At 64.5% G+C, this 57014-nt stretch carries 48 protein-coding genes and 7 pseudogenes (2 of these 55 cut by a window edge); 34 read left to right on the top strand and 21 right to left on the bottom strand.

Features of this window, described 5'->3' with window-relative positions:
- The 3 genes and pseudogenes from FLG15_RS23380 to FLG15_RS09020 form a co-directional block, all read left to right on the top strand.
- A pseudogene (locus FLG15_RS23380) lies at positions 1–2954 on the top strand (two-partner secretion domain-containing protein) (its annotated part extends 10631 nt beyond the left edge of the window); the annotation flags it as partial.
- Positions 2955–3272: 318 nt separating this feature from the next.
- A pseudogene (locus tag FLG15_RS23385) lies at positions 3273–3497 on the top strand (TNT domain-containing protein); the annotation flags it as partial.
- Positions 3490–3879, top strand: coding sequence for an Imm63 family immunity protein (locus FLG15_RS09020; RefSeq protein WP_139791002.1), 390 nt, complete (start codon positions 3490–3492; stop codon positions 3877–3879). The pseudogene FLG15_RS23385 and the gene FLG15_RS09020, both read left to right, overlap by 8 nt.
- 29 nt (positions 3880–3908) lie before the next feature.
- Here the strand turns inward: FLG15_RS09020 and FLG15_RS09025 are convergent.
- Positions 3909–4158, bottom strand: a pseudogene (locus tag FLG15_RS09025) (transposase); the annotation flags it as partial.
- 78 nt (positions 4159–4236) lie between these two features.
- Here FLG15_RS09025 and FLG15_RS23390 point away from each other — a divergent pair.
- The 4 genes and pseudogenes from FLG15_RS23390 to FLG15_RS09045 form a co-directional block, all read left to right on the top strand.
- Positions 4237–4432: pseudogene (locus tag FLG15_RS23390) on the top strand (hypothetical protein); the annotation flags it as partial.
- A gap of 183 nt (positions 4433–4615) precedes the next feature.
- The gene (locus FLG15_RS09030) at positions 4616–5116 is read left to right on the top strand and encodes a TspO/MBR family protein (protein ID WP_057677588.1); all 501 of its coding nucleotides are present in this window, start codon (positions 4616–4618) and stop codon (positions 5114–5116) included.
- Positions 5117–5804: 688 nt separating this feature from the next.
- The gene (gene thrA / locus FLG15_RS09040; protein WP_057677587.1) at positions 5805–8312 is read left to right on the top strand and encodes a bifunctional aspartate kinase/homoserine dehydrogenase I; all 2508 of its coding nucleotides are present in this window, start codon (positions 5805–5807) and stop codon (positions 8310–8312) included.
- A complete protein-coding gene (locus tag FLG15_RS09045) occupies positions 8309–9250 on the top strand; it encodes a homoserine kinase (protein ID WP_057677586.1) in 942 nt (313 codons plus the stop codon). Before thrA ends, FLG15_RS09045 begins: the two co-directional genes overlap by 4 nt.
- A 129-nt stretch (positions 9251–9379) precedes the next feature.
- On the opposite strand, the gene FLG15_RS09050 is transcribed toward FLG15_RS09045, so the two are convergent.
- Positions 9380–9568, bottom strand: coding sequence for a hypothetical protein (locus tag FLG15_RS09050; RefSeq protein ID WP_244664232.1), 189 nt, complete (start codon positions 9566–9568; stop codon positions 9380–9382).
- A 225-nt stretch (positions 9569–9793) separates the two neighbouring features.
- Between FLG15_RS09050 and FLG15_RS09055 the strand changes: the two genes are divergently transcribed.
- On the top strand, positions 9794–11449 hold the full coding sequence (locus FLG15_RS09055) for a tannase/feruloyl esterase family alpha/beta hydrolase (protein ID WP_150147610.1): 1656 nt from the start codon (positions 9794–9796) through the stop codon (positions 11447–11449).
- 746 nt (positions 11450–12195) lie between these two features.
- Here FLG15_RS09055 and FLG15_RS09060 read toward each other — a convergent pair.
- Positions 12196–12510 (bottom strand): EthD family reductase, encoded by a 315-nt coding sequence (locus tag FLG15_RS09060; protein ID WP_057677590.1) that lies wholly within the window; start codon positions 12508–12510, stop codon positions 12196–12198.
- 155 nt (positions 12511–12665) lie between these two features.
- Between FLG15_RS09060 and thrC the strand changes: the two genes are divergently transcribed.
- Positions 12666–13976 carry a threonine synthase gene (gene thrC, locus FLG15_RS09065; RefSeq protein ID WP_170922380.1) on the top strand — a complete coding sequence of 437 codons (1311 nt, stop codon included), beginning with the start codon at positions 12666–12668 and terminating at the stop codon, positions 13974–13976.
- A 101-nt stretch (positions 13977–14077) separates the two neighbouring features.
- Positions 14078–14821 carry a murein L,D-transpeptidase catalytic domain family protein gene (locus FLG15_RS09070; RefSeq protein WP_057687125.1) on the top strand — a complete coding sequence of 248 codons (744 nt, stop codon included), beginning with the start codon at positions 14078–14080 and terminating at the stop codon, positions 14819–14821.
- Positions 14822–15241: 420 nt separating this feature from the next.
- Here the strand turns inward: FLG15_RS09070 and FLG15_RS09075 are convergent, their stop codons facing one another.
- Positions 15242–15907, bottom strand: coding sequence for a Crp/Fnr family transcriptional regulator (locus tag FLG15_RS09075; RefSeq protein WP_170922381.1), 666 nt, complete (start codon positions 15905–15907; stop codon positions 15242–15244).
- A gap of 203 nt (positions 15908–16110) precedes the next feature.
- Between FLG15_RS09075 and hisS the strand changes: the two genes are divergently transcribed.
- A complete protein-coding gene (gene hisS / locus FLG15_RS09080; protein ID WP_150145893.1) occupies positions 16111–17523 on the top strand; it encodes a histidine--tRNA ligase in 1413 nt (470 codons plus the stop codon).
- A 448-nt stretch (positions 17524–17971) separates the two neighbouring features.
- Here the strand turns inward: hisS and FLG15_RS09085 are convergent.
- The 3 genes and pseudogenes from FLG15_RS09085 to xopE all read right to left on the bottom strand — a co-directional run bounded on the left by FLG15_RS09085 (position 17972) and on the right by xopE (position 23024).
- Positions 17972–21001: pseudogene (locus FLG15_RS09085) on the bottom strand (Tn3 family transposase).
- Positions 20985–21587 (bottom strand): recombinase family protein, encoded by a 603-nt coding sequence (locus FLG15_RS09090; protein ID WP_150145896.1) that lies wholly within the window; start codon positions 21585–21587, stop codon positions 20985–20987. The pseudogene FLG15_RS09085 and the gene FLG15_RS09090 overlap by 17 nt, the downstream one beginning before the upstream one ends.
- 375 nt (positions 21588–21962) lie before the next feature.
- Positions 21963–23024, bottom strand: coding sequence for a XopE/AvrPphe family type III secretion system effector (gene xopE / locus FLG15_RS09095; RefSeq protein WP_150145898.1), 1062 nt, complete (start codon positions 23022–23024; stop codon positions 21963–21965).
- A 258-nt stretch (positions 23025–23282) separates the two neighbouring features.
- On the opposite strand from xopE, the pseudogene FLG15_RS23395 reads away from it, so the two are divergent.
- A pseudogene (locus FLG15_RS23395) lies at positions 23283–23384 on the top strand (plasmid pRiA4b ORF-3 family protein); the annotation flags it as partial.
- 32 nt (positions 23385–23416) lie between these two features.
- On the opposite strand, the pseudogene FLG15_RS09100 reads toward FLG15_RS23395, so the two are convergent.
- Positions 23417–23536 (bottom strand): annotated as a pseudogene (locus FLG15_RS09100) (IS3 family transposase); the annotation flags it as partial.
- 282 nt (positions 23537–23818) lie between these two features.
- Here FLG15_RS09100 and FLG15_RS09105 point away from each other — a divergent pair.
- The 10 genes from FLG15_RS09105 to FLG15_RS09150 all read left to right on the top strand — a co-directional run bounded on the left by FLG15_RS09105 (position 23819) and on the right by FLG15_RS09150 (position 33038).
- A complete protein-coding gene (locus FLG15_RS09105; protein WP_150145901.1) occupies positions 23819–24145 on the top strand; it encodes a YerC/YecD family TrpR-related protein in 327 nt (108 codons plus the stop codon).
- 9 nt (positions 24146–24154) lie between these two features.
- Positions 24155–25069: an ATP phosphoribosyltransferase gene (gene hisG, locus FLG15_RS09110; RefSeq protein WP_017155318.1), complete on the top strand. Its 915-nt coding sequence runs from the start codon at positions 24155–24157 to the stop codon at positions 25067–25069.
- Entirely contained in the window at positions 25066–26361 is a 1296-nt protein-coding gene (gene hisD, locus FLG15_RS09115) for a histidinol dehydrogenase (protein ID WP_057679695.1), read from the top strand. Before hisG ends, hisD begins: the two co-directional genes overlap by 4 nt.
- A complete protein-coding gene (gene hisC, locus FLG15_RS09120) occupies positions 26358–27449 on the top strand; it encodes a histidinol-phosphate transaminase (protein ID WP_057679696.1) in 1092 nt (363 codons plus the stop codon). The genes hisD and hisC overlap by 4 nt, the downstream gene beginning before the upstream one ends.
- Positions 27446–28573, top strand: coding sequence for a bifunctional histidinol-phosphatase/imidazoleglycerol-phosphate dehydratase HisB (gene hisB / locus FLG15_RS09125; protein WP_057679697.1), 1128 nt, complete (start codon positions 27446–27448; stop codon positions 28571–28573). Before hisC ends, hisB begins: the two co-directional genes overlap by 4 nt.
- Positions 28570–29172 carry an imidazole glycerol phosphate synthase subunit HisH gene (gene hisH / locus FLG15_RS09130; RefSeq protein ID WP_017158501.1) on the top strand — a complete coding sequence of 201 codons (603 nt, stop codon included), beginning with the start codon at positions 28570–28572 and terminating at the stop codon, positions 29170–29172. The genes hisB and hisH overlap by 4 nt, the downstream gene beginning before the upstream one ends.
- Complete coding sequence (gene hisA, locus FLG15_RS09135; RefSeq protein WP_150145904.1) at positions 29169–29903, top strand: 1-(5-phosphoribosyl)-5-[(5-phosphoribosylamino)methylideneamino]imidazole-4-carboxamide isomerase; 735 nt, start codon at positions 29169–29171, stop codon at positions 29901–29903. Before hisH ends, hisA begins: the two co-directional genes overlap by 4 nt.
- Positions 29897–30673, top strand: coding sequence for an imidazole glycerol phosphate synthase subunit HisF (hisF, locus tag FLG15_RS09140; RefSeq protein ID WP_017155312.1), 777 nt, complete (start codon positions 29897–29899; stop codon positions 30671–30673). Before hisA ends, hisF begins: the two co-directional genes overlap by 7 nt.
- Positions 30663–31283 carry a bifunctional phosphoribosyl-AMP cyclohydrolase/phosphoribosyl-ATP diphosphatase HisIE gene (gene hisIE, locus FLG15_RS09145; RefSeq protein ID WP_017158500.1) on the top strand — a complete coding sequence of 207 codons (621 nt, stop codon included), beginning with the start codon at positions 30663–30665 and terminating at the stop codon, positions 31281–31283. Before hisF ends, hisIE begins: the two co-directional genes overlap by 11 nt.
- Before the next feature lie 168 nt (positions 31284–31451).
- Positions 31452–33038 carry a calcineurin-like phosphoesterase C-terminal domain-containing protein gene (locus FLG15_RS09150; protein ID WP_150145907.1) on the top strand — a complete coding sequence of 529 codons (1587 nt, stop codon included), beginning with the start codon at positions 31452–31454 and terminating at the stop codon, positions 33036–33038.
- Positions 33039–33484: 446 nt separating this feature from the next.
- On the opposite strand, the gene FLG15_RS09155 is transcribed toward FLG15_RS09150, so the two are convergent.
- The 6 genes from FLG15_RS09155 to FLG15_RS09180 form a co-directional block, all read right to left on the bottom strand.
- Entirely contained in the window at positions 33485–34561 is a 1077-nt protein-coding gene (locus FLG15_RS09155) for a C13 family peptidase (RefSeq protein WP_057679699.1), read from the bottom strand.
- A 183-nt stretch (positions 34562–34744) separates the two neighbouring features.
- A complete protein-coding gene (gene mtnC / locus FLG15_RS09160) occupies positions 34745–35443 on the bottom strand; it encodes an acireductone synthase (RefSeq protein WP_057679700.1) in 699 nt (232 codons plus the stop codon).
- Positions 35444–35445: 2 nt separating this feature from the next.
- Complete coding sequence (locus tag FLG15_RS09165) at positions 35446–36012, bottom strand: 1,2-dihydroxy-3-keto-5-methylthiopentene dioxygenase (RefSeq protein WP_017155308.1); 567 nt, start codon at positions 36010–36012, stop codon at positions 35446–35448.
- Positions 36013–36046: 34 nt separating this feature from the next.
- The gene (locus FLG15_RS09170; RefSeq protein WP_057679701.1) at positions 36047–36700 is read right to left on the bottom strand and encodes a methylthioribulose 1-phosphate dehydratase; all 654 of its coding nucleotides are present in this window, start codon (positions 36698–36700) and stop codon (positions 36047–36049) included.
- A gap of 89 nt (positions 36701–36789) precedes the next feature.
- Positions 36790–38220 (bottom strand): amino acid permease, encoded by a 1431-nt coding sequence (locus tag FLG15_RS09175; RefSeq protein ID WP_057679702.1) that lies wholly within the window; start codon positions 38218–38220, stop codon positions 36790–36792.
- 76 nt (positions 38221–38296) lie between these two features.
- Positions 38297–39769: an amino acid permease gene (locus FLG15_RS09180; protein ID WP_057679703.1), complete on the bottom strand. Its 1473-nt coding sequence runs from the start codon at positions 39767–39769 to the stop codon at positions 38297–38299.
- A 140-nt stretch (positions 39770–39909) separates the two neighbouring features.
- Between FLG15_RS09180 and FLG15_RS09185 the strand changes: the two genes are divergently transcribed.
- Positions 39910–40497: an NUDIX hydrolase gene (locus FLG15_RS09185; RefSeq protein ID WP_057679704.1), complete on the top strand. Its 588-nt coding sequence runs from the start codon at positions 39910–39912 to the stop codon at positions 40495–40497.
- Positions 40498–40730: 233 nt separating this feature from the next.
- Here FLG15_RS09185 and serA read toward each other — a convergent pair whose 3' ends face one another.
- Entirely contained in the window at positions 40731–41972 is a 1242-nt protein-coding gene (gene serA / locus FLG15_RS09190) for a phosphoglycerate dehydrogenase (protein ID WP_057677648.1), read from the bottom strand.
- A gap of 208 nt (positions 41973–42180) precedes the next feature.
- Here serA and FLG15_RS09195 point away from each other — a divergent pair, with 208 nt between their 5' ends.
- The 3 genes from FLG15_RS09195 to FLG15_RS09205 are packed head-to-tail and all read left to right on the top strand — an operon-like array spanning position 42181 to position 45789.
- Positions 42181–43599 carry a D-2-hydroxyglutarate dehydrogenase gene (locus FLG15_RS09195; protein WP_057677671.1) on the top strand — a complete coding sequence of 473 codons (1419 nt, stop codon included), beginning with the start codon at positions 42181–42183 and terminating at the stop codon, positions 43597–43599.
- Between the two features lie 34 nt (positions 43600–43633).
- Positions 43634–43933 carry a DUF2388 domain-containing protein gene (locus FLG15_RS09200; RefSeq protein ID WP_005915396.1) on the top strand — a complete coding sequence of 100 codons (300 nt, stop codon included), beginning with the start codon at positions 43634–43636 and terminating at the stop codon, positions 43931–43933.
- Positions 43930–45789: a DUF7844 domain-containing protein gene (locus tag FLG15_RS09205; protein ID WP_057677649.1), complete on the top strand. Its 1860-nt coding sequence runs from the start codon at positions 43930–43932 to the stop codon at positions 45787–45789. The genes FLG15_RS09200 and FLG15_RS09205 overlap by 4 nt, the downstream gene beginning before the upstream one ends.
- Positions 45790–46245: 456 nt before the next feature.
- On the opposite strand, the gene FLG15_RS09210 is transcribed toward FLG15_RS09205, so the two are convergent.
- The 6 genes from FLG15_RS09210 to FLG15_RS09235 all read right to left on the bottom strand — a co-directional run bounded on the left by FLG15_RS09210 (position 46246) and on the right by FLG15_RS09235 (position 50392).
- Positions 46246–46632, bottom strand: a complete 387-nt coding sequence (locus tag FLG15_RS09210; protein WP_057677650.1) for a hypothetical protein — start codon at positions 46630–46632, stop codon at positions 46246–46248.
- Positions 46632–47198: an elongation factor P-like protein YeiP gene (yeiP, locus tag FLG15_RS09215; RefSeq protein ID WP_008571463.1), complete on the bottom strand. Its 567-nt coding sequence runs from the start codon at positions 47196–47198 to the stop codon at positions 46632–46634. Before yeiP ends, FLG15_RS09210 begins: the two co-directional genes overlap by 1 nt.
- A gap of 100 nt (positions 47199–47298) precedes the next feature.
- Positions 47299–48069, bottom strand: coding sequence for an SDR family NAD(P)-dependent oxidoreductase (locus FLG15_RS09220; RefSeq protein ID WP_039572476.1), 771 nt, complete (start codon positions 48067–48069; stop codon positions 47299–47301).
- Between the two features lie 136 nt (positions 48070–48205).
- Positions 48206–49102, bottom strand: a complete 897-nt coding sequence (locus FLG15_RS09225; RefSeq protein ID WP_057677651.1) for a hydroxymethylglutaryl-CoA lyase — start codon at positions 49100–49102, stop codon at positions 48206–48208.
- Positions 49103–49208: 106 nt separating this feature from the next.
- On the bottom strand, positions 49209–49598 hold the full coding sequence (locus FLG15_RS09230) for a VOC family protein (protein ID WP_057677652.1): 390 nt from the start codon (positions 49596–49598) through the stop codon (positions 49209–49211).
- Complete coding sequence (locus FLG15_RS09235; RefSeq protein ID WP_057677653.1) at positions 49595–50392, bottom strand: enoyl-CoA hydratase-related protein; 798 nt, start codon at positions 50390–50392, stop codon at positions 49595–49597. The genes FLG15_RS09230 and FLG15_RS09235 overlap by 4 nt, the downstream gene beginning before the upstream one ends.
- A 114-nt stretch (positions 50393–50506) precedes the next feature.
- On the opposite strand from FLG15_RS09235, the gene FLG15_RS09240 reads away from it, so the two are divergent.
- The 8 genes from FLG15_RS09240 to carA form a co-directional block, all read left to right on the top strand.
- Positions 50507–50755: a FeoA family protein gene (locus FLG15_RS09240; RefSeq protein ID WP_003486267.1), complete on the top strand. Its 249-nt coding sequence runs from the start codon at positions 50507–50509 to the stop codon at positions 50753–50755.
- The gene (gene feoB / locus FLG15_RS09245) at positions 50752–52611 is read left to right on the top strand and encodes a ferrous iron transporter B (RefSeq protein ID WP_017155295.1); all 1860 of its coding nucleotides are present in this window, start codon (positions 50752–50754) and stop codon (positions 52609–52611) included. Before FLG15_RS09240 ends, feoB begins: the two co-directional genes overlap by 4 nt.
- 1 nt (position 52612) lies before the next feature.
- Positions 52613–52867 carry a DUF6587 family protein gene (locus FLG15_RS09250; protein WP_022559069.1) on the top strand — a complete coding sequence of 85 codons (255 nt, stop codon included), beginning with the start codon at positions 52613–52615 and terminating at the stop codon, positions 52865–52867.
- A 60-nt stretch (positions 52868–52927) separates the two neighbouring features.
- The gene (locus tag FLG15_RS09255; protein ID WP_017155293.1) at positions 52928–53428 is read left to right on the top strand and encodes a hypothetical protein; all 501 of its coding nucleotides are present in this window, start codon (positions 52928–52930) and stop codon (positions 53426–53428) included.
- 227 nt (positions 53429–53655) lie between these two features.
- Positions 53656–54858 carry an aminotransferase-like domain-containing protein gene (locus FLG15_RS09260; protein WP_057677654.1) on the top strand — a complete coding sequence of 401 codons (1203 nt, stop codon included), beginning with the start codon at positions 53656–53658 and terminating at the stop codon, positions 54856–54858.
- Positions 54855–55574 (top strand): MOSC domain-containing protein, encoded by a 720-nt coding sequence (locus FLG15_RS09265; RefSeq protein ID WP_057677655.1) that lies wholly within the window; start codon positions 54855–54857, stop codon positions 55572–55574. The genes FLG15_RS09260 and FLG15_RS09265 overlap by 4 nt, the downstream gene beginning before the upstream one ends.
- A gap of 407 nt (positions 55575–55981) precedes the next feature.
- Complete coding sequence (gene dapB, locus FLG15_RS09270; protein WP_017155291.1) at positions 55982–56698, top strand: 4-hydroxy-tetrahydrodipicolinate reductase; 717 nt, start codon at positions 55982–55984, stop codon at positions 56696–56698.
- A 239-nt stretch (positions 56699–56937) separates the two neighbouring features.
- On the top strand, positions 56938–57014 hold the start of the coding sequence (gene carA, locus FLG15_RS09275) for a glutamine-hydrolyzing carbamoyl-phosphate synthase small subunit (protein WP_057677656.1). Its footprint extends 1102 nt past the window's final position; only the first 77 of its 1179 coding nucleotides appear in the window; it begins with the start codon at positions 56938–56940; its stop codon lies beyond the right edge, outside the window.

Raw genomic sequence — 57014 nt, forward strand, 5'->3', positions numbered from 1 at the left:
ACGGCACAGAGTTCACCGCCGCCGGCAACCTCGCTATGCAGGCTGGCAACGACATCACCCTGACCGCTGCCACGGCCGCCACCAAGGACGGCGGCATCACCCTGGCCGCCGGCAACGACGTCAACCTGCTCGCCGCGAGCGAGCAGCACGATGCCGTGCAGGACATGACCAAGAAGAAGAAGGGCACGTTCTCCAGCAAGACCACGACGACGCATGACGGGTGGCACGACAACGTGGCGGTCACCACCACGCTCAGTGGCGACACGGTGCAGATTGCGGCGGGCAATGACTTGCTGTCGCAGGGCGCACAGGTCGCCAGTACCGGCGATGTGGTGTTGGCCGCCGGCAACAACCTCACGTTGGACACGGTGCAGAACACCCGCAGCGAAGAGCATGAGAAGACCGTCAAGAAGTCTGGTCTCTACGGCGGAGGTGGCTTCAGCGTCGCCTTGGGCGTGACCAAGAAAACCGATGGTCTGGACGTTACCGAGGTCACCAACACCGGCAGCCTGGTCGGTAGCACCGACGGCTCGGTGACGATGACCGCCGGCAACAAGGTCGCCATCACCGGTAGCGATGTGCTGAGTGCCACCAGCACCACCATCGTGGGTAAGGAAGTCACGATTGCCGCGGCGGAAAACACCGTAGATACGGTGCAGACCTCCAAGCAGCAGAGTGCAGGCATTACCTTGGGATTGACCGGTGGGGCTGTAGACGCCGCGCAGGCAATCTACGGCGCAGTCAAGCGTGGCTCGGAGGTCGAAGACGATCGCCTGAAGGCGCTTTACGCCGCCAAGGCGGGCTATGCGGTCAGCGATACCGTGGGGCTGGTCAACAATGGCCTGAAGGGCTACGACGGCCAAGCGGTTGTAGGAAACACGACCAAGGCAGGTACTGCTGCAGCGGATGGCGCGCAAGGTGCAGCCAATGTGGCGGGCGTGAGCTTGCGCCTGGGCATCGGTGCCAGCAGTTCGTCAAGCAAGACGACCACGCACGAGGAGACCACCGGCGGTAGCCGCATCCTCAGCAACGGCGATATCACCATCGCCGCGACCGGCGGTGACCTCAACGTCATCGGCAGCAAGATCGTTGGTGAAAACGTGGCCCTGGCCGCTGCAAACAATCTCAACCTGCTGAGCAACAAGGAAACCAACACCACTAAATCGGAGAACAAGAACGCCGGTGGAGAGATCGGCATCAGTGTTGGTGCAGTCACCGGCTATTACCTGTCGGTGTCAGCAGGCAAAGGCAGTGCCAAGGGCAACAGCGAGCTACGCACGGAAAGCGTGGTCACGGCCAACGATACGTTGACCTTGGTGAGTGGCAACGACACCACGATCCAGGGCGCACAAGCCATCGGCAACAAGGTACTGGCCAATGTTGGCGGTGATCTGCTGATCAAGAGCGAGCAGGACACCAACGAGTACAAGAGCAAGCAGCAGCAGGCCAGCCTGACTCTAGCAACTGGATCGGGCAGCGGCGGCAGTTACAGCCAGCAGAAGGTCAACAGCAGCTACACCAGTGTGACCGAGCAAAGTGGCATCCAGGCCGGCCATGGTGGCTTCGACATCGCGGTAGGCGGCAATACCAAGTTGGTCGGTGGCGCAATTGCCAGTACAGCTGATGCCAGCCTCAATCGGCTGTCTACCGACAGCCTGACGGTCGAGGACCTGCAGAACAAGGCCGAATACAAGACCAGCGGCGTCTCAGTGGCTGGCGGCACGGGCAGCAGCATGGCGAGCGTGGCCATCGGTACCGGACTGAGCATGCTGGGCAACGCCAGCGACAGCTCGAGCAGCACGACCAAAAGCGACATCGCTTCCGGCTCGATCCAGATCCGCAGTGGCGATGTGTCAGCGCTCGCTGGTCTGGATCGCAGCGCGACAGAGTTGCAGCAGTCGGGCCTGAAGGAGATCTTCGATCAGAAGAAGATCGAAGATCAGAAGGAACTGATGGCGCTGGCTGGGGCGGTCGGATTCCGTGCAGCCGGTGATATCGCCAGCAGCATGCAGCAGCGGGCGCTCAGGGAATACGCGGCGGCGTCCAGCAACAAAGATCAGAAAGGAATGGCTGACGCACAGGCCAAGATGGACAGCTGGGGCGACGGGGGCCTAAACAAGACACTGCTCCACGGTCTTACCGGCGCGGCTGTGGCTGTGCTGGGCGGAGGCGATGTGGCAGGAGGCGTGCTCGCTGCCGCAGGTGCGGAGAGAGCAAAGCTGGCGATGGCCGAGTACCTCAGGGATAAAGAAATCCCGAAAGATAGCGAAACCTACCGAGCCCTCATGGAACTCGGAAGCGCGGCGATCGGTGGAGCGCTGGGTGGCGTTGCAGGAGCCAACACCGCGTTGGCCGGCGATCAGTTCAACCGGCAGCTGCACCCAGACGAAGTGAAGTGGATCAAGGACAATGCCGCGGGATTCGCCTATCAGCAGGGCATCTCTGAAGAGAGTGCCAAGCAGATCCTGCTCATCGAAGCAGCGTCGTACGTAGATGCGACGATTCAGTCGGCACTGAAGGATGTGCCGATGAATGCAGCGGCCGTCGAATTCCTCAGGACGAACAACAACGAATACGACGGCGTAAAAGCCTTCGATACGAGCGATCGAGACAACTTCCACCTCTATGGCAACAAATTGGCAGGAACCCCTGAGAACTTCAGGGACGTCTTCAATGCACTCGGCGCTGCAGGCCTGAAAAAGGACGAGTTGCAGTTGATGTACCAGCCGGAGCTGTTGACTTATGCCGGGAAGGGTATTGGCAGAGACAGCCGCCTAACCGTCGCTGTTCCAGCCACGGGAGCCGCGATCGGCGTCGCCGCGGTAGGTGGCGGGGCGTGCGCATTAAATATTGTTGCTTGTGGCCGACTAGTAGTCGGCGCGCTTGACGCGATTGCAACCGAGGCAACTGGCGGTCACAGCCTGCTCGTATCGAGTGCTTGGACCGGAGCAATTGTTGCAAAGAAGTTTGATGACCTAGTGAAATCTGCTGAGGAGACCACAGAACAGGTTGCCGTTGCTATTAGGCGGGCAACATCCCAAAAAGCAAGTTCTGCTGGTACTACTCCGGTCCATGGTGGGGCGGTTGACGGCGAGGCTGGCGGATTTTCTAGATATGATGAATTCAGGAAATCTGGTGAAGAAGTTAAACCAGATGGAAATTGGAACTGGCCTAGTAACCTTGGCTTTGCTGAATCGCACGTTGATGATGTACTACCAGTCGGTACCAAGCTGGATCGATATGGAAGCCCGGATGGCGCTTTTTTGTCTCCATTTGGGACGCCCTACGAGCAAAGGGCATTGGCGCCGGGATCAATGGGTAATGGTTATCATGAGTATGAAGTTATAAAGCCGCTTCCAGTAATTAAGGGTGAAATTGCTCCCGCATTCGGACAGCCCGGTGGCGGTACACAAATCTTGCCTAGATTTAAAGATCGCGTTAATGTTGATTGGTTGCGGCTTAACGGATTTCTCAAAGAGGTGAATAAAAGTGAATGACAGGATAGGTGAGATTCAACGGGATGCAATCTCTTTAGGTGCCATGATTAACGTCCCCCAGAATTTTCTGGTGATAAATACCAGGCCTTCTAGTGATGGCGTTCCATTTTTGACATATAAGGATAATGTTTTCGTTTATTCCTCTATTGAGAGGGATTATGAAATTTTTAAGAAAATTACTTCTTCAGTGGATGATGTTCTTTACTGGATATTAAGTCGTGCAGTTTCTAAGATGGTTCTTGATTCGAATTATTCTGAGTTTGTAAATTCTGTAAAATCAGAAGAGGAAATGTTTGCGCGCAAGGTGGATTTGATGAAACGCTTAAATCCGGCTTGGGGGCCGCGGACTGCGCGTGAATATCATTCCGGGATGGGGTATTGACTATTCCTGATCCTGATTAGCACTGTCTCTCAGCCATGAAAATTGCTCGCCATGCGCAGAGCCGGCTCTGACAGGACTTGCAACGCATCGTCGCCGTGGCGAGTCGTGGCAGCATCTCGGGCAGGCGGAATCTGCGATTGAATCGGCAGGCCGCTTCGGCCAGATCACGTCTTGTATATTTGTTTTGTGCGATGGCGTGATAGACGCCGCTGATTGCGCGTTTGAGGTTGCCAGCACCACGCTGACCCAGTGGGCAACAGCAGCTTCTGTCGTAGCACGCTCGAACATTGAAAAAACGGGGTCAGGTGTAATTAATAGGTCAATCTGACCCTGCAGTTTCCAGGTTGCCTCAATAGCCGCGCGGACAGCATCCGTGTTGCAACCGGCACTGCCGGTAACGCAGGCACTCAGGTTGGACCTCATACGCAGGACGCCACACTCGCCACGTCGGTTGGCATCGTTCAAGATTTCGGTCGCACCGGTGATGTCCAACAATAGTGGGTTGGTGCGCAACACCGTCGATCAGACAAATGTGCAACCCACCGCAGCTGGCGATGTTCCACCAAGTTCGAGTAGCACATCAGTTTGGAGTCCACTTCCCTACCCCGAGGAGATTGAATATGGCGGCGCAACGCCATACGGTACTAGCTGAGCGCGAGCTCGCTTGTTTGCGTAGTCCCGGCTTGCACAGATGCTTTGGCAAGCTAGAGAGCATTGATAACTCGCCACAAATCTCATGACGCACCGTCTTTCAAAAAAATCGCAATGGTTCGGCCTTATCGGCTGGCTGGCGCTGTGCTACGCAATCGCCGGGCTGGGCGCGGCGGCATCGATCCAGGCGGCCAGTTTTTACGCGGAGTTACAGCGTCCTGTCTGGGCACCACCGGGGTGGTTGTTCGGGCCGGTGTGGACGGTGCTGTACGGAATGATGGCGGTGTCAGTCTGGTTGGTGTGGCGCCGTGGCGGCTGGACTAAGGCGCGGTTGGCATTGACTCTGTTCGTGGTGCAGCTGGCGCTCAACGGGCTGTGGAGCTGGTTGTTCTTCGCATGGCACATGGGAGCCTGGGCGTTTGCCGACATCGTGGCGCTGTGGCTGGTGCTGGCGGCCACGACCGCGGCGTTCGCGAAGAGGCAAGCGCTGGCGGCATGGTTGCTGGTGCCGTATCTGGCATGGGTAAGCTTTGCGACGGCGCTTAATTTCTCGGTCTGGCAACTCAATCCTCAGGTGCTCGGCTGATCCTGTGGTGTGACACAGGCAGTTGGTTGGATCTGCCTAGTTTGCTGGCTTGGAACACAGGACGACGCTCATCACGAGTGGTGCGACGAAAATCCGTTTTGGGACGCAATAGGTCGGCAGCGCCAAAGGGGCAGGTTGTTCAAGGGGCATGACGGCCTCCGAGCCGCCTCGGATGTCCGTGCTGACCAGACAGGTGCACACGCGTGGATGGGCGCCAACCGTGGGTGGGCACCAACGATGCGAGCTGAAGCTTTCCCCCTGGGCGGCGCTGACAGGTGTGCCAAAGCTGCGCACGGCGATCCGTCAAGGTCGCCGTAACAGTTTCCATGGCAATCAATTACTTGCGAGCGCGGCGGCTAAATCCCTGAGCGGCAAGGTTTTCTGTTCCGTGCGCCCAACGCATGCGCCTGCCCATTCACGCAATGCTTGACAGGTCTCGGCCAGGTGATGTCTTTTGCATGCATGGGTAACGCCTCCGCCACCGTTTCGCCTTCCTGCCGGCCGCTGTTGCGGGCCGGTGCGGGCGTGGCCGGCATTACCACCATCATTACTACCGCCACCATTCGCCCGGTGCGGCCCGTCGTCTTCGCGTAACTTCCGAAAACAACGGCCCCGCACCCGGATCAGGATGCGGGGGTTTCCCTCTCTCATCCGATACGGACGGGGCCTCCCCCAACGAGGTCTGTCGATGTCATCGCCCGCTGTTTCGTTTGAACCCGCTGCTGTCCTTGCGTCCTCTGCGCGCACTGTCGTGCACAAATTCGGCGGCACCTCGGTGGCCGATGCCGACCGGTATCGGCATGTGGCGCAGTTGCTGCTTGCCCGCGACGAGGCGGTGCAGGTCACCGTGGTCTCGGCAATGAAAGGCGTCACCGATGCCTTGATCGAACTGGCCGAACTGGCGGCGAAAAATCCTTCCGAATGGCGCGAGCGCTGGCACGAAACCCGCGCGCGCCATCGCGGTGCGGCGGTGGCCTTGCTCGGTGAGCATTCCGGGCCGACGGTGGAGTGGCTGGACGAACGTTTCGAACACCTGTCGCAGATCCTTGGTGCACTGGCGGTGATCGGCGAATTGCCGCGCGAGGTGCTCGACCGCGTGCAGGGCCTGGGCGAGGTGTATTCGGCGCAGTTGCTGGGCGATCACTTTCGCGCCATCGGCGAAGACTGCGCGGTGCTGGACGCGCGCGATGTGCTGGTGGTCAATCGCGGCGAACTCGGTGTGGATGTGGATTGGGAGGCGAGTGCGCAGCGCCTGGCAACCTGGCGGCAGGCGCATCCGCAAACGCGTGTGGTGGTCACCGGCTTCGTGGCGCGCGACCGCGCCGACCGCATCACCACGCTTGGGCGCAATGGCAGCGACTATTCCGGTGCGATCTTCGCGGCGCTATTCAATGCGGACGAGCTGCATATCTGGACCGATGTTGATGGTGTGCTGTCGGCCGACCCGCGCGTGGTGCCAGAAGCGGTGCAACTGGAAACGCTGAGCTACGATGAGGCCTGCGAGCTGGCGTATTTTGGCGCCAAGGTGGTGCATCCGCAAACGATGTCGCCGGCGATCGAACGCGGCTTGCCGATCATCATCCGCAATACCTTCCAGCCCGAACACCCGGGCACGCGCATCACCGCCAGCAGCGCGGTGAGCGGGCCGATCAAGGGGCTGACGCTCAGTCCGGATCTTGCCGTCCTCAACTTGGAAGGCACCGGCCTGATCGGCGTGCCGGGTACGGCCGAGCGCGTGTTTGCGGCGCTGCGCACCGCGCAGGTGTCGGTGGTGATGATCTCGCAAGGGTCGTCGGAACATTCGATCTGCTGCGTGGTCAAGCAGCACGAGTCCGAGCGTGCGCGCAATGCGTTGTTGCAGGCGTTCGCGCATGAACTCACGGTCGGCCAGGTGCAGCGCGTGCAACTGACCACCGGCATCAGCGTGCTGGCGGCGGTGGGCGATGGCATGGCCGGGCAGCCGGGCGTGGCTGCGCGCTTGTTCGAATCGCTGGGGCGAGCCCAGGTCAATATCCTGGCAATTGCGCAGGGCTCTTCCGAACGCAATATCTCGGTGGCCATCGATGCAGCGCATGCGACCAAGGCGTTGCGCGCGGCGCATGCCGGTTTCTGGTTGTCGCCGCAAACCTTTTCGGTGGGCGTGATCGGGCCGGGCAATGTGGGTGCGGCGTTGCTGGATCAACTGCGCATCGCGCAACCGCAGTTGCTGGGCAAGGCCAATCTGGATCTGCGCCTGCGTGCGGTGGTCTCGCGCGGTCGCATGCTGCTGGACGAGCGTGGCCTGGTCGGCGATTGGCGCGATGCATTTGCATCGGCGTCCGCGCCCACCGATCTGGAGCGCTTCACCACGCATCTGCTGTCTGCGCACCTGCCGCATGCGGTGATCATCGATTGCAGTGGCAGCGCTGAAGTGGCCGACCGTTATGCGGGTTGGCTGGCCGCTGGCATCCATGTGGTGACGCCGAACAAGCAGGCAGGGTCCGGCCCGCTGGCGCGTTATGAGGCGATCCGCGCAGCGGCCGATGCCAGCGGTGCGCGCTTCCGTTATGAAGCCACCGTGGGCGCCGGTTTGCCGGTGATCACTACGCTGCGCGACCTGGTCGATACCGGCGATACGGTGACATCGATCGAAGGGATCTTCTCCGGCACGCTCGCCTGGCTGTTCAATAAATACGACGGCAGCGTGCCGTTCGCCGAACTGGTGACGCAGGCGCGTGGCATGGGCTATACCGAACCGGACCCGCGCGACGATCTGTCCGGTGTGGACGTGGCGCGCAAGTTGGTGATCCTGGCGCGCGAAGCGGGGCGCGCGATCAGCCTGGAAGACGTGCAGGTTGAAAGCCTGGTGCCGGAAGCGCTGCGCCAGGCCAGCGTGGACGATTTCATGGCGCGGCTTTCCGAAGTGGATGCGGTGTTCGCGCAGCGTCTGGCCGACGCGCGTGCGCGCGGCAACGTGCTGCGCTATGTGGCGCAGCTGCCGCCGGACCGTGCGCCCAGCGTGGGCCTGGTGGAATTGCCCGCAGATCACGCCTTCGCCAATCTGCGCCTCACCGACAACGTGGTGCAGTTCACCACGCGTCGCTACTGCGAGAATCCGTTGGTGGTGCAGGGCCCGGGCGCGGGGCCGGAAGTGACCGCGGCAGGCGTGTTCGCCGATCTGCTGCGCGTGGCGGCGGGCGAGGGCGCGCGACTATGAGCCATACAGGCGTGTCCTCGCTGCGCGAGGCGCGAGCGTTCGCTCCGGCCTCGGTGGCCAACGTGGCGGTCGGGTTCGATCTGCTCGGTTATGCGCTGGAAGGAATCGGCGATACGGTGGCCGTGCGCCGTATCGATGCGCCGCACGTGCGCATCGCCGCGATCCGTGGGACCGCCGTCGCGCTCCCGCTGGAGGCCGAACGCAATACCGCTGGCGCGGCATTGATTGCGCTGCGCACTTCATTGGCGTTGCCGTTCGGCTTCGAGTTGGAGATCGACAAGGGGATTGCGCTCAGTTCCGGCATGGGCGGGTCTGCGGCATCGTGCGTGGCGGCGCTGGTGGCGGCCAATGCGCTGTTGGATGTCCCGCTGTCGCGCGATCAGCTCTATCTGCATGCGCTCGATGGCGAGGCGGTGGCCAGCGGCAGCCGGCATGGCGACAACCTTGGTCCGATGTTGCTGGGCGGTCTGGTGCTGTCCACGTTGGAGCGCATGGTGCCGGTGCCGGTACCCTCGGCGTGGCATAGCCTGGTGGTGCATCCGGATGCGGTGCTGGAAACGCGCCGTGCGCGTGCTGCTCTGGCTGGCGACTATCGTCTCGATGAATTCGTCGCGCAGAGCGGCAATCTTGCCCTGGTGTTGGCGGGCTGCCACGCCGGCGACGAATCGCTGGTGCGCGCAGGCTTGCGCGATGTGCTGATCGAGCCGCGGCGTGCGCCGTTGATCTGCGGCTTCGACGCAGCCAAAGCCGCCGCGTTGGCTGCGGGAGCGATGGGTGCGGGCATTTCCGGAGCTGGCCCCAGTGTGTTTGCCTGGTTCGCCACGCGCGCGGCAGCCGAGGCAGCCGCAGTGCCTGTACAGGCGGCGTTCGCCAATGCCGGCTTCGGCAGCCAGAGTTGGGTGTCTGCGCTGAACTGCCCGGGCGCCAGGCTGCTGTAGCGCGCGCCGGACCAGTCGGGGGCGCACCGCGTTTGCGGCGTGTGGTTCCGGCAATGCCGTCCGCACGGCAACGTGATCGAGCGCGCGTTCTGCACGCAAGGGACCTGAGTTGACCAGTGCATGCAGACCCTACGCTGGCGCCGTTGCATGCGTGCGGCAGCTGCGCATGCCGATGATCTGTGACCCGGACATCGCTTTGAATTGCGAGTCCACTGCACTGTGCGCACAGACATTTGCGCGCTTCGTTTCCACATAGCAGCGTTCGTTTCTACCTTCTGGCATTTTGCGGTCGCCGCTAGCATCCATGCCCATGGGCATTGCGATCGATCGGCAGGCAAAGCTGTGTCACCTGCGGCGGACAGGGGCTTACATCCCGACGCAGGGCGACATCATGACGTGCGCGCCTTGAGATGCCATGTGGAGTGTTCGGTGTCCCGACCGCCCGGTCGAGACGGTAAATCCGCTTCTGACCTGACGAGTGAATTGTTCATGGCTCGATTGGACTGGCCGAGCGTGCTCGGCCCAGTGGTGGTTGCGACCGGTTTGTGCTTCGTGGCGACATCGGCGTTTGCTTCCTGCGCGGATCTGCTGAAATTGTCGGTGCCGTCGACGACGATCAGCACGGCCGACGATGTGCCTGCAGGCGATTTCACCGCGCCCGATGGCACCGTTGTCAAAGGATTGCCGGCGTTCTGCCGCGTGGTCGGCGTTGCGCGGCCAAACAGCGATTCGGAGATCGGTTTCGAAGTCTGGATCCCTTCTTCCGGCTGGAACGTGAAATATCTCCAGGTCGGTACGGTGGTGTTTGCCGGCACGATCCAATACAACTCGCTAGGTTTCGCCTTGCGCCGTGGCTACGCCACCACCACCACCGATGGTGGTCATCGTGCGACGGTCGGCGATGCAAGTTTCGCGCTCAACCACCCCCAGAAAATCATCGATTGGGGATACCGGGCGCTGATCAAGACGGTCGTCGACAGCAAGCAAATCGTGACTGCGTATACGCAGAGCGCACCGCGCTATTCCTACTTTTTTGGCTCCTTCAACGGTGGCCGCGATGCGCTGATGGCCGTGCAGCGCTACCCGAATGCGTTCGATGGCGTGATTGCCGATGCGCCTTCCGCCGACTGGACCCACAACGCATTTTCCTGGCTGTGGTCCGAAGATGCCGAGTTCGGCAATCCGGCGGCCACCATCACGATGGCCAAGCTGCCGGCGATCCAGGCCGCGGCACTTGCCCAATGCGATGCCAAGGATCTGACCGCAGACGGGGTGGTCAACGATCCGCGTCTGTGCCGCTTCGATCCCAGCGTGCTGCTGTGCGCTGCCGCCGAAACCGACAGTTGCCTGACTGCAGACCAGATCATGGCACTGGACTCGATTCTGAGCGGTCCGGTCAATCCGCGGACCGGACAGCGCATTTACTATGGGTTCGAGCCGTTCGCCGTCGCCTTGCCGACCTTCTGGGACCGCTGGGTCACCGGCAACGCCACGATACCGGGCGGTGGGCATGCGCTGCTGGCAAATCAGTTCTTCGCCAACATGGTGTTCAACACCGCTAGCGCCTCGTTCGACCATACCAAGGTCAACTTCGACAGCGATGTCGCCCTCACCAACCGTACCTCCATCGCCGGTCAGCGGCTGGCCCACGTAATCAACGCAACGTCGCCGGATCTGAGCCGGTTCCGTGCGCGCAACGGCAAGCTTCTGCTGTATATCGGCTGGGAAGATCCCGTGGTGCCGCCGCGCGGAATGATCGCCTATTACGAATCGGTCGTTGCAAAGCTGCGTGCTGGCAGCACATCTGCAATCAGCGACGACCAAGCATTGCAGCAGACGCAGCAGTTCTTCCGCCTGTTCATGGTGCCCGGAATGGGCCATTTCACCGGTGGCCCGGGCGCGACAGCGTTTGGCGCGCTGTATGGCGCACCCGGGTTGGCGGTCGATAGCCAGCACGATGTGTTGTCGGCGATGGAAGCCTGGGTCGAGCAGGGCGTCGCGCCCGATCGCATCATCGCCGCCAAATACGTCAACGACGACCAAACCCAAGGCGTGTTGCGTACGCGCCCGCTGTGCAGCTATCCGCAATCGGCGCAGTGGACTGGCCAGGGCGATTCCAACCAGGAGCAGAACTTCGTGTGTCTCGATGGTCCCCGTGGCGCGTATCCCGACAGCGCAGAGGCTGGACAGTCGCGCTGAGCAGACCGATCTGTTCGTCGCTTCCATGGCGCGCGCATGGTCGAGCATGCGCGTAGTCGAGCACGTCGATCAGACGTGCAGGCAGAAGATCTGCACTGGTTAGGCTGCGCATTGCGCCTGCGCTGGCGTCCCCACTCCTGCTGTCTTGCAGGCGTCGAGCTGCCGCACTGCAGCGGTAGCTCGCGCTGGTTGTGTGGCTGCACAGGCGGATCAGGCGCGCAGGAAGTTCAGAAGGGCCTGGCCGCAGCGGATCGTTCGCTCACTGGCGCCAGATGCCGATGCGCGTCTCATCGCGAAGCGATGCGTCGCAAGTACGGCGCGTATGCGCTCGTCATCTGGTAACGTTTGGGGTCGAACGCGCGCGGATGGCGCCGCTGCGAAGATGCGCGTGGCGGCAGACGGAACCCGATGGCGGGCGTCGGTCGATCGGGCACGCGGCGCATGCCGGACCGGCTGCTGCGCTTGCTGAGTCGAGCCGTGCCAGCCCTTAGAGAAGATGAGTCAGAACAAGTGATGTGTGGATCGAGTCATTGTCGTCCTGGATCGACGACGCACCGAGCACAGTGGCGTCGTCCGGGCTGTACGGGTCGCCTCGTCGTGCATGCGATTCCCGCGTGATGCCATCCGGTCGCTGCGCGTCGGGCGTTGTTGCTCGACAGTACACTGCCGCGGCACGGCGCCTGCGACGTGGTGTGGGCGCAGGGCTGTGCGATGCCCGGCATGTTGCACTGCACGCGCCGCGCGGCTCAGCCAACCATGACCTCGCTGATCTGCATCACCGGGGTCAGGTCGGTGTAGTTGGCGATGTCGCCCAGAATCTCGCCTGCATGCGGGCCGAAGCTGGCATTGAAGCTCTCCACCGAGTCGCAAAAGATGTGGCACATCCCGACGAATGCCGGTGGGCTGCCGGCGTCGCCGCCGCTGATGCCCTTGTCCACGGTGTATTTCAAACAGGCCGCGCCCATGCGCGCGCTCACCAGCGGCATGTGCTGGTCGCGGTAGTAGGCGTGATCGAAGCGGGCGCCGTCGCGGTACGGGTACATCACACTGACCTTGATCATCTGCCGACTCCACGGAAAGGTGCGCGCAGCATAGCCCCGTGCCATCGACCGTGCGCAACCCTCCGGCCGAACGCCGGCGCAACGCAATGCCCGGCTACGTCACACGTGGCACCCCTTGTCATGGGCAACGCCCAGTCTTCGCTTTATCTGGAGTCATGCTGATGTTTATCTCCACCCGTGGCGGTGCCCCCGCCGCAAGCCTGAGCCAGGCCATTGCCGCCGGGCTGGCGCCCGATGGCGGCCTCTACGTGCCGCAGACCTTGCCACCTGCCCGTACGCTGGTTGCGGACGCCGGCCTGGCCGACACTGCCACTGCGCTGTTGCAGCCATTCTTCGAGGGCGACGCACTGGCGGCAGAACTGCCTGCCATCTGTGCCGAAGCCTTCGATTTCCCGGCGCCGTTGGTGGCGCTGGGGACGCCTGGCGATTACGCACTGGAGCTGTTTCACGGCCCCACGGCCGCGTTCAAGGATTTCGGTGCGCGCTTCCTGGCCGCCTGCCTGACCCGCCTGCGCCGGGCCGAAGACCGCCCGCTCACCATCCTGGTCGCCACCTCCGGCGACACCGGTGCGGCGGTGGCCGCCGCCTTCCATCGCCGGCCCTGCCTGCGCGTAGTGGTGCTGTATCCGGACGGCCGCGTCTCGCCACGGCAGGCGCATCAATTGGGGTGTTTCGGCGACAACATCCAGGCCCTGCGCGTGGCCGGCTCGTTCGACGACTGCCAGGCCATGGTCAAGCAGGCATTGAACGATGCCGCGTTGCAGACGCAGGTGCCGCTGAGTTCGGCAAACAGCATCAGCCTGGGCCGGTTGCTGCCGCAGATGAGTTACTACGCGCATGCCGCCCTGCAGCACCATGCAGCGTCGGGCACCGTGCTCAATCTGGTCGTGCCCACCGGCAACCTGGGCAACGCGCTGGCGGCGATCATCGCGCGCGCGCTCGGGGTGCCATTGGGCCGCATCGCGCTGGCGTCCAACGCCAATCACGTGTTGCCGGACTATTTCGCGGGCGATGCCTACGCACCGCAGCCCAGCGTGGCCACGCTGGCCAATGCGATGGACGTGGGTGCGCCGAGCAATTTCGAGCGGCTGCGTTGGCTCTACAAGGGCGACGATGCCGCCCTGCGCGAGGAATTCCGGGCCTTGTCGGTGGACGATGCGACGATTCGCAACACCGTGCAGCAGCGCTTCGCGCGCTACGGCGAGGTGCATTGCCCGCATACCGCCACCGCGGTGCATGTGCTCGAACAACTGCGTGCCGAAGGCGCGGAGGGCGGCGTTGGCGACTGGGCGGTAGCGGCCACCGCGCACCCGGCCAAGTTCGAGGGCGTGGTGGAGCCGTTGATCGGCCGTGCGGTGGAGGTTCCACCGGCGCTGGCGGCGCTGCTGCAGCGCCCAGCGCATGCCGAAGCACTCGCGCCGGACTATGCAGCCCTTCGGCAGCGCTTGCTTGCCGATGCCGTCTGACCCAACGCGTTCAGCCAGCGGGGTTGGAAAGCGGGCTGTATGCGGCTATTTCTAGACGGGTGCGGCCCCGTTGTGGCGCCGCGTCCGCTGTGGGTTGTTGCATGTCTGATCGAATGATCGCCGTTGTCGCTGTCTTGTGCGGGTGGGCAGCGGCAGGTGCGGCCAGCGCGGCCGATGCATTGGCTGCATCGCCGGTGCCGCCGCTGGGTGCCCCGCGTGTGGGCCTGGTCGAGGCGCTGGCGCGCCAGGCGCCATCGCTGGACCGCCAGGTGCTGGCGCTGGCCACCGAGGCGCTGCAATGCGCCCGCCAGCGCCAGCAGGTGGGTGCCGAACGGGTGCTCAGCGTCATCGACTACAGCCGCCCCTCGACCGAGCGTCGGCTCTGGGTGTTCGATCTGGACAAGCAGCGCCTGTTGTTTCGCGAATGGGTCGCGCACGGACGCAATACCGGCGAGAACCTGGCGGCAAAGTTCTCCAATGACGATGGCAGCTTCCAGTCCAGCCTGGGCGCCTTCACCGCGCAGGAGTCGTACACCGGCCACAACGGCTACTCGTTGCGGCTCAAGGGTCTGGAACCGGGATTCAACGATCATGCACGCGACCGTGCCATCGTGATCCACGGCGCGCCCTATGTCAGCGAAGCCATCATCCGCAGCCAGGGCCGGCTCGGCCGCAGCCTGGGCTGCCCGGCGGTGCGGCCAGCGGTGGCCAAGCAGTTGATCGATACCTTGCGCGACGGTGCGTTCGTGTTCGCCTACTACCCGGACCGGGCCTGGCTGCGCCAATCGCGGCTGCTCAGCCGTGGCTGTGGCGGCGCGGCAGCGCGTGCGGTGGCCGGGCGCTGAGTGATCGCGGGCGAGCGCCTGCGGTCCGCTTGCGCTCGGCGTGGAGCGTGGCGCCGCGTTCGAATTGGTCGGTAAGTCGCTGCGCGGGCTGTCAGCACGCGCACGGCTTGCATCACCTTGGAACAGCCAACCGCAGCGAGCGTCGTCTCGGGTGGGCGCGGCCGCTGCCGGGTGGGGCATCTAGCAGTCATCCACTGCAGTTCCTGGCGCCATCTATACTTGCCCGCACACTGCTCGCCGCCTCTTCTTGAGCCGTCTTGGAGGGCGGCGCCGCGCGACACCGACACAGAGGCGTGCGCAGTCATGCGTGATGGTGGCCGTTCGAGTCCGGATCGACGGCTTGGGCGCGGCCCACGTCGCGTCAATCGATCCAACCGATCGCACGGGTAAGCGCGCCGACCTCAAGCGCCCCCACCAGCCTCACACCGTATCGCCGGCCAGACGGCGTAGTGCGGCGTAATCTACGATCTGCACCACCTGCAGTTGCGGCAGCGCGATCAGCTGCTGCTGCCGCAGCTTGGTGAAGGTGCGGCTCACCGTTTCCACGGTCAGCCCCAGATGGTCGGCAATATCGCTGCGGCTCATCGGCAGCGCCACGGTGTCGCCGCTGGCGCCTGGCTGGGTGGAGCGGGCGGCCAGCCGCAGCAGGAAATGCGCCAGCCGTTCGCTGGGTTGCAGGCGTGCCAGCAGCAGGCCGGTGTCTTGCGCGGCGGCCAGCTCCATGCTGGCGCGTTGCAGCAGCTTGCGTTCCAGCTGCGGGTAGCGCTCGCGTAGTTGGCGCATCTGCGCCATCGGCGTGCGGCACACGCGGCTGTCGACGATGGCTTCGATATCGTGGCGGTGCTGCGCGGTTTCGGTGAGCCCGACGTAGTCGCCGGGCAGCACGAAGCCGGTGATCTGGCGGCGCCCGTCGGCCAGCGTACGCACCATGCGCAACGCGCCGGAGGTCACGGTATAGACGTTGTGCCGGGTCTCGCCCGCACGCACCAGGGTGCTGCCGGGCGCATAGGCCGTTGCATGGGTGACCTGGTCCAGCGCGTCCATCTCCTGCGCCGACAGCGCCGCACAGATGGCCCGGCCGCGCACGGCGCAAAGGGCGCAATCTGAATTGGGCGTACCGCTGGCGGATGCCGTGCTGGGCGCCGGGCAGGTCGCGCTGGGGTCGGAAAGCTGCCGGTACATGGGCCACGCACTGCTGGGACGCATTGAATGATACGCCATGCGGTCGGCGCGGCCGCCCAGCCGGTAGAATTGTGCGTTCGCCACATTGTCCTGCAGGAGTTTCGCTCGTGATCAAGCCCCGTACGCCGCCCGGCATCATGGAATTGCTGCCGCGCGAGCAGATCGCGTTCCAGCGCATGCTGGACGTCATCCGCCGCAACTATGAGCGGTTCGGGTTCCTGCCGGTCGAAACCCCGGTGTTCGAGCTGTCTGATGTGCTGCTGACCAAGTCCGGCGGCGAGACCGAGCGCCAGGTGTATTTCGTGCAGTCCACCGGCGCGCTGGCCAATGCTGCGGCAGCGGCCGATGAGGGCGCCGAGAACGCTGGCCTGCCCGAGCTCGCACTGCGCTTCGACCTCACCGTGCCGCTGGCGCGCTATGTGGCCGAACACGAGCACGACTTGAGCTTCCCGTTCCGCCGCTACCAGATGCAGCGCGTGTATCGCGGCGAACGTGCGCAGCGTGGACGTTTCCGCGAGTTCTACCAGTGCGATATCGACGTCATCGGCAAGGATGCGCTGAGCATCCGCTACGACGCCGAAGTGCTGGCGGTGATCCATGCGGTGTTCGCCGAGCTGGGCATCGGCGAGTTCAAGGTGCAGTTGAACAACCGCAAGCTGTTGCGCGGTTTCTTCGAAAGCCTGGGCGTGGCCGAAGGCGAGTTGCAGCTGGCCGTGCTGCGCGAGGTCGACAAGATCGACAAGCGCGGCGCCGACTACGTGCGCGACACGCTGGTGGGCGAGGGCTTCGGCATTGCTGCCGAACAGGTGGCCAAGATTCTCGCCTTTGTGGCGGTGCGTTCCGACGGGCATGCCGATGCGCTGGCGCAGTTGCAGGCGCTGGAAGCCTCAGCGAGTGCCAGTGCCACGCTGGGCGAGGGCATCGCCGAGTTGCGTGAAGTGCTGGAGCTGGTCAAGGCGCTGGGCGTGCCGGAGAGCGCGTACTGCCTGAATTTCTCCATCGCGCGTGGGCTGGATTACTACACCGGCACCGTCTACGAGACCACGCTGACCGACCACCCGCAGATCGGCTCGATCTGTTCGGGCGGCCGTTACGAAAGCCTGGCCAGCCACTACACCAAGTCCAAGTTGCCCGGCGTGGGCATCTCGATCGGCCTGACCCGGCTGTTCTGGCAGCTGCGCGAGGCCGGCCTGATCCAGGGCATCGCCGAAAGCAGCGTGCAGGCGTTGGTGGCGCTGATGGACGAAACGCGCCTGGACGATGCGCTGGATATTGCGCGCCGCCTGCGCATCGGTGGCATCAACACCGAAGTGCAGATGGAGCCGAAGAAGATCGGCAAGCAGTTCCAGTACGCCGCACGTGCGGGCATCCGCTTCGTGGTGCTGGCCGGCGACGACGAACTGGCACGCGGCGTGGTGGCGGTGAAGGACCTGGTGCGCGAACAGCAGTTCGAGGTGGCCCGCGACGAGCTGGCCAGCACGCTACAGGTGGAGCTGGAGCAGGCTAAGGTGATGCCGTAAGGCGAGTGGTCGTTGCTGGTTTTCGATTGCCGGCACACGCACTTCAGCATGTGAAGTAATGGGGAGTGCTGCGCGAGGTCTTGCCCCCGTGCGTCCTTCGGGCACCTTCCCCCGTAGGCGGGGGAAGGGCGGCGGGTGTCCTCCACGTCCGAGGCGCTTTCGTTTTGCTTTCTTCTCCCGTCAACGGGAGAAGGTGGCGCGCAGCGCCGGATGAGGGGGGCTTTGGGGCCCTCCTGCAGCTCAGCTAAGAAGCGGGGTGCAACGCTTCACCCAGGCGTAGTTGTTGTTTGCGATTGGCATGGCGCGCAATCCGCATTTGAAGCGATGGACGGTGCTGCACGAAACCTCGTCCCCATCCGTCCTTCAGGGATCTTCCCCCGGAGGCAGGGGAAGGGTCTTGTTCGTTTTCGGGGATGTAAGCCGGAACCCCAGAAAATTCCGTCACCCCTCACCCCAATTCCAACCCCGCCACGAGCGCATCCAGATCGATCAAGTTGCCGTTACTTTGGAAGGTGTAGTGCCCGTTCAGCAGGATGTGTCGCCACGCCGCCGGTGACATCTTCGTGATCAGCAGCACGGCTTTGGCGTTGCCGCTGGCCTGGTACTTCGTCAACAGGCGCGACAGGATCGCCGAGTTGTAGTAGATGATGGCGTTGGCCATCAGCCGTGCGCATTGGTTGCTGATTTCGATTTCGATGTCTGTGTGCCCGGTCAGCTCCTTCTTGCCGCCGACCTGGGCGATGGTCGAGCGTAGCTGGTGGTAGGACTCAATGCGATTCTGCGAGCGGTGCACGCTGCGTTCCCGTTGCGGGTCGCGCAGGTAGCGCAATGTGTAGATGCTGCGCACCAGCTTATCGAACTCGAAGATGGCGCGCCGCGTCGGGTTCGGCGCGGTGTACGTGCATAGCTTGCGGATCAGGGTGCCCTGAGTCATTTCCTTCAGGCCCAGCGTGGCGACGATCCGGTCGATGTTGCTCTTTTCGCTGACGATGAGTTGCCGATCGATTTGGCCGACCGGTCGGATCAGGCACGTCTCGTACAACGCCGGTTCGTCGGCGCAATACAGATCCTGCAATTGGGCGTCCAAATCGGTGAAGCGCGGCTCGAAGCGCAGTCCGAACCAGTGCAGGATGGCGAAGTTGGCCTTGTTGACGCTGTGCATATCGCCGGTAATCGCCGTTGGCACGATATCCGACGTGTTGCGATACCAGATGTCAAACACGTGGTGCCCTTCGTATTCGTGAGCACCGATTAGGTATCCGTTGAGCGGAACATGGTTGCACAGCAGCGTATAGGCGACGACACCCTTGCCGCGGCCGAAGTATTTGCGCGAGTAGCGCGCTTTCACGGTCGGACGCTCGACGCCGAATTTCTGGCCATCGACCGCACCGTACAGCGCGCCTAGGTCGAACGAGTAATGCGGGAAGATCGGCAGCACGGCGATGGCGTTGCTGATGCAGTCGTTGGCCGCGTGCAGCGATGCTTGCCGTAGGTATTGCTGGTAGGTGCTCTCCAGCACGTGGTACGGGATGTCGCTGGTACGCGCCATGACCAGATTGCCGTGGTTCATTGCCTGGGCAATGATGACTGCCATCAGGCTGTCAGCGTCGGCCACCTTCTTGGCATAGCGTGGTTGCAACGGAGTGAGCGCCGACAAGAATTGACACTGACCGTTGACATAGCGGAACACGTCGGCCACGTCGCAAAATGGCAGTTGCTCGTAGAGTGCCTACTCATGCGCCTTGTGGTTCTCGCTCTTGGGCTTGCGCCACGTCAGCGTCTGCGTGGCCTTGCCGTAGTCGAGGTGCTTCAGCTTGCCCTGCTTCAGCTCACGGTTGAACGCCAACCACTGCGTTCGCAGTTCTGCCGTCAGTGCAATGAGTTGGGCCTCGATCGGTTCGCGCAGGAACGGGATGTCCATCGGAGCCAGTACATCGGCGTTCTCATCGAGCGACACCAACTCGTCAGAGAGGTGCCGATGTTGCAAGCTGTCGTCGAGATAGAGTTCGCCCGACTGGAAGCGCTTCCTGACCTGGCGGTACAGCCAGAACTCGTAGCGGTCTGCGTGCAGGCCGGTCGGCTTGCTGTCGGCGTCGAAGGTCAGCAAGTACGGTCGCAACCGTTTCGGCAACGTCGCTGTTGGACATTCGACGAGCGGACGTTGCGACAGGCGCTGCTGTTTGGCGAACACACTCTTGGCCCAGATCAGTGCTGCCAGCCACGGGTTGCTGGGGTCGGTGCCGGCAAGGTCGAGCGCGACATACAGCGGTCGCAGATGACGGCGCATGCGTTCGGCCAGCCCGTCCACCGCCTGCCAATGCAGGGCCAGCTTGCTCGCTGGTTTGATGCTCATACGATGGCCGACGAGCTGAAGCGCGTCTTTCGGTATGATCTTGTACGCCCGCTGCCGCCCGTTGCCGAACGGTGTGGTGTCGGCCACCGTATCGTCGACATAGAGCAACAGCAGGCGTCCGACTCGTGGCGTTTCCTGCTGACGCCGTACCTGCTCGGCGACGAAGGATTGCTTGGCGCCGGCACGACTTTCATCCTCTAGTCGCTTCATGTGATAGGCCATGGCATCGACCAGGTTGTCGGTGAGTTGCCGATAGCGCAGCCAGGCGTAGCACAGCAGGTAGAGATGGGTCTGGTCCGGCTTGAGGTTTCGCAGGTCGTGGACGGTATAGAAGTTCGCCAGGCTCGCGTAGTAACGCACGTTCTGTTGCGAGATGCCCAGCTTGGGCAACAGCGTCTTGGCGATCCCGTGCAGCGGCTCCAAAATGGTGCGCTTCTCGCGTTCACGGGCCATCTGACGCCAGCCGAAATCTTTGGCGTCTTGCCGGAGCACCGCCAATTCGGACAGCGTGTTGTCTCGTACCAAAAGCTGGGATAGCGCGGCTTTGGCCGAATCATCCAGCACTTCGGCCAGCAGGCCACCTAAGCGCCGACGTTCGGCCGACAGCGTGGCGCTCACCAGTTCTTGCACAGTCGTGTAGCCGGGCCGGATGATCTTGCGTTCGTTGAGCCAGACGATCAGCTCGGCGGCGACGAAGCTAGGCGTCACGTCGCGGCGTGCGATCTGGGCGGCCTGCTGCGCGAGTTGTGGCAGAAAATCGGCTGCCCAGAGCCGATAGCCGAACCATTCGGCGATGCGCTCGCGCTGGGTGTAGTGCTCATGTTTGGTGATCGTCTTGCGTTCGAAGTCCTCGCCGTGGAAGTAGCGACTCAGCACAAAGGCGCAATCATCCTCGACTTCGCTCCAGTTGAAGCGGAAAAAGGCGTGCTTGGCCTTGAAGTAGCCGATCTGCAAGACGCAATAGGCCCGCGCATGGAGGCCGGGGCGACTGGCCGCGAACGTCAACTCCGCCTCGGACAACGCCAAGTATTCCAGCCGCTGCGCATCGTCGAAGTCCGGCAGGCCATAAAGCGCTTCCTGCTCGGCGTCCGAGAGGACGGTGAGCAGCTTATTCTTGTTGCTCATCGGCCGTTCTGCCCGTTCCACGCCAACCCTCTCGCTCCAGCGTTTCGATCAAGGTGGTGCGTTTGACGCCGAAGTTGCGGCACACGGCCGCTTTCGACATCCCGCCGTTCAGCGCGGCAATGATGGCCTCCAGCTTTTCGCCGACGATGGCCAGAGGTCGCCCGCCGGTGCGGCCACGCCGCCGGGCAGCGGCTAGGCCCGCGACGACGCGCTCTTGGATCAGGGCCCGCTCGTACTGCGCAAGTGCGCCGAACACATGGAACAGCAACTCGCCGGACGCCGTGCTGGTATCCATTCCCTCGGTCAGCGAGCGGAACGCCACTTGCTTGTCCTTGAGTGAGGTCACGATGGCGAGCAAGTGCGACAGCGAGCGGCCAAGCCGGTCGAGCTTCCAGACCACCAGTACGTCACCGGGCCGGACGAATTCGAGCGCCTTCGTCAAGCCTGCGCGGTCATCCTTCGCGCCTGAGATGCGATCCTCGAACAGGTGTCGGGCATCAACGCCAGCAGCGAGCAGTGTGTCGCGTTGCAAGTTAGTGCTCTGCCGGTCGGAGTCCGACGACACACGCATGTAGCCGACCAACATAGGCGAATAACCATCGGGAACCGGTTTCCGCATGGTAGCGTGTGGCGACGGGGTTTTCCGCACACTTTTTACGGGGTTCTGCGATCACTTGTGCTGGGAGGTTGCCTACATGTCGCAAAACACTTGTTTTGCGACATGCCGGCACCTTGACGCCACTAGGCCATCAGGCCGATAACGGTGTGTAGTTGAAACCGATCAAGCAGCTGTTCGCCTGAGTGGGGCGGTCATTTCTCCCCCCGTTTGCCCACTGTTGCGTTGAACAGGCAGGAGGCATCACCTGCTCTACAGCGGTCGTTTGCGCCCAGCCGGGAACTGGCTATTTGACATCGACGCCAGACAGGCTACATCCAAGCCCAGTTGGTACCAGATGAAAGTTCACCAACTCAATGGCGGGCGACCCAAGGCATCCAGGCGTTCTGCATCTTCAAGGATCGCAGCAGTTGTGCGCGGCGAAATTGGCTGTGCGTCATCCAGTGCATAGGCTTGCCGCGCAGCATCGGCGGCTAGAGCCTCACGCGTCCGCGGTGAGTGCTCTTGCAACCTTTGACGCGTGTTTCGGGCCAGATCGGGGGCGATGACCGGCATCGAGGAACAGATATCGCCAGGTGCGGGGTTGGCTAGAAAGGCTGTCTCTAGGTCGCGCGCATTTGCATGGAGTTCAGTTTGCGGGTCCTCGATCTCGGCTCTGAATGCGTTTGTCCTGGCCAGCGCGTCGATTGCATCAGGCTTGTCGAAGCGTTCAACTACATTGGTGGATGTTCCGTACGTTTCGGCCCAGTGCGAATCCCTTGGTAGAACGGCCGGACCGTCGGCCCACGAGTCGAGGACTACAGTGGATTCTTCCGCCTCTGCCGAGCCTGGGGGCCGGTAGAGCGCGTAGAGGTGGGTCTGGTCGTAGTCGCGTACGGTCATCATCTGCCCGCCATTCTCCATGCGGACTGCATGCCGACGTGCGTTAATCGCTGCATTGTGATCACAGTTGCCTGCCCCCGCAGCCAGCGCACTGCCTGCCAGTAAACTTTCGTCATTTTCACCGAGACAGTAAGACAGGGAGCTATAAGTGGCGCTCCGTCCGTTGCTGAGCCGCAGATCGCTATCGACATTGCCTCGCCCACGGTGCAAGGCGAGTCGTGTCTCGTGCACCGTCTCTGTAGCATCGGCAAGGCGTTGACGGTCGCTCGCGTCTTCGATGGGTCTGCCGTTGAGTCGCATACCAAGCTGGTAGGCCGCCTGCTGAACTTCGTGCGGTTGTAGTGTTGGCTGCCGGAAGCGCCCCCGCCTCGTTCCCGAAGAGCCGAGTGCCACCAAGCCATGCAGGCTGGGTGAGATGGGCGCCTCGGAGGATGAAGGCGTAGAGGGCGTGGTCTGCTCTGTGGCGTGACTTGCATAGTGGTCGGGTGAACCTGCCACGCTCGGCTTTGAAACGCATAGACCCATTTTTGATCTCCGACAGTGACCTCAGAATCAAGTCTTGCAAAGAGCTCTCTGAATGTCGTTGGTTCACCGAAGTCATGTTTGGGAGCGCGAAAGGTTGGCGCTGGCACCCTGCTCACAATGCCATTGCGAGCGTGCAGCCCAGTCCATGGGGACGTCGGGAGCACGTCAACCGTATGGCCGATTCGGCCTTGACATGAACACACCAGGCTCGATCTGCCGTGATCCGAAATGGCGGCTGGTGACACGAATGGCAAGTACGGGCAAGTACGCCTGCCACCTGAAGCTTTCGACGAACCCTGGGGCTATGCTGACATGCTCAGAGTGCTCGCGGGCCGACGCGACATTCGTAGGTGTGAACTTGACCTGTGATACGCCCAGGGTTCCGGAGACACTCAAGACCCTCGTTGCGCGTAGCGCCGTTCAAACTCTACATGGGACAGGTCGCCAGTTGAACCGTGGCGGCAGTTGAGGTTGTAGAACATCTCGATGTAGTCGAATACCTCGGCGCGAGCGGCGGCGTGGCGACACATCCTGCTGAACGGGCACTACACCTTCCAAAGTAACGGCAACTTGATCGATCTGGATGCGCTCGTGGCGGGGTTGGAATTGGGGTGAGGGGTGACGGAATTTTCTGGGGTTCCGGCTTACATCCCCTTTTCCGTGCAGCTAAGCAGAGCAGGCCAGCGCAAGCCGCATGACTAGACCCCAACCGAACTGTCCTTTTGTCACCGCCCGAGCAGGTGACAAGCACCACCGTTTGCGCTAATGTACTAACACGCTATTACATTAACGCAATGAAACAACGACCCGCCCCCCGCGAAAACACTGACGTTGCTGCATCTCTGACGATGCTGGCCGACGCGCTGGCATGCCTTTGCAAGCCCGAGGCGGTCGAAGCGTTTCTGCGCGACCTATGCACGCCTGCCGAGCTGGAAGCCATGGCCGACCGCTGGCGGGTGGTGCCCTTGTTGATCAAGGGCGTGCCGTATCGCGAGATCCACGAGCTGACCCAGGTCAGCGTGACCACCATCGGGCGCGTTGCGCGCACCCTGGACCATGGTGCCGGCGGCTATGCCACGGCCCTGCGCGAGCAATCGTCGCGCCCTGACGACTCCCACTGAGAGAACAAGATGAGTGCTTCCACGGCAGCGCCGGCACGTGACCGGTTGCGTATCGCCATCCAGAAGAGCGGCCGCCTGGCCGAGCCGGCGCGCAGCCTGCTGGCCGCCTGCGGGCTGAGCTGGCGGCAGAGCCGCGACAAGCTGTTCTGCTACGGCGAGTCGTTGCCGGTGGACCTGCTGTTGGTGCGCGACGACGATATCCCGGGCCTGATCGCCGATGGCGTCTGCGACTTGGGCATCGTGGGCCAGAACGAGCTGGAAGAGCAGGCGGCCGAGCGCCGCCGCAACGGCTTGCCGGCCGCCTATCACGCGGTGCGCGGGGTCGGCTTCGGCCAGTGCCGCCTGATGCTGGCCGTGCCGGAAGAATGGGACTGGCACGGCGTGGCGCAGCTGGCGGGCAAGCGCATCGCCACCAGCTATCCGGCAATCCTGGCCGACTGGCTGGAGCGGCAGGGCATCGACGCGACGGTGGTGGAGTTGTCCGGTTCGGTGGAAATCGCCCCGCGCCTGGGCACCGCCGATCTGATCTGCGACCTGGTTTCCAGCGGCGCCACCCTGGCTGCCAACCAGCTCAAGCCGGTCGAACTGGTGATGGAAAGCGAGGCCGTGCTGGCCGGCGCAGTGCGCGAACCTGCCGATGCGCGTGCCGGCCTGCTGGCAATGCTGCTGCGGCGCATGGACGGCGTGCTCAAATTGCGCGACAGCAAGCTGCTGATGTTCCGCGCTGAACACGGCAACGTGGATGCGCTGCGTCGCCTGCTGCCCGATGCCGACCCGCTGGTGCAGTTGCCCGACGATGGCAACGGTGCGCTGCGCTTGCAGACCATGTGCCATGGCGCAGTGACCTGGCAGCGGCTGGAAGAACTCGAACGCGCAGGTGCGCAAGGCTTGATGGTGTTGACGGTGGAGCGCTCGCTGGCATGAATATTCTCGATTGGTCCCAACTCGACGGCGCCGCGCGGACCGACGCACTGACCCGCCCGGTGCAGACCGTGGCCACGCAAACACGCGACGCGGTGGCTGCATTGATTGCCGATGTGCGTGCACGCGGCGATGCCGCCTTGCGCGAGATCACCATGCGTTTGGATGGCGTGGCGCTGGACAACTTTGCCGTGAGCGAGGCGGAATTCGCCGCCGCGCAAGCGGCCGTTGCGCCGGAACTGCGCCAGGCCATGCAGGATGCGGTCGCGCGCATCGACACCTTCCACCGCGCCGGCATGAGCGAAGGCTATGCGGTGGAAACCGCGCCCGGCGTGGTGTGCGAAAAGATCGTGCGGCCGATTGGCCGGGTGGGTCTGTACGTGCCGGCAGGTAGTGCGCCGTTGCCATCGACTGCCTTGATGCTGGGCGTGCCGGCACGTCTGGCCGGCTGCCGCGAGGTGGTGTTGTGCACGCCGCCGCGCAAGGACGGCAGCGTGGACCCGGCGGTGCTGGTGGCCGCGCAGCTCACCGGCGTGCGCCACGTATTCAAGCTCGGTGGCGCGCAGGCGATCGCGGCGATGGCATATGGCACCGAGTCGGTTCCGAGTTGCGACAAGCTATTCGGCCCGGGCAATAGCTATGTCACCGAAGCCAAGCAGCAGGTGGCGCAGTCCGGTGCGGCGGCGATCGACATGCCTGCCGGCCCTTCGGAAGTCCTGGTCATCGCCGATGCGGGTGCGCAGCCGGCGTTCGTGGCTGCCGATCTGTTGTCGCAGGCCGAACACGGCCCGGATTCGCAGGTGTTGTTGCTCTCCGACAGCGACGCGTTGATCGATGCGGTGCAAGCGCAGCTGGAAGTTCAGCTGGCGCAACTCTCGCGTGCCGACATCGCGCGGCAAGCGCTAGCGCAATCGCGGTTGATCAAGGTGCAGACGCTGGATCAGGCGTTTGCGATCAGCAACCGCTATGCACCGGAACATCTGATTCTCGCGCTGCGCGAGCCGCGTGCATGGTTGAGCCAGGTCGAGGCGGCCGGTTCGGTGTTTCTCGGCGACTACACGCCCGAGGCGCTTGGCGACTACTGCAGCGGCACCAATCACGTGCTGCCGACCAGCGGGGCGGCGCGCGCCTATAGCGGCGTGAGTGTGGCCAGCTTCCAGAACATGGTCAGCGTGCAGGCAGCCAGCAAGGCCGGCATCGACCGCATCGGCGAATGTGCATTGATCCTCGCGCGCGCCGAGGGGCTGGATGCGCATGCCAACGCGGTGGCGCTACGCATGGGAGCGGCAGCATGAGTGCATCGTCGATCCTGGATCTGGTGCGCGAAGATCTGCGTGCATTCGCGGGCTATTCGTCGGCGCGCACCAGCGCGTTGCAGGGCGATGTGTGGCTCAACGCCAACGAGTCTGCCTGGGCAAATCCCGCCGATCCCGACGCCAGCACGCGGCGCTATCCCGATCCGCAACCCAAGGGCCTGCGCAGCGCGCTTGCGGCGCTGTATGGGTGCGCGCCGGAGCAGCTGTTGATCGGCCGCGGCAGCGACGAGGCGATCGATCTGCTGGTACGCGGCCTGTGCGTGCCAGAGCGCGATGCGGTTGTGGTGACGCCGCCGGTGTTCGGCATGTACGCGGTATGCGCGCGGCTGCAGAACGCACCGTTGGTGGACGTGCCGCTGGTCGATGGGCCAGATGGGTTCCATGCAGATATCCCGGCAATTGTGGCGACGGCATTGGCCTCGAACGCCAAGCTGGTGTTTCTGTGTTCGCCTTCCAATCCTGCTGGTTCGGCCATTGCGCTGGACGACATCGAACACGCGCTGCAGGCCTTGCAAGGCAAGGCGCTGGTGGTGGTGGACGAGGCCTATGGCGAATTTTCCGATGTGCCTTCGGCAGTCGGTCTGCTCGGGCGTTACGACAATCTCGCGGTGTTGCGTACGCTTTCCAAGGCGCATGCGCTGGCGGCGGCGCGTATCGGCACGCTGATCGCCAATGCCGAGCTGATTGCCCTGCTGCGCCGCTGCCAGGCACCGTACCCGGTGCCAACGCCATGCGCGGCCATGGCCGAGCAGGCCTTGTCTGCGCCGGTGCTGGAGGTGACGCGCCGACGTATCGCCGAAGTGCGGAGTGAGCGCGAGCGCGTGCACAAAGCACTCGCACAGCTGGCCGGTGTGCGGCAGGTCTATCCCTCGCAAGGCAACTTTCTGCTGGTGCGATTCGATGATGCCGAGGTGGCGTTCCAGGCGCTGCTCGAAGCTGGCGTGGTGGTGCGCGATCAACGCGCAGTGCCGCGCCTGGCCGACGCCTTGCGCATCACTCTGGGCACGCACGAACAGAACCAGTGCGTGCTGGGCGCGCTGCAGCGCACACAGGAGGCCGCCGCATGACCCCGATTCTTTTTGTCGACCGCGACGGCACCCTGATCACAGAGCCGGCCGATTTCCAGATCGACGCCTACGAAAAACTGCGCTTTGTCGATCACGTGATTCCGGCGATGCTCAAGCTGCGCGATGCCGGCTATCAGTTCGTCATCGTCAGCAACCAGGATGGGCTGGGCAGCGAGAGTTACCCACGCGCCTCCTTCGACGGCCCGAACAACCTGATGCTGCAGATCTTCGCCAGCCAGGGCATCGAGTTTCGCGACGTGCTGATCGATTGCAGCTGGCCGGCCGACAACGCGCCCACGCGCAAGCCCGGCATCGGCCTGATGCTGCCCTATCTGCAGGACCGCAGCATCGACTGGGCGCGCTCGTCGATGGTGGGCGACCGCATCACCGACATCCAGTTCGCGCGCAACCTCAACATTCGCGGGTTCCAACTGCGCACCGACGAATTCGGCGGCGAGTGGGACTGGCCCGGCATCGCCCATGAGCTGGCCGACGCGCCGCGCCGCGCGGTGGTTCAGCGCAACACCAAGGAAACCAAGATCCGCGTCGAACTGGATCTGGATCGCGTGGCCGAGCCGAAGACCGCCACCGGTCTGCCGTTCTTCGACCACATGCTGGAACAGATCGGCAAGCACGGCGGTTTTGCGCTGGAGATCCGGGCCGAGGGCGATCTGCATATCGATGAGCACCACACCATCGAAGACACCGGACTTGCGCTGGGCCAGGCGCTACGTGAAGCGCTGGGCGACAAGCGCGGTATCGGCCGTTACGGCTTCGATCCGGATAGCAGCCCCTGGCAGGTCGCCGGCGAAAAGGCGCAGCATGGCTTCACGCTGCCGATGGACGAAACCATCGCCAGTGCTGCGCTGGATTTCAGCGGGCGGCCATATTTCGTCTTCGACGGCGAGTTCAAGCGCGAACGCGTCGGCGACATGCCGACCGAGCTGGTGCCGCATTTTTTCCGCTCGATCTGCGATGCGTCCGGCTTGAATCTGCATCTGACTGTGCGTGGTGAGAACGATCACCACAAGGTGGAGGCCTGCTTCAAGGCCCTGGCACGTGCGTTGCGCCAGGCGATCCGCCGCGAAGGCACTGCATTGCCCACCACCAAGGGCGCACTATGACCGATGTTGCGCTGATCGATGCCGGTGGCGCCAACCTGGGCTCGGTGCGCTATGCATTGGAGCGCTTGGGCGTGAACGCCCGCGTGGTGCGCGATGCGGCAGGCCTGCAGGGCGCGCAGCGCGTGATACTGCCCGGTGTGGGTGCTGCGCCAGAAGCGATGTCGCGTCTGCGCACGCAGGGCTTGGTCGAGCCGTTGCGCGCGCTGCAGGTACCGTTGATCGGTATCTGCTTAGGCATGCAGTTGCTGTTCGAACATTCCGAAGAAGGCGATGTCGAGTGCCTGGGACTGCTGCCCGGCATCGTGCGGCATATGACGCCGGCACTCGGCATCCGTGTGCCGCACATGGGCTGGAATCAGCTGGTGCCGATGCGCGACTCCGCGCTGCTGGCCGGTCTGCCCGAGCGCGCCAGTGCCTATTTCGTGCATGGCTATGCGGCGCCGGTGACGGCCGATACCGTGGCCGCCTGCGATCACGGCGGGTTGTTCACCGCCGTCGTGCAGAACGGGCTGCGCTGCGGCGCGCAATTCCACCCTGAGCGTTCGGCCGATACCGGTGCACGCATCCTGCGCAATTTTCTTGAGATGAGCTTCCCATGAGTTTCACCGTTTACCCGGCGCTGGATATCCGCAACGGCCGCGTGGTGCGCCTGCTACAAGGCGATTACGCGCGCGAAACGCAGTACGGCGACGATGTACTACCGCGTGCGCAGGCATTCGCCGATGCCGGTGCGCAGTGGATGCATCTGGTCGATCTGGATGCGGCCAAGGCGGGCGGCTACACCTTGGCCGGCACGCTCGGCGAGATCGCGCGTGCTACCGGCTTGCGGGTGCAGACCGGCGGTGGCGTTCGATCGCGCGAGGATGTGGCGCGCATCCTCGATGCCGGCGCCGCACGCGTGGTGATCGGCTCGTTGGCAGTGCGCGATAGCGAGATGGTGATTGGCTGGCTGCAGGAATTCGGTGCCGATCGCCTGACGATCGCGCTGGACACGCGCCAGGACGCCGAGGGCATCTGGCAGTTGCCGGTGCACGGCTGGACCGAAACGGCAGACGCCACGCTGGACCAATTGGCCGTGCGCTACGCGCAAGCCGGGCTGCAGCATCTGCTGTGCACCGACATCGCCCGCGACGGCATGCTGTCCGGCCCCAAGATGGCGTTGTACGCGCATCTGCGCGCGCTGACGCCGCAGCTGCAGGTGCAGGTCTCCGGTGGCGCGCGCAATCTTGCCGATGTCGCCGCGGCCAAGGCGGCAGGCTGCGCCGGCATCGTGCTCGGCAAGGCCTTGCTGGAAGGCCACCTGGATCTGGACGAGGCACTGGCATGCTGAGCCGTCGCATCATTCCGTGCCTGGACGTGCGCGATGGTCGCGTGGTCAAGGGCGTCAAGTTCCGCGACCACATCGACATGGGCGACATCGTCGAACTGGCCTTGCGCTACCGCGCGCAGGGCGCCGATGAGCTGGTGTTCTACGACATCGGTGCCAGCCCGGAAGGGCGTTCGGTCGACTACACCTGGGTCGAGCGGGTGGCACGATTGATCGATATTCCGTTCTGCGTTGCTGGAGGTATTGGCGATGTGGAAACGGCCCGTGCGGTGCTACACGCCGGTGCCGACAAGATATCGATCAACTCGCCTGCGTTAGGTCGCCCGCAACTGATCTCCGAACTGGCCGATGCCTTCGGCGTGCAATGTGTCGTGGTCGGCATCGATTCGATTCGTGAGGAAGATGGGCAGTGGCGTGTGCGCCGCTACACCGGCGACCCGAGCAAGACCCAGGCGCTGCCAATGCGCACGCTGGATTGGGTGGCCGAAGCGCAGCGCTTGGGCGCAGGCGAGATCGTGCTCAATTGCATGGACAACGATGGGGTGCGCCGCGGCTACGATATCGCCCAACTGCGCCAGGTGCGCGCATTGTGCCGGGTGCCCCTGATCGCTTCCGGCGGTGCGGGCCAGATGCAGCACTTTGCCGACGTCTTCGACCAGGCCGATGTGGATGGCGCACTGGCCGCCAGCGTGTTTCACAGCGGCGCAATTCCGATCCCGGAACTCAAGCAATTCTTGCGCGCGCAACAGATCGAGGTACGCGATGGGCAGTAACGAAGTGGCGACGGGCGAGACGCTCGCAACGCTGGATTGGAGCAAGGGCGATGGTCTGTTGCCGGTGATCGTGCAGGACGCCGACACCCTGCGCGTGCTGATGCTGGGCTACATGAATGCCGAAGCGTTGGTCGTGACCCAGCAGCGCGGCGAAGTCACGTTCTTCAGCCGCAGCAAGCAACGCTTGTGGACCAAGGGCGAAAGTTCGGGAAACGTGTTGCGCGTGGTCTCGATCGAAACTGATTGCGATGCCGACACCCTGTTGGTGCAGGCACGTCCGCATGGCCCGACCTGTCATCTGGGCCGCACCAGCTGTTTTCCGAGTGCGCCTGGGCAGTTCTTGGGCAGCCTGGATGCACTGGTGGCCGAGCGCGAGCGTGAGCGTCCGCAAGGGAGCTACACCACCAAGCTGTTCGAACAAGGCATCCGCCGCATTGCGCAAAAGGTGGGCGAGGAGGGCGTCGAAACCGCGCTGGCCGGCGTGGTGCAGGACGATGACGCGTTGCTCGGCGAATCTGCCGATCTGCTGTACCACCTGATCGTGCTGCTACGCGCACGTGGGCTGGGCCTTGGCGATGCGGTGGCGTTGCTGGAGTCGCGACATCGATAACGTAGCCGCGTAGGCGCGCACCCGGGCGCGACAGGCGTTATTGGGATGCCCCGTCGCACCCAGGTGCGTGCCCACGGATGTGTCGCCGTGTTTTCCTACCTTCGTACACGCGCCGTGCGTCTTGCGATGGCATGTACAATTTCCGCTGATCTTCGCGCGGGAAAACGCATGTATCGTCGCTTCGCTTTGTTGGCACTGGGCTTGCTCACGGCAAGCGCATACGCGCGCGCGACCACGGTCGACGGCATCGTGTACGAAGAACGCGATGGGCGTGCCGGCCGCAGCGCGGATGAGCCGGGCGTGGCCGGCGTGTCGGTTTCCAATGGCGAGCAGATCGTGCGTACCGATGCGCAGGGCCGCTACCGACTGCCGGTACGCGATGGGCAGACGGTCTTCGTGATCAAGCCGGGCGACCGCCGCTTTTTGCCCGCCGCCGACGGCCTGCCCGCATTCTGGCGCCACTACGCACCGCGTGGTTCTGCCAAGCATCGCTACAGCGGCGTCGCCGCGACCGGCCGCAACACGCGCAACTGGGATTTCGCGCTGACGCCGCGCGCAAACACCGCGGCCGATGGCTTCCAGATGCTGGTATTTGCCGACAGCCAGACCGCCAGCCTGGCCGACGTTGGTTATTACCAGCGCGACATCGTGGAGCCGATCATCGGCAAGACCACCGCCAGGCTGGGCACCACGCTGGGAGATATCGTCAGCGACGATCTAAGCCTGTATCCGGCCTTGAATAAGGTCACCACGCAGCTGGGCGTGCCGTGGTTCCATGTGCCGGGCAACCACGATCTCAATCTGGACGCGCACGACGATGCGCAGTCGCTGGACACTTGGCACGCGGTCTACGGTCCGGACACCTATGCGGTTGAAGAGGCCAATGCCAGCTTCGTGTTCCTGGACGATGTGATTTACACGCCCGGCGGCAAGCAGGCCTATATCGGTGGACTGCGCGACGATCAATTTGCCTTCCTGCAGAATTACCTGGCGCAGCTGCCGCGCGACCGGCTGTTGGTGCTGGGCATGCATATCCACCTGTTCGACGCAGCGCCGGGGCAGGAAACCTTCCGGCATGCCGATCGCCGCCGCCTGTTCGGATTGCTGAAAGAGTTTCCGCATGTGTTGGTGCTCAGCGGCCATAGCCACACCCAGCGCCAGGTGGAGCATGGTGCCGACGAGGGCTGGCAAGGCGCACGCCCGCTGCACGAATACAATGTGGGTGCGGCCTGTGGTGCGTTCTGGTCGGGCGCCAAGGATGCCGACGGCATTCCCGATGCGACCATGAGCGACGGCACTCCCAATGGCTATGCGGTGCTGCAGGTTGCCCCCAGCGGCAACTACACGCTGGCTTATCACGCTGCGCGCTCGGCTGACGATGCGCAATTGTTGCTGCATGCGCCCAAGGTGCTGCGCAAGGGCGCGTATGCGGCGTGGGGCGTCTACGCCAATGTCTTCATGGGCCAGAACGACACCGTGGTCGAGATGCGCATCGATAACGGCGCATGGCAGCCGATGAAGCGGGTAGAGCGTGGCGATCCGCGTGTGCTGGCAGAGAATGTGCGCGACGATGCGGCTGACGCACTACGCGGTTACGACCGCTCGCCGGAGGCTACGCCTTCCACGCATCTGTGGCGCGGCGCATTGCCGGCCACGCTGGCGGTGGGCGAACACACCGTCCAGGTGCGCGCGAACCTGCCTACCGGGCAGTACAGCGCCAGCACCGTGTACCGCCTGCAAACTGCTGAGCCGTAAGGCAGTAACAAGGACGTCTCGCTTAATGCCCTTCTCCCAGCGGGGAGAAGGGGCCGCCATGGGGCGAGGGTGCGCACAATGCCTGACATCACCCAGTCCCTGAAGCACCTCGCGCCAGGGGAATCCGGCTCGCACCAAACGATTGCTTGTGACCTTGTGTAGCGGCGCTTGATGCAGCGATAGGGCGCCGGGTCGTCGTGATAGCCGGCAGACAAAAGCGCGGGTGCGAGATCGCGACGCTGAAGCATGCGTCAACTGCGACGCAGCCTTCGGATCGCCACAAACACAAACGCCTCCACACGGGAGGCGTTTCGGGATCCGGGCTGGCAGGCGTTGGCGCGCTGGCGAGGAGCGGTGCTGGCTGGCGGTTGCTGGCTGGCTGGGCGAGTGTAGCGAGGCCCGGTTGAGGCTGACGAAATGAGAATTAGTCTCACCACTAACCGTGGTTATCGACTGGATGCTGCAGGTGCGGGCGGGGGTGTGCTTGGCGGGATTGCGGTTGCCGGGGCATTTGAACGCGGCACGTCGCTCACCGGCGCATCGCCCGTCGAGTCGTTCGAATCCACGCCCTGGTCCGGCTCCGCATCCATGTCCACCGGCGGATACGGATACGCAACCGCCGGCCCCAGATGCACGCCGGCACGCCAACGCGCCAGCACCGGCGCGATGCGCTTGCCCAGCGATTGCTGCGGCAACGAGGGCAGCTCGCCTTCCTGCTTTTCGCGTGCGGTGATGGCGGCTTTGGCAATGTCGAATGCCGCCAACGGGTCATTGCTCTGGTTCATCGCATCGATCAACCATGCCTGCCCGAAATAGGTGGCATTGGAGGTATTGCCGCAGCCGAACGAGGGCCGATCGGCACGCGCAGCGGTGAGGATCAGCGTTTGCGGCGAGCGCAGTGCCGGAATGAAACCTCCCGAATAGCAGGCCGACAGCACGATGATGCGATTGCCGATGCCGGCATCGTCCAGCGCCTTGCGCAGATCCTGCGGGCTGATGAAATCCTCTTCCTTGTCGTCGACCTGCACGTACAGGCTATGGTCTTCGGTACCGTGGGTGGTGACGAACAACAGCAGCGCGTCTTCCGTGCGATCCATGCGCTTGCCGATTGCGGCAAGCGTGTCGTAGAGATTGTCGTAGGTTGCCAGCGGCGCGTACGGATGCTCGCCCAGGTTGTCCGGGTTGTTGACCAGCGTGACCACGCGCCCACGCGCATCGAAGCGTTGCTCGAACAGCTGTTTGAGGTAAAGCGTCTCGTTGCGGAAGACATCGTCGCTGGCATCGCCGGCAAAACCCACCACGTACAGATCAGTGACGCCGGGGCGCTGCGGTTGCAAGGTCTTCAGCGCCTGCGCCAGGGCGGCCTGATCGACCGGATCGACTGCATCGTGGTTCTCGGCAGGCTGAGCCTGCAACGCCGCACCAGCGTCCGGGTGGCAGCCGGCCATCAACGCCACCACGACGATCAGCGTGGAAAGGCGTCGCCATACTGCATGTGGCGCAAAAGGGGAGTGCAGCGACATGGCGCGCGCAGAGGTCCAGGAAAGACGGGGGAAGTGGCGGAGCGCGGTGCCCGCCGCGCAGACCACTATCCCATCGGATAGATGCAGGCGGCGCGTCGCAGCTGGAACAGAGCAGCGGCATGGGTAGCGCAAACCACCGATTGCGCTCAACGGCAAGGAGCGCAATCGGCTTGCGGATCGTGTTTACAGCACCAACTGGCTGAAACTCTCCACACGCTGGTGACTGCCGACATCCTCGGCCGAACGCGGCGTGGGATAGTCCTCCCGGCGGTCCAGAAGCGCGGTGCGCATGCCAGCGCGCTTGGCGGCATCGAGCTCTTCGATCACATCCGACAGGAACAGGATCTCCGGCCCCGGCACGCCAATGCGTTCGGCGATGCGGCGGTAGCTGGCGCTTTCGCGCTTGGGGCCGACTTCGGTGTCGAACCAGTCGGCAATCAGTCCGCTCAGGTCGCCCGCGTCGCTGTGCGCGAAGAACAGTTTCTGCGCCGGCACCGAGCCGGACGAATACACATAGAGCGGAATGCCCGCTGCGTGCCAGGCTTTGAGCTGGATCGCCGCATCGGCGTAGATATGCGCAGTGAAGTCGGCCGTCTTGTAGCCGTCGCCCCAGATCAGGCCCTGCAAGGCCTTGAGCGCGGTGTGCTTGCGATCCTCGTCGATCCAGGTCTGCAGCGTGGTGATCAGCACCTCGTCCGGCACGTCCTCGCCGATTTCATCGGCCACCTGGTTGAGCCAGTGGCGCACCTGCGGATGATTGCCGTGCTCGCGCACGTAAGCCGGCATGGCGCGGCGCGCATACGGGAACAAGACGTCCTTGACGAACGAAATGCTGCTGGTCGTACCTTCGATATCGGTGAGGATCGCTTGCGGTCGTGTCATCGTCAGCTGGCCTTGTGAGGTTTCTCGGGGGCGTAGCGGGGGAATTGTTTGGCGATTTCGGTGCCGGTGAAATGTCCGACCCAGCCGTCCGGCTCGGTGAAGAAGCGGATCGCCACGAAGTGCGGCTCCGGCCCCATGTCGAACCAGTGCAAGGTGCCGTCAGGCACGGCAATCAGGTCGTCCTTGACGCATTCGATCTCATAGACCTTGGCATCGACGTGCAGCGTGAACAGGCCCGAGCCGGCGACGAAAAACCGCACTTCGTCCTCCTTGTGGAAGTGCTCGTCCAGAAACTTGGCGCGCATTTCCTCGCGCTTGGGGTTGTCCGGCGCGATGCTGACCACGTCCACGGTCTTGAAGCCGCGCTCGGCGCTGATGCGGTCGATATCGGCGCGATAGGCCGCCATCACCTGCTCGGGCGTGGCGCCCGGTTCGACCGGCGCGCTGGCATGCCAGCGTTCGAAGGTCACGCCAATCTTCTGCAACTGGGCGGCGATCGCATCGCCGTCGCGGCTGTCGAACTCGGGGGTGGCGGGATTGGTGTCGGCGAAGATACGCAGTCGGCTCATGGCGGTCTGGCTCACGAATGGGGACGGACAGTACTCAGCGCGTGCCGCGCAGTTTCAGCAGTTCGAGTTCGCAATGCAGCAGGAATTCGAACGCTTCCAGATGACGACGTGCCTCGGCCATGTTGCGGCCCCAGGCATACAGGCCGTGTCCTTCGATGAGATACCCCCACATGCTCTGTTTGTCCAGCAAGGCCTCGACCTGCGCGGCCAGCACCTGCATGTCCTGGGTATTGGCGAACACCGGCACGTCCACCGCGGTTTCGTGGGTGGTGTTGCCATCGAAGGCCTTGAGCAGTTCGTAGCCTTCCAGCCGGATCACACCGCTGCCTGCATACAGGCGGGAAGCAATCGTCTGCACCGGCGAGTGCGTATGCAGCACGCAACCGATCTCCGGAAACCGGCGATACAGCTGGGTGTGCAGCAGGGTTTCGGCAGACGGGCGCAACGGGCGGCCGACGGCCAGGCCATCGAAGTCCACCACCATGATGTCTTCTTCGACCAGACGACCCTTGTCGCGGCCGGAGACGGTGATGGCCGCGTGCTGTTCGTCCAGCCGATGGGAAAAATTGCTGCTGGTCGCAGGCGTCCAGCCGGCATGGGCCAGCTCGCGGATATTGGCGATCAGCAGGTGCGCCAGCTCGTGTAGACGCGTGGTGCTGTAGGGCAGGGGGGCAGTGGTCGCATTCATGGACCTATTCTACTGCGCCCCCGGTGCATGGGCAGGTGCAGCGCAGCAGGCGTCGTCCTGCCGCGCCCGACACCGGATCATGCGTGGGCTCAGCGGCCGTCGCGCAGACGGCTGTGGCGATACCCGTAGCCGAAGTAGATCACCAGCCCGACCAGCGTCCACAAGCCCATCAGCATCCAGTTGTGCAGCGTCATCGCCGACAGCAGCGCAAGGCAGCTCAACACGCCGGCGCTGCAGATCAGCCAGGCGGCCGGCATGCGGAAGGGACGCGGCAGTTCCGGGTGGGTGCGACGCAGGATCAGCACGCCGGCGCAGACCGCCGCGAAGGCGATCAGCGTGCCCATCGAGGTCAATTCGCCCAGCACATCCAGCGGGAACACCGCTGCCAGCAGCGCGATGCCGACACCGGTGATGACGGTATTGACATGCGGGGTGCGGTACCTGGGGTGGATGCGGGTGAAGATCGACGGCAGCAGGCCATCGCGCGCAATGATCATGAAGATGCGCGGCTGCCCGATGATCATCACCAGCACCACCGACGACAGCCCGATCAACGCGCCCACTTCCACGACCACGCGCAGCCAGGCCAGCTGCGGATGCGCCGCCACGGCGGTCACCACCGGCTCGTCGGTGCCGAGCAGGGTGTACGGCACCAGGCCGGTCATGACTGCCGCCATGGCGATGTAGAGCACGGTGCAGATCACCAGCGACAGGATCATGCCGATCGGCAGGTCGCGTTGCGGGCGATGCGATTCCTGCGCTGCCACCGACACCGCCTCGAAGCCGATATAGGCGAAGAACACCATCGCCGCGCCGCGCAGCACGCCCTCCATGCCGTACTTACCCGGGCCTTCGTTGGACGGAATGAACGGGTGCCAGTTGGCCGTGTCCACGTATTTCCAGCCCACCGCGATCACCAGCAGGATCAGGCCGGTCTTGAGGATCACCATGGCCATGTTCATTGCCGACGACTTGCGGATGCCGACATAGCACAGCCAGGTCAGCAGCAGCACGATGCCGGCCGCCGGCAGGTTGGCGATCGCCCCGGTGGGTTGCAGCTTGCCGTCCAGCGGCGCGCTGACGAGTGCGGCCGGCAGGTGGATGTCGAAATGCTCGAGCAGGCTCAGGAAGTAGCCGGTCCAGCTGACCGCCACGGCCGAGGCGGACACGCCATATTCCAGCACCAGCATCCAGCCGATGAACCACGCGGCCAGCTCGCCGAAGGTGGCGTAGGTGTAGGTATAGGCGCTGCCGGAGACCGGCACCATCGCAGCGAATTCTGCGTAGGCCATCGCACAGAACGCACAGCACACCGCTGCGAGCACGAACGAGAGCATGATCGCCGGTCCGGCATGGTCGGCCGCCGCCTGGCCGGTGATGACGAAGATGCCGCCGCCGATCACCGCGCCGATTCCCAGGGCGGTCAGCCCCCATGGGCCAAGCGCGCGTTGCAGGCCCAGCCCGTCGGCCGCCTCATGGCTGGCGTGCGGGTGTTTGGTGGCCCAAAGTTGTTTGAACATGAAGCGGTTCCGGCTTGGCGCTACGCGCGATCATTGAACAAGAAGACCGGCGTCGCGCGCCGGTCTTGAGAGAAGCTTAGGCCCGTTTCGCGAGGCGACTGTGGTGGACGCCGTAGCCGAAGTAGATCGCCAGGCCGATCACGGTCCAGCCTACGAACACCTTCCAGTGTTCCTGGAAGGCCTGGAAGAACAGGAACAGACAGGCCAACGCGCCCAGGGGACAGATCACCATCGCCAGCGGCACCCGGAACGGGCGCGGCAGGTCGGGCTTGGTGAAGCGCAGCACCAGCACGCCGGCGCAGACCGTGGCGAAGGCGAGCAGGGTGCCCATCGAGACGAGTTCGCCCAGTACGTTCAACGGGATCGCCCCGGCCAGCAGCGCGGCGACCACGCCCACGAAGAGCGTGCCGACGTAGGGCGTGCGGAATTTCGGGTGCACCTTGCCGAACAGCTTGGGCATCAGCCCATCCTTGGCCATGGTGTAGAAGATGCGCGGCTGCGCCATCAGCATCACCAGCACCACCGACGACAAACCGGCGATGGCACCGATTTCCACCGCGGTCTTGAGCCAGGTCAGTTGCGGGTGGGCCTCCAGCGCGGTGGCCACCGGCTTGGCGGTGCCGAGCTGGGTGTAGGGCAGCAGGCCGGTCAGCACCGCGCAGACGATGATGTAGATGACGGTGCAGATGGCCAGCGACACCAGGATGCCGATCGGCATGTTCTTCTGCGGATCCTTGGTCTCGCCGGCGGAGGTGGAAACCGCGTCGAAGCCGATGTAGGAGAAGAACACGATGGACGCGGCGCGAAACACCCCGTCCCAGCCGAACTGGCCGGGGCCGGTGTTTTCCGGGATGAAGGGGTGCCAGTTCGCCGGGTCGATATAGGAAATGCCAAAGCCCACGAACAGGCAGATCACCACGACCTTGATCGCCACCACGATCGCGTTGGCGAACGCCGACTGGGTGACGCCGACGTAGCACAGGATGCTCACCGCCGCGACGATCAGCACGGCCGGCAGGTTGACCAGATTCCCGGAGCTGACAAAGCCGTGGCCGTCCCAGGCCAGCGGCGCACCCGCCAACTCTGCGGGGAACGGCAACCCGAGGGTGCCGGTGATGAAGCTGATCAGGTAGGCAGACCAGCCGACTGCAACGCTGGAGCCGGCGAACAGGTATTCCAGCACCAGACACCAGCCGATGAACCAGGCGATGCCTTCGCCGAGCGTGGCGTAGGAATACGAATAGGCGCTACCGGAAACCGGCATCATCGCGGCGAATTCGGCATAGCACAGGCCGGCGAAGGCGCAGGCGATACCGGCGAACACGAACGACAGCATCACCGCTGGCCCAGCATGGTTGGCAGCCGCCTGGCCAGTCAGCACGAAGATGCCGGCGCCGATCACCGCGCCGATACCGAGCATGATCAGGTGCTTGGCCGTGAGGGTCCGTTGCAGCGTGGCTTCGCCTTGCAGGCTGCCTTCGACCGGTTCGCCCGCATCGACGTGGCCGGCGGGCTCGATCGGTTTGACCCTCAACAGAGACTTCAGCATTCGGTACATCCCGTAAGTGGCAAAGCGCAGGCGCAGGCGCCCGGACGGTGGTGCGCCGCATCCCGGTGGGACAGGCAAGCGGCCTACCTTGCCAAAGCTACACGCTCACGACAAGCGCGTACGCAGCATGAATGGCGATAATGGCCGCCTGGCCCGCACCGGGCGACCGAGAACGCGCGATGGTAGATGCAACCCTGCAGCAGCAATTGGCGGCGTACCGCCTGCGTTGGCCGGAGGAGGCCGCGCTGGCCGAGCAGTTCGCACAATTGCTGGACGATGCCACCGATCCGTTCGTGCGCGAGCGTGTCGAAGGTCATTTCACCGGCTCGGCGTGGGTGGTCAGCGCCGACGGCACACGCACCTTGCTGACCCATCATCGCAAGCTGCAGCGCTGGCTGCAGCTAGGCGGGCACGCCGATGGCGACCGCAATCTGGCGCAGGTCGCGCTCCGCGAAGCTGAAGAAGAATCCGGTTTGCCTGGCCTGAGGCTGGCGGATGCAGACCTATTCGATCTGGACCGCCACTGGATCCCGGCACGCGGCGAGGTGGCAGGCCACTGGCACTACGACGCGCGCTACGTGGTGGTGGCAGGCGCGGACGAAGACTTCCAGGTCAGCGAGGAATCGCTGGCCCTGGCCTGGCGCCCGATTGTCGAGCTGCTTGCAGAACCGGAGCTGGACCCGTCGCTGCGGCGCATGGCGGAGAAGTGGATGGCCCGAGGCGTGTGATAGGTGATGAGGGTGTGCGCCCTCATCCGCCCTGCGGGCACCTTCTCCCGCAAGCGGAAGAAGGCAGCAAGCCGGAGACCGAGCACCTCCACCTCCTCCTTTTGCAAGCGGGACATAGAGGACCCGTACTTTGTCCTCTCTCAAGCGAGATACCGATGACCTGCACTTTCTTCTCCCGCTTGCGGGAGAAGGTGGCGCAAAGCGCCGGATGAGGGCACTCGTGCAACAACAGATCAATAAAGCACCCGAGTCCGCAAGGTGCCGGTGATCTGTCCCAGCTCGTCCTTCAGTACGCCGGCAAGCTCCTCGCTGGCGCTGACATCGATCACCACATAGCCCACCTTGGGGTCGGTGCGCAGGAACTGGCCGTCGATGTTGACGTTATGGCGCGAGAACAATTCGTTGATCTGCGACAGCACGCCCGGCACGTTGCGATGGATATGCAGCAACCGTAGGCTTTCGGCGTGCTCGGGCAGGGTGACCTCCGGGAAGTTCACCGCCGACAAGGTGCTGCCGTTGTCGCTATAGCGCACCAGCTTGGCGGCGACCTCGATCCCGATGTTGTCCTGCGCCTCCAGCGTGCTGCCGCCCACGTGCGGGGTCAGGATCACATTGTCGTGCGCAGTGAGCGGCGATTCGAACGCATCGCCATTGCCCTTGGGCTCGATCGGGAACACGTCCACCGCCGCGCCGCCGATCTGGCCGGAGGTGAGCGCCGCATCCAGCGCGTCGATGTCGATGACGGTGCCGCGCGAGGCGTTGATCAGGTGCGCGCCAGGCTTCATGCGGGCGATTTCGGCTGCGCCGATCATGTCCTTGGTCGACGGCGTTTCCGGCACGTGCAAGGTGACCACGTCCGAGCGCTCCAGCAGGTCGTCCAGGTCGATGGCCGCGCGTGCGTTGCCCAACGACAGCTTGGTTTCGATGTCGTGGAAGATCACCTGCATCCCTAACGATTCGGCCAGCACGCCGACCTGGGTGCCGATATGCCCGTAGCCGACGATGCCCAGCACCTTGCCGCGCGTTTCGTGGCTGCCGGCGGCCGATTTCGACCAGCCGCCGCGATGGCATTGCGCGTTCTTCTGCGGAATGCCACGCAGCAACAGGATCGCCTCGGCGATGACCAGTTCGGCCACGCTGCGGGTGTTGGAGTAGGGCGCGTTGAAGACCGGGATACCGGCCAGCTCGGCCGCGTCCAGGTCCACTTGGTTGGTGCCGATGCAGAAACAGCCGATGGCGATCAGGCGCTTGGCGTGCGCCAGCACCTCGGCGCTCAGCTGCGTGCGCGAGCGGATACCGACGATATGCGCGTCGGCGATGCGGGCGATCAACTCGTCTTCCGGCAGCGACTTGGCGTGCAGTTCGATCTGCGAGTAGCCGGCGGCGCGGAACACGTCGACGGCGGTCGGGCTGATGCCTTCCAGCAACAGCACGCGGATGTCCTGCTTGGGAAACGAGGTTTTCTTCGGCGACATGGGGGAACGCAATGCAGCAATCGGGTCGGCAACTATGCCAGATGGGGTGCGCGATTGGGTGGCCGCCACGCGATGTTCGCGCCGGCAAAGCCCTTGCGCCGCAACGGTTTCAGCTGAATCCAACGCGGCGTCGGCCATGCGTGCGCCGGCTGGACGAGCCGGGCCGGCGCTGGCACGCTGTGCGGTTCCTACCGCAGCGCCGCGTGCCATGACCGATCCCCGCATCCTTTCGTTGCAACAGGCCGTGCCTGCGTTGCGTTTGAAGACCGAGCCGGCCGACCTGGAGCATTACGGCCGCGACTGGACCCGCCGCTGGACGCCGAACCCACTCGCGATCGCCTTGCCGGGCTCGGTGGAGGAAGTGCAGGCGGTCGTGCGTTGGGCAAATGCGCAAGGCGTGGCGGTGGTGCCGTCGGGCGGGCGCACGGGCTTGTCCGGCGGCGCAGTGGCGGCCAACGGCGAGTTGGTGCTGAGCCTGGAGCGTTTGAACAAACCGCTGGATTTCAACGCAGTGGATCGCACGCTCACCGTGCAGGCCGGCATGCCGCTGGAAGCGGTGCACAACGCCGCGCGCGAGCATGGGCTGGTGTATCCGGTGGATTTTGCCGCACGCGGCTCGTGTTCGATCGGCGGCAATATCGCCACCAATGCCGGCGGCATCCGGGTGATCCGCTACGGCAATACGCGCGAATGGGTGGCCGGGTTGAAGGTGGTCACCGGTGGCGGCGAGTTGCTGGAACTCAACAATGCGCTGGTGAAGAATTCCAGCGGCTACGACTTCCGCCACCTGATGATCGGCTCCGAAGGCACGCTCGGCATCATCGTCGAGGCCACGCTGCGGCTGACCGACCCGCCGCCGCCCAGCAACGTGATGTTGCTGGCATTGCCATCCTTCGACGTGCTGATGCAGGTATTCGCCGCGTTCCGTGCGCAGCTGCGCCTGGAGGCCTTCGAATTTTTTACCGATCGCGCGCTGGAGCATGTGCTTGCGCACGGCGCGCAGGCGCCGTTCGCGCAGGTGCACCCGTATTACGTGGTCACTGAATTCGCCGCAGGCGATCAGGCGCAGGAAGCGGCCGCGATGGCGGCCTTCGAGACCTGCATGGAGCAGGGCTGGGTCAGCGATGGCGTGATCAGCCAGAGCGATGCGCAGGCCGCGCAGCTGTGGCGCCTGCGCGAAGGCATCACCGAGGCGTTGGCGCGCTACACGCCGTACAAGAACGATGTGTCGGTGCGCATTTCGGCGATGCCCGCCTTCCTGGCCGAAACCCAGGCCTTGCTGCACGATGCGTATCCGCATTTCGATGTGGTGTGGTTCGGGCATATCGGCGATGGCAACCTGCACATCAACGTGCTCAAGCCCGATGGCACCAGCCAGGCCGATTTCGTTGCAGCCTGCGATCAGGTCACCAAGTTGCTGGCGCAGGCCTTGCAGCGTTTCGACGGCAGCATTTCCGCCGAACACGGCATCGGCCTGGTCAAGAAGGCGTATCTGTGGAGCACGCGCTCTGCCGAGGAAATCGCCTTGATGCGCGGCATCAAACATGTGCTCGATCCTCATCTTTTGCTGAATCCCGGCAAGCTGTTCGAGATGCATGACGCACCTGCCGACACGCGCGCCGGTTAGTCTTCCAGCACCTTCACACGGAATCGATCAGCCCATGATGCGCTCCCTCGTGTTCTGCGCTTTGACGCTGTTGCCGCTGGCAGCGTTCGCATCCAGCCTGGCCGGGACGTCGGCAGGTGCCTCGTCGGCTGGCTCGTCCAATTCGTCCGGCAGCAGCTCCGGCGACGACAAGGTGGTGGCCGACGCCCGCGAAGATGCGGCCGGTTTTGTCGCCAGCGACGGCGTGATTCGCGGTGCGCGTCTGGAAGCGGCGTTGGTGCAGTTGCGTAGCCGTAGCGACGCAGCGCGGCTGGCCAGCGACCTGGAGCTGGCGCAGTCCATCCTGGCCCAGTGAGTCTGCGCCGGCGGTGCGGCTGGCTGCTGCTGGCGGCCTTGATCGCCCCGCAGGCGCAGGCCGAACTGTTGGTCGAGGTTGTTCCGTCGGACTTGCCTGCGGCGGAGATCGAAGCGAGCAATGCGCTGGTGCAGCTGGTCGCACCGCGATTGCCGCAGGGCTGGACGCAGCGGTTGACCGCCCCGATCCAGCTGCAATGGCGCACCGATCTGCCGGCGCAGGTACATGGCCGTGCAATCGGCAATCGCATCGTGCTCGATCGCGCGCTGTTGCAGGCGTGGAGCGCGCAATCGGACGAAGCACGTTCCGATCGCAACGCAGCTGCCACGCGCGCGGCGATGGCAGCGCTCATACACGAACTGGCGCATGTGCTCGATCGCGGCGCAGGCAGCGCGTTGTCGCGCGATCGGCGCCTGCGCGATCTCGCCGGCTGGCAGGTGCGGCCGTGGCGGCTGGGGCGCGGCGCAAACCGGTTCAGCGACCGCAGCCCGGATGGGTACGAGCGCCGCAGCCCGGCCGAGTTCGTTGCGGTCAATCTCGAGCATTACGTGCTGGACGCCGACTATGCGTGCCGGCGCCCTGCGCTGGCGGCGTGGTTTGCGCAGCGCCTCGGGACGCCGCAGGGCGCTGTGCGCTGCGAAAGCGCGTTGCCGTACCTGCAGGCCGACAACGATGCCGGTGCGATGTCGTTGCTGTCGCTGGATCCGGCACGCGTGTACGCGGTGGATTATCTGCTTGCCGAGGGTAACGAGCAGCCGATGAGCCGTTGGGGCCATAGCATGTTGCGCCTGGTGATCTGCGCCCCCGACCGTGCGCCGGGCCCGGCATGCCGGCTGGATCTGCAATATCACCGCGTGCTGTCGTTCCGCGCCTTCGTGGGCGATGTGCAGATTTCCAGCTGGCGTGGGCTCACTGGTTCTTACCCGTCGCGGCTGTTCGTGCTGCCGTTGAACCAGGTCGTCGACGAATACACCAAGGTGGAATTGCGCGCCCTGTCGTCGGTGCCACTGACGCTGGCGCCCGATGAGATCGCGGCCCTGCTCAAGCGCGCCGCGCAGGTGCATTGGAGTTACGACGGGCGCTATTACTTCATCAGCAACAACTGCGCGGTGGAAACCTACAAGTTGCTGCATGACGGGGTGCCGCGTCTGGCTGCAGCGAACTTGTCTTCGATCACGCCGCGCGGTCTGCGGCGACGATTGCAGCGTGCCGGCATCGCCGATCTGCATGTGCTGGACGACCCTGCACACGCCATCCGCCAGGGCTATTACTTCGAATCGGCGGCAGCGCATTACCAGGCCATGTTCGATGTGCTTCGGCGTGGCATCGCAGTGCCGCAAACAACTGTCGCGCAGTGGCTGGATGCCGCGCCCGAGGCGCGCGCGCAATGGTTCGATCGCGGTGGTCTGCGCGAAACTGCAGCGGCGCTGTTGCTGGAACAGGCGGCCCTGCGTCGAAAGGAATTGCTGGCGCGCGATGCGCTCAAGCGGCTGGTGCAACCGGGCATGGCCGCGCGCGAAGCGGTGCAGGGCCAGCTGCAGGCGCTGTTCGCGCGCCAGGCGCAACTCAGTCATCCGGCGGTGCTGTCGGGCAGCACGGGGTATGGCTTGCCGCAAGCGGAGGAGCAGCAACGGCTGAGTGCGCGCGTGGCGCAGGAAAGCGCGGTGTTGGTCGATGGCTGGAAGCAGCTGCAGCGGGCTGGACGCCAGCAATTGCCAGCCGACGTACGCAATGGCTTGGAGCAGGGCGAAGCGAATGTGGAACGTTTGCGTGCGCACCTGCGTGTGCTTGCGCGCGGCGATGCGGCGGCCGACAACGTGCAGCCGGACATGCGCATGCCTTTGCAGGTGCAATAGCGATCGGGCGACGCGAAGGAGCGCAGTGGGAGCCTCTCTCCCGCCGGGGCGAAAAGGCAGGGCTTGCGCGGCACTGGCACACAGGCCTTCGTGCGCCCGCATTGCAGGCGCGGGCAGGGGCGCGGGGTAGTGCGTGAAGCCGTCGGTGATTCACCTCTGACGACGCGTGGCGACGCGTTCATCATCGCGGCTACTGACAGTTCTCTGCGGCGCCCCTCATCCGGCGCTACGCTCCACCTTCTCCCTTATCAAGGTGATGGGAGAAGGGATAGACCGCGCGCGCCTCAGTACGTGCTGCGAGCGCTTCTCCCGTCGGGAGAGGGGGTGGGGTGAGCGTACGGCTCGACGCTATCGTGCAGGTCCAACTGCACGAGGCTTCGCCCTTACTTTCATCCGGCGCTACGCGCCACCGTCTCCCCATGAAGTGACCAATGTCCCGAGTGGAGAAGGGATACCTCAGCCGGCGGGTTGCAGCTCCGCTTGCACCGCATACTGGCGCAGCCACTGGCTGATGTGCGCATCGTTGCGGTATTGCTGCATCAGCTTGGCCAGACGTGCCGGTGCCGGCGTGCAGAACTGCGCAACTGCCACTTCGATCTCGTGGCGTCGATCGGCGTCGTAGGGTTCTTCGCCAGCGAAATGCACGCAGGTGTCGTAGTCGTCCACCAGCGCGCGTACGTCGTCGGGCATGCCGCACAGGCCGGCCGGGTGCTGCAGCCATTCTTCCTCCACCTTGGGGTCGGTGCAGGTTGCCGCAGCCGGCGCCGACGCGGGGGTCGGTACCGGTTTGGCGGTGCAGGCAGCCAGCAGCCCCAGCGACAGGGCTGCGAGCAGGCGACGCATCAGTCGGCGCGACCGGCAAATTCGCCCGTGGTGGTGTTGACCAGCACGCGTTCGCCGTTGGTGATGTACTCGGGCACCATGATTTCCATGCCGGTGTTGAGCTTGGCCGGCTTGGGCCGCTTGGTGGCGGTACCGCCCTTCAATTCCGGCGGAGTCTCCACCACTTCCAGCGTCACCGTCTGCGGCAGTTGCACGGCCACCGGCTGGTCGTCGATCACTTGCACATAGATGCCGGTCAGGCCATCGGTGATGTAGCCGGCGTCGGTGCCGATCACGTCCGCATCCAGCGTGTACGGGGTGAAGTCTTCGTCGTCCATGAACACGAACGCTTCGCCGTCCTTGTACGAGAACGTGGACTGTCGGCGCAGCAGCTCGACTTCCGGCAGGTTGTCGTCTGCATCGAAGCTGGCGTCGGTTTTGACCCCGCCCGGCACGCTGTACATGATGAAACGAAAGCGCACATTGCCGCCGCGGCCCTGCGGCGAGCTGCGTTCGATGTCGCGGATCTGGTAAATGCCGCCGTTGTATTCGACGACGTTGCCTTTCTTGATGTCGTTGGCTTTCATGGGAATCGGGAGTTGGGAATGGGGAATTGGAAATGCCGTGACCGGGGTAGTGGGAGCAGGGTGCCGTTGCGATTCCCTATTCCCGTCTCTCGATTCCCGGCTACTTGGGTGCCAACCGCACGCCGCCGTCCAGGCGGATCACTTCGCCATTGAGGTAGCGGTTGCGCAGGATGAAGGCGACAGTGTCGGCGTATTCGTCGGGCTGGCCGAGGCGCGAGGGGAACGGGATGGAGGCGGCCAGCGATTGCTGCACGGCCTCGGGCATGCCGTCGACCATCGGGGTCCAGAACACGCCCGGCGCGATCGTCATCACGCGGATGCCGAAGCGCGCCAGTTCGCGTGCCATCGGCAAGGTCATGCCGACCACGCCGCCTTTGCTGGCCGCATACGCGGCCTGGCCGATCTGGCCCTCGAATGCGGCGACCGAAGCGGTATTGACGATCACGCCGCGTTCGCCGTCATCGCCGGTGGTGTTGTGTTGCATGACATCGGCCGCAGCCTTGGCCACATTGAAGCTGCCGACCAGATTCACCAGCACGGTGTTGCGAAAGGTGGCCAACGGCATCGGCGCTTCCTTGCCCAACACGCGGCCGGCGCCGAGGATGCCGGCGCAATTGACCACCAGATTCAATCCGCCCAGCGCCTGCGCAGCTTGCGTCACATTGGCCGCGACCTGGGCCTCATCGGTGACATCGGTGGCGAGGTAATGCGCGTTGCCGGCACCGAGCAGCGCCAGCGCCGCCTCGGCCCTGTCGGCGTTGACGTCGAACAGCGCGACCTTGCCGCCGTCGGCCACCAGGCGCTGTGCGACGGCCAGGCCGAGGCCGGAAACGCCGCCGGTCACGATGGCAAGAACAGAAGATGGCTGCATGCGGTGGTTCCCTGAGTAACGTTGATGGCCGGTGTTGGCGGCAAACGAACGAGCGGCGGAGCGGGCGGCAATTCTAGCCGAAGCCCCCGCGTGATCGCGGTGGTAGGTGATGCACGAATGCGCGGGCAGCAATCCCTCAGCCGGCGGCAGCCAGCGCCTTGCCGACCTTGCTGCCGGTGTCGCGACCGAGCAGCTGCGCCAGCCAGCGGCCGGTGCGGGCCAGGGCGGGCAGGTCGATGCCGGTGGGCATGCCCAGCCCGTGCAACAGGTACACCACGTCTTCGCTGGCAACGTTGCCGCTGGCGCCCTTGGCATACGGGCAGCCGCCCGCACCGGACACGGCCGCATCGATCACGCGGACGCCTTGCTCCAGGCATGCAGCGATATTGGCCAGCGCCTGCCCATAGGTATCGTGGAAATGCACCGCCAACGCCTGCATCGGCACCGCCTGCGCCACTGCGGCCAGCATCTGACGCGCCTTGAGCGGCGTGCCCACCCCGATGGTGTCGCCCAGCGAGATTTCATAGCAGCCGAGCGCGTGCAGACGTTGCGCCACATCGACCACATCGGCCACCGGCACCTCGCCCTGGTACGGGCAGCCCAGCACGGTGGAGACGTAGCCGCGCACGCGCACACCGTCGAGCGCGGCCTGCTGCAGGATCGGCCGAAACCGTTCGATCGATTCGTCGATGCCGGCGTTGGTATTGGTGCGATTGAACGCCTCCGACGCGGCGGTGAAGACCGCCACTTCCTGCACCCCGGCCGCGCGTGCGCGTTCGTAGCCCTGCAGGTTGGGCACCAGCACCGGATATGCGATGCCCGGCGCCTGCGCGATGCCGGCAAACACCTCGGCGGCGTCGGCCAGCTGCGGTACCCAGCGTGGGCTGACGAAGCTGGTCGCTTCGATCGTGCGCAGCCCGGTAGCCGAGAGTTGATCGATCAACGCGATCTTGTCGGCAGTGGCGATCGGTTGCGCTTCGTTTTGCAGGCCATCGCGTGGGCCAACTTCGACAATGCGGACGAAGTCGCTCATGCGCTTACATCGCTGTGCGCATGACGGCGTGCAGACATCGCCGCAACCTCGTGCATGGTGGCGGTCGAATGCGCGAACAAGGAAACCAGGGACATCGGAAAGAGACTCATGCGGGGAGGTGGCAGACCGCTTCGCAATTGTTGCCGTCAGGGTCGAGCACGAAGGCGCTGTAATAGTGTGCGTGGTAATGCGGGCGCAGGCCCGGTGCACCGTGATCGCGGCCACCGGCGGCCAGCGCAGCGCGATGAAACGCATCGACGCTGTCGCGGTCGGTCGCCGTCAGCGCGACATGGGTGGTGCCCGGCGTCTGCGCGTGGGAGCCCAGCCAGAGAAACGGGCGCCCGGTGCCGAAACCGGCATGCGCGTGGCCGCCGGTTTGCGCGGCCGTCAACTCCACCAGCAGCGTGATGCCCAGTGGCGCAAGCGCGGCCCGGTAGAAGGCGGTGCTGGTTTGCAGATCGCTGCAGGCCAGGCCGATATGGTCGATCGCGCTCACGCCAGGCTCTCCGGCATCCACGCGGCGCTGCGCTTGTCGAGAAACGCACCCAGGCCTTCCTGGCCTTCGGGGGACACGCGCAGACGGGCGATCAACGCCGCATTGGCGGCATCGATGGCATCGCGGTCGGCAGCTGGCAGCACCGAGCGCACCAGCGCCTTGGCGCTGCCGGCGGCCAGCGGCGCCGCAGCCAGCAGCAGGCGAACCTGGCGCTCCACGGCGATATCCAGCTGATCGGCAGCCACCAGCTGGTGCAGCAGACCCAGCAACTGCGCGGTGCCGGCATCGAAGATCTCGGCGGTGGCGAACCAGCGCCGCGCCTGGCGCGCGCCGATCGCTGCAACCACATAGGGCGAGATGACCGCCGGCAGCAGGCCGAGCTTGCTTTCGGTCAGTCCGAAGCGCGCCTCGGTACAACCGATGGCGATATCGCAGCACGCCACCAGGCCGACACCGCCGCCGAAGGCGGCGCCGTTGACGCGCGCGATGGTGGGCTTGGGCAATTCATCCAGGGTGCGCATCAGCTGCGCCAGCGCCAGTGCGTCGGCGGCGTTCTCGGCTTCGCTGGCGCTGGCCATGCCGCGCATCCAGTTCAGGTCTGCGCCGGCCGAAAAGGCCGCGCCATCACCGGTCAGCACGACGACGCGGATCTGTGACGCCCGGCCCGCCTCGCGTAATGCATCGGTCAGCGCGGCGATCAGCGTCGCATCGAAGGCGTTGTGGATTGCGGAGCGATGCAATCGCAGGGTACGGACCGCTCCGTGGTCTTCGACGATCAAGCCGGTGTCCTGCATTGCGTACGTCCATGAATGGGATGCGAACCATGATAGCGGGCCGGGTCGCCGGAGCCATGACGCGGTGCGTCGATGCTAGAATTGAGAACCATTCCTAACAATCAGGCCGTCTTTGTGACGCTGTCCGACATGCCTTTGCATCGTGCCGCCATCGTGGACTCCGTGGAGGATCGTCTCCCCAACGACACGATCGCCCGGCGCTTGCGGGAGTTGGGGTTTGTCGCAGGCGAGGAAGTCACGGTGCTGGCGACCGGACCGGTCGGCCGCGAGCCGTTGTTGGTACAGGTGGGCTATACGCGCTTTGCCCTGCGGCGCAGCGAGGCTGCGCGCGTACAGGTGCGCCATGCGGGAGGATCGGCATGAGCGCGGCCACCGTCCCGCTGCGCCTGGCGTTGGTCGGCAACCCCAACAGCGGCAAGACCGCATTGTTCAACCAGCTGACCGGCAGCCGGCAGAAAGTGGCCAATTACACCGGCGTCACCGTCGAGCGTAAGGAAGGGCACTTCCGCGCACCCTCCGGGCGCGAGTTTGCGGTACTGGATCTGCCCGGCGCCTACAGCCTGCAACCGGCGAGCCTGGATGAGGCGATCACCCGCGACCTGTGCCGTGGCTTCTATCCGGGCGAGCCGGCGCCGGACGTGCTGGTCTATGTGATGGATGCGACCAATCTGCGCCTGCATCTGCGCTTTGCGTTGGAGTTGCGCGAGCTCGGCCGGCCGATGATCGTGGCGCTGAACATGATGGATGCCGCGCAGCGACGCGGGATCGTCATCGACCTGCCGGCACTGGAGCAGGCGCTCGGCGTGCCGGTGGTCGAAACGGTGGCGGTGCGGCGCGGTGGTGCCAAGGTGCTGGTCGAGCGGCTCGATGCACAGGCGGCACGCCTGGCGGCGCCCGCCGCCAATCCGCCGGCCGACGGTAATTATCACGCGCTGGTGCGGCAGATCCTCGGCGCAGCGGTGACCATGCCCACCCGCACCTCGCGGGTGGACGACGCGCTGGACCGCTGGCTGCTGCATCCGGTCTGGGGCCTGGTCACCCTGGCGGTGGTGATGTTCCTGATCTTCCAGGCGGTCTATGCCTGGGCCGCGCCGGTCATGGACCTGATCGACGGCGGCACCGCTGCCCTGGGCGATTGGGTCGGCGCGACGTTGCCGGAAGGTCCGCTCAACAGCTTGCTCAAGGATGGCGTCATCGCCGGGCTTGGCGGGGTGATCGTGTTCCTGCCGCAGATCCTGATCCTGTTCGCCTTCATCCTGGCATTGGAAGAATCCGGCTATCTGCCGCGTGCGGCGTTTCTGCTCGATCGCATGATGTCGGTGGCCGGTTTGTCGGGGCGCTCGTTCATTCCGCTGTTGTCGAGTTTTGCGTGTGCGGTGCCGGGCATCATGTCCACGCGCAGCATCCAGGACCCGCGCGACCGGCTCGCCACCATCATGGTCGCGCCGCTGATGACGTGTTCGGCGCGGCTGCCGGTGTATGCGTTGTTGATCGGCGCCTTCATTCCGCAGAAGACGGTGTGGGGCATTTTCAACCAGCAGGGGCTGGTGCTGTTCGGTCTGTACGCTGCGGCCATCGTCAGTGCGCTGCTGGTCTCGTGGACGATGAAGAAATGGCGGCGCGACAAGAGCGAGCACCCGTTGATGCTGGAGCTGCCGTCCTACCGCGTGCCGCAGGTACGCGACTTGGCGCTGGGGCTGTGGGAGCGCGCCTGGATCTTCCTCAAGCGCGTGGGCGGCATCATCCTGGCGCTGACCATCCTGCTGTGGTTCCTGCTGTCGTTTCCCGAGGCGCCGGCCAACGCCACCTTGCCGCCAATCGACTACAGCTTCGCCGGTCGTATCGGCCACGCAATGGCGGTGTTCTTCGCACCGCTGGGCTTCAACTGGCAGATCTGCATCGCGTTGATTCCCGGCCTGGCCGCGCGCGAAGTGGCGGTGGCCTCGCTGGCCACGGTGTACGCGTTGTCTGCAGCCGACGATGACGCGGCAGCGCAGGCGTTGTCGCCGCTGATCAGCGACGGGTGGTCGCTGGCCACCGCGTTGTCGCTGCTGGTCTGGTACATCTACGCACCGATGTGCATTTCCACGCTGGCCACGATCAAGCGCGAAACCAACTCGTGGAAACAGATGACCATCAGCGCGGTGTACCTGTTCGCGCTGGCCTACCTGGCCTCGCTGGTGACCTACCAGCTGGCCGTGCTGCTGGGAGCCGGCTGAGATGACGCTTTCGCTCACGCTGCAATACCTGGTGATCGCCATCGCCGTGCTGGTCAGCCTGTGGGTGGTGATGAAGAAACAGTTTCCCGGTGTGCTGCGTCGCCTGCGTGGCGCGCTTGCGCTTGGGCTGCTGCGCAACGGGCGGCCGGCATGGATGCAGGCACTGGGGCGTCGCGTGGCACCGCCTGCCGCCCAAACCGTCTCGGCCTGCGGCGGTTGCGACAGCTGTGGCCCGACCCCGCCCCGCAGCCACTGACCCGCGTCGTCTGGTCTACACTTGCGCGGCCGCAGGACGCGGCAAGACAAGGGGGCGGTGATGCGATTGCTGGTGTTGTTGGCGGTGCTGGCCGCCGTTGCGGGCCTTTATAACTATGGCGGCAACGCGCTCGACGAGAAGCAGGTGCGCGATTTCTATGCCGCGCACGACAAGGCGATGTTGAGCCAGGACGGCGAGGCGCTCTGCGCGATGACCGCGCCGGAATTCGAAATGGTGGTGTTGTACCGCATGGATTCGCATCAGCAGCGGCAAACCGCCACCCGCGAGAAATATTGCAAATCCAACGGCGAATGGGCACAGGTGCTGCGGCAGATGAGCCACGTGGCCGATCCGGAAGAGCTGATCGACTACAAGCAGTCGATCACCAAGATCGACATCGCCGCAGACGAACACTCGGCGATGGTCGAAACCCGCGCCACGCTCGGTCTGCCGGGCGTGCGCATGACCTTTCGCACCCGCGACAAGGTGATCCGCAAGCGCTGGAAGACGCTCATCGCCCACAGCGAAGGCACCGCCTGGGTCGGCCCGGCGTACCAATAAGCGCCGTGGGCCAGGCGTCTGCGCTTGCTGCCCGGCGGCGCGGTCGGCGCTGGGTGCGGCCTGTGCGATGCGGACAGGGCAGGTGCAGTGCGCCCTCCACGGTTGGCTGATGATTGCCGGCGACGTGCCGCTGGCCTCTGGACTCCGTACCGGGCAAGACGGGCGGCCAGCGATCCGTCGCTGCATTGCACAGCGCCGCAACCACTGGCGTTCGCTATGCTTGTGCCATGACGACCTCCTTCCAGATCTCCCGACGTGCGCAGGCGCTGACCAGTTCGGCGATTCGCGAAATCCTCAAGGTGACCGAACGGCCGGAGGTCATTTCCTTCGCCGGCGGCCTGCCGTCGCCAGCCACCTTTCCGGTGGAGCGCATGCGCGCTGCCAGCGACCAGGTGCTGCGCGACGCCCCGCAGGCGGCCTTGCAATACGGCCCCACCGAGGGTTATGCGCCGCTGCGCGAATGGGTGGCCGCACGGCTGAGTCGCGATGGCGCCAGCATCCGCCCCAGCCAGGTGCTGATCACCACCGGCTCGCAACAAGGCCTGGACCTGCTCGGCAAGGTCTTCATCGACGAAGGCAGCAAGGTGTTGGTGGAAACGCCGAGCTACCTGGGCGCGTTGCAGGCATTTTCGTTGTTCCAGCCGGCATTCGTCGGCATGCCCTCGGACGCGGATGGCGTGGTGGTGGATGCGCTGGATCCGTCGTTGCTGGCCGATGCGCGCTTTCTGTACTGCCTGCCGAATTTTCAAAATCCCACCGGCCGGCGCTTGCCGTTGGCGCGTCGCCAGGCCTTGGTGGCGCGTGCGGCCGAGGCAGGTGTGCCGATTGTCGAAGACGACCCGTATGGCGAGCTGTATTACAGCGGTGAGCCGTTGCCGAGCCTGTTGTCGATGAACCCGGAAGGCGTCATCTACATGGGCTCGTTTTCCAAGGTGCTCGCGCCCGGCCTGCGGCTGGGTTACGTGGTGGCGCCCGAGGCAGTGCTGGGCAAGCTGATCCAGGCCAAGCAGGCAGCCGATCTGCATACGCCATCGTTCACCCAGCGCGTGGTGTACCAGACCTTGCAGGACGATTTTCTCCAGACCCATATTCCGCAGATCCGGGCGCTGTACGCGCGCCAGTGCAGCCTGATGCTGGAGGCACTGGACCGGCACTTCCCGGCGCAGGTGCAGTGGAATCGCCCGGAGGGCGGCATGTTCTTGTGGGTGACCTTGCCACCGGGGCTGGATGGGACTGCGTTGCTGGCGCGAGCCATCGCACGCAATGTCGCGTTCGTACCCGGCGCGCCGTTCTACGCCACCTTGCCGCAGACCAATACGCTGCGCCTGTCGTTCGTCACCGTCCCCGGCGAGAAGATCGATGCCGGCATCCAGGTGCTGGGCGAGTTGCTGCGCGAGGCGCTGGCCGAATTGCCAGGCCAGGGCGCGTGACAGGGGCGACGGCAGAGCAGGGTGCGCCGATGGCGATCAGGATCGACCACGTCGCCATCGGCAGCGCGCGCGACTTCACGCGCCCTGGCAGCCGCAGTGCGATCGACAAACGTCCGCTGCAGGGGGCGGTGCAGGTGGGCATCGAAGGCCTGGAGGGCGACGAGCAGGGCGACCGGCGCGTGCATGGCGGGCCGGACAAGGCCATCCATCATTACCCACGCGATCACTACGTCGCCTGGCGCGAGGAACTTGGTCCGCACGTGTTGCTGGAGGCGGCAGGTGCCTTCGGCGAAAACCTCAGCAGCGTGGGCGTGACCGAAGCCGATGTCTGTCTCGGCGATCGCTTCACCTTGGGCACTGCAGTGGTGGAGGTGTCGCAGTTGCGACAACCGTGCTGGAAGCTCTCGGACCGCTTTGGCGTGCGCGAGCTGGCGCGGCGCGTGCAGGAAACCGGCCGTACCGGCTGGTATTACCGCGTGTTGCAGCCGGGCAGCGTTGCGGCCGGCGACCTGCTGACCCTGCAGACGCGGCCGCATCCGGATTGGCCGCTGTCCCGTCTGCAGCAGGTGCTATACGCGCGTCAGGTCGACGTTGCAGCCGTCACCGCGGTATTGCAGCTGCCGCTGGTGCCGTCCTGGCGCACGCTTTTCGAACGCCGCCTGCAGCGCAGCGAAGTGGAAAGCTGGAGCAAGCGGCTGGAGGGTATCGGCGATTAAGCGCGGCAAACAAAGCTGCTGCGCAGTGCCAGGCGGATGTGGTCGCTGCTTGCGTCGGCTTGTGCGGCACGTATAGGCGCTTGCGCCGGGCGTCTCCCACGCCGGGATGAAAGATGCACGCTCCTTGCGATAGCCATGCTTAGAGCGGCCGACATCACTGCTTTATATAGGTGGCCGTGCAGCTCACGAAGTCGGCAGAGTCCAGTTGCATTCCTGCGGCTCTCCACTCGTCGCTACCCCTCCAAGAACCCTTCGCCACGCCTCGTCGCCCGCCACGAAAGCGACCAGTCGCGCGACCCCGCAACGCCGCATCGTGCGCAGTGCGGCACTGCGGCGACGAATCGCTAATCCCAACTCCCCAATCCCGGCTATCGTGTACCCCCCACATCGCCAAGCCAGCCGCCGCCATGACAACCTCTGCTGTGAAAGTTCTGATCCACGGCGCCTCCGGGCGGATGGGCAAGGCGTTGCTGCGATTGGCCGCCGAAGACCAGGCCTTGCAGGTGGTCGGGGCCGTGGTGGGTCGCTCGCCCTCCCAGCGCGTGGTCGATGGGGTGCCGTTCTTCGCTGCCAGCGAACTCGGCGGCGCGCCTGCGTTCGATGTGGCCATCGATTTCAGTTTGCCGCAGGGCTTCGCACCGATCCTGGCGTTGTGCGCGCAGCGGGGCAAGCCGCTGGTGTCCGGCACCACCGGGCTCGACGAGGCGCAGCGTGCGGCCTTGCGCGATGCCGCCCAGCAGATTGCGCTGGTGTGGGCGTCCAACTTCAGTCTCGGCGTTGCGGTGCTGACCGAGCTGGTGGAGCGCGCGGCCGGCACCTTGCCGGGTTGGGACTGCGACATCCTCGAAGCGCATCACGTGCACAAGCAGGACGCGCCCTCCGGCACTGCGTTGACGCTGGGCGAAGCGGCGACCGGCAGCGGCGCACAGCCGCGCTATGTCAGCCTGCGTGCCGGCGACATCGTCGGCGAACACACCGTGCAGTTCACCGGGCTGGGCGAGAGGGTCGAGCTGGTGCATCGCGCGACCAACCGCGACATCTTCGCGCGTGGTGCCTTGCATGCGGCCAAGCGGCTGATCGGCAAGCCGGCAGGCAGCTACCGCGTGCGCGATCTGGTGCTGTAAGCACGCCCTCAGCCATGCATGAACGGTAGCCGCACGTCGCGGCCCATTCATGCCTCGGCGTTGACGCGCGCCTGCATCCGATGCTCTTCAGACTGGCATGGCAGGGCAGTTGCCTTTACAATTCTCGCTTGCCCGAACCAGCGTCGGACCGGTCCCCAGCACCGCGTCCGCGCTTTGCTGCAACCGGAATTTGGCCGGGAGCGCATCGGAGTCCCAGGCAGCCAGAGCGAGACCCCCACGTGACCCAACCCGCAATCCTTGTCCTCGAAGACGGCACCGTGTTCGAGGGCGAATCCGTAGGCGCCAACGGGCTTTC

Origin of the sequence: Xanthomonas phaseoli pv. dieffenbachiae (assembly GCF_008639345.1) — a bacterium.
Classification (GTDB): domain Bacteria; phylum Pseudomonadota; class Gammaproteobacteria; order Xanthomonadales; family Xanthomonadaceae; genus Xanthomonas; species Xanthomonas phaseoli.

Excerpts from the sequence above, each read along its gene's own strand:
- FLG15_RS09030 (WP_057677588.1), top strand. The coding sequence starts at position 4,616 with ATGACGCACCGTCTTTCAAAAAAATCGCAATGGTTCGGCCTTATCGGC.
- thrA (WP_057677587.1), top strand. The coding sequence starts at position 5,805 with ATGTCATCGCCCGCTGTTTCGTTTGAACCCGCTGCTGTCCTTGCGTCC.
- FLG15_RS09045 (WP_057677586.1), top strand. The coding sequence starts at position 8,309 with ATGAGCCATACAGGCGTGTCCTCGCTGCGCGAGGCGCGAGCGTTCGCT.
- FLG15_RS09050 (WP_244664232.1), bottom strand. The coding sequence starts at position 9,568 with ATGCCCATGGGCATGGATGCTAGCGGCGACCGCAAAATGCCAGAAGGT.
- FLG15_RS09060 (WP_057677590.1), bottom strand. The coding sequence starts at position 12,510 with ATGATCAAGGTCAGTGTGATGTACCCGTACCGCGACGGCGCCCGCTTC.
- thrC (WP_170922380.1), top strand. The coding sequence starts at position 12,666 with ATGCTGATGTTTATCTCCACCCGTGGCGGTGCCCCCGCCGCAAGCCTG.
- FLG15_RS09070 (WP_057687125.1), top strand. The coding sequence starts at position 14,078 with ATGTCTGATCGAATGATCGCCGTTGTCGCTGTCTTGTGCGGGTGGGCA.
- FLG15_RS09090 (WP_150145896.1), bottom strand. The coding sequence starts at position 21,587 with ATGTTGGTCGGCTACATGCGTGTGTCGTCGGACTCCGACCGGCAGAGC.
- xopE (WP_150145898.1), bottom strand. The coding sequence starts at position 23,024 with ATGGGTCTATGCGTTTCAAAGCCGAGCGTGGCAGGTTCACCCGACCAC.
- FLG15_RS09105 (WP_150145901.1), top strand. The coding sequence starts at position 23,819 with ATGAAACAACGACCCGCCCCCCGCGAAAACACTGACGTTGCTGCATCT.
- hisG (WP_017155318.1), top strand. The coding sequence starts at position 24,155 with ATGAGTGCTTCCACGGCAGCGCCGGCACGTGACCGGTTGCGTATCGCC.
- hisD (WP_057679695.1), top strand. The coding sequence starts at position 25,066 with ATGAATATTCTCGATTGGTCCCAACTCGACGGCGCCGCGCGGACCGAC.
- hisC (WP_057679696.1), top strand. The coding sequence starts at position 26,358 with ATGAGTGCATCGTCGATCCTGGATCTGGTGCGCGAAGATCTGCGTGCA.
- hisB (WP_057679697.1), top strand. The coding sequence starts at position 27,446 with ATGACCCCGATTCTTTTTGTCGACCGCGACGGCACCCTGATCACAGAG.
- hisH (WP_017158501.1), top strand. The coding sequence starts at position 28,570 with ATGACCGATGTTGCGCTGATCGATGCCGGTGGCGCCAACCTGGGCTCG.
- hisA (WP_150145904.1), top strand. The coding sequence starts at position 29,169 with ATGAGTTTCACCGTTTACCCGGCGCTGGATATCCGCAACGGCCGCGTG.
- hisF (WP_017155312.1), top strand. The coding sequence starts at position 29,897 with ATGCTGAGCCGTCGCATCATTCCGTGCCTGGACGTGCGCGATGGTCGC.
- hisIE (WP_017158500.1), top strand. The coding sequence starts at position 30,663 with ATGGGCAGTAACGAAGTGGCGACGGGCGAGACGCTCGCAACGCTGGAT.
- FLG15_RS09150 (WP_150145907.1), top strand. The coding sequence starts at position 31,452 with ATGTATCGTCGCTTCGCTTTGTTGGCACTGGGCTTGCTCACGGCAAGC.
- FLG15_RS09155 (WP_057679699.1), bottom strand. The coding sequence starts at position 34,561 with ATGTCGCTGCACTCCCCTTTTGCGCCACATGCAGTATGGCGACGCCTT.
- mtnC (WP_057679700.1), bottom strand. The coding sequence starts at position 35,443 with ATGACACGACCGCAAGCGATCCTCACCGATATCGAAGGTACGACCAGC.
- FLG15_RS09165 (WP_017155308.1), bottom strand. The coding sequence starts at position 36,012 with ATGAGCCGACTGCGTATCTTCGCCGACACCAATCCCGCCACCCCCGAG.
- FLG15_RS09170 (WP_057679701.1), bottom strand. The coding sequence starts at position 36,700 with ATGAATGCGACCACTGCCCCCCTGCCCTACAGCACCACGCGTCTACAC.
- FLG15_RS09175 (WP_057679702.1), bottom strand. The coding sequence starts at position 38,220 with ATGTTCAAACAACTTTGGGCCACCAAACACCCGCACGCCAGCCATGAG.
- FLG15_RS09180 (WP_057679703.1), bottom strand. The coding sequence starts at position 39,769 with ATGCTGAAGTCTCTGTTGAGGGTCAAACCGATCGAGCCCGCCGGCCAC.
- FLG15_RS09185 (WP_057679704.1), top strand. The coding sequence starts at position 39,910 with ATGGCCGCCTGGCCCGCACCGGGCGACCGAGAACGCGCGATGGTAGAT.
- serA (WP_057677648.1), bottom strand. The coding sequence starts at position 41,972 with ATGTCGCCGAAGAAAACCTCGTTTCCCAAGCAGGACATCCGCGTGCTG.
- FLG15_RS09195 (WP_057677671.1), top strand. The coding sequence starts at position 42,181 with ATGACCGATCCCCGCATCCTTTCGTTGCAACAGGCCGTGCCTGCGTTG.
- FLG15_RS09200 (WP_005915396.1), top strand. The coding sequence starts at position 43,634 with ATGATGCGCTCCCTCGTGTTCTGCGCTTTGACGCTGTTGCCGCTGGCA.
- FLG15_RS09210 (WP_057677650.1), bottom strand. The coding sequence starts at position 46,632 with ATGCGTCGCCTGCTCGCAGCCCTGTCGCTGGGGCTGCTGGCTGCCTGC.
- yeiP (WP_008571463.1), bottom strand. The coding sequence starts at position 47,198 with ATGAAAGCCAACGACATCAAGAAAGGCAACGTCGTCGAATACAACGGC.
- FLG15_RS09220 (WP_039572476.1), bottom strand. The coding sequence starts at position 48,069 with ATGCAGCCATCTTCTGTTCTTGCCATCGTGACCGGCGGCGTTTCCGGC.
- FLG15_RS09225 (WP_057677651.1), bottom strand. The coding sequence starts at position 49,102 with ATGAGCGACTTCGTCCGCATTGTCGAAGTTGGCCCACGCGATGGCCTG.
- FLG15_RS09235 (WP_057677653.1), bottom strand. The coding sequence starts at position 50,392 with ATGCAGGACACCGGCTTGATCGTCGAAGACCACGGAGCGGTCCGTACC.
- feoB (WP_017155295.1), top strand. The coding sequence starts at position 50,752 with ATGAGCGCGGCCACCGTCCCGCTGCGCCTGGCGTTGGTCGGCAACCCC.
- FLG15_RS09250 (WP_022559069.1), top strand. The coding sequence starts at position 52,613 with ATGACGCTTTCGCTCACGCTGCAATACCTGGTGATCGCCATCGCCGTG.
- FLG15_RS09255 (WP_017155293.1), top strand. The coding sequence starts at position 52,928 with ATGCGATTGCTGGTGTTGTTGGCGGTGCTGGCCGCCGTTGCGGGCCTT.
- FLG15_RS09260 (WP_057677654.1), top strand. The coding sequence starts at position 53,656 with ATGACGACCTCCTTCCAGATCTCCCGACGTGCGCAGGCGCTGACCAGT.
- dapB (WP_017155291.1), top strand. The coding sequence starts at position 55,982 with ATGACAACCTCTGCTGTGAAAGTTCTGATCCACGGCGCCTCCGGGCGG.